This is a genomic window from Kitasatospora sp. NPDC058478 (assembly GCF_042720345.1).
Classification (GTDB): Bacteria; Actinomycetota; Actinomycetes; order Streptomycetales; family Streptomycetaceae; genus Kitasatospora.
Map to the genome: position 1 here is coordinate 1 of NZ_JBHXML010000035.1, position 56,758 is coordinate 56,758.

Below are 56,758 nucleotides of genomic sequence, written 5' to 3' on the forward strand. Positions count from 1 at the left end.
GCCCTCCTGGCCACCTGGACCGGCGCCTGCTCGATATGCGGCCAACCCGCACCAACCCCCGACCCCCACCATAGGACCTAACAAAGCCCTACTAGACCATCGCGCTCCAGTACGGGCAGCACACGTTCGGCAGCGGCGCCGGGCCGCGACCGCCGGCGCCCTGCAGTGACGGCAGCCGCTCCGAGCGGGCCACCCCGGGCGAGCTCGCGGTCAGCCCGGCCTCACCCAACTCGCCGAATGCCAGAGCCAGTTGATAACCGTCCAGGGTGGCGGCGGCAACCCCGGGACGGCTCCGGCCGGCGTTCAGCGAAGTGATCGTCCAGCCGCGCTGCCGCCAGTGCCGCTCGACCGCGTCCACCAGTGCCGCCCGCCGGACCGCCGAGACGATGGTGAGGATGTCCCGCCCCCGGGTGACGTACCAGCGCAGGTCCGGGTCCCGCCCCGGCAGCGACAGCCGTGCGCCCGCTCTGGGCGCCGCCCCCTGCCAGACCGGCGCCGGCCGGACGGCGTCCAGGGTGTCCTGAAGCAGGGTCTCGCAGCGCTCGGCGGCTTCGAGCTGATCGACCGCCGGCGCTGGGCCGGGCCACCGGGCGGGTGGCACGACCGGCGCACCGCCTCGGCTTCCACCCGGGAATCCGACGTTCAGTTCGGCACCACCTGGCTGCACTGGTCCCCTCCGCGCTCCTCCCGGTGTTCAGGCCGGGCCGGGATTCCGTCCACTGCTTGGACGGTGGGCGTGGACGGACAGTTCCGCCTCTTACCGTTCCCACACCCTCTTCCGCACCCCTCCCGCACGCCCCTCCCGCGCCCCCCGCATCCCACCCGCAGCCGCCAGGGGTCGCGCCCCGCTCACCGGCCCGGCTCGCCGTCCTGGGTGAGTTCGCGCAGGCGCTGGACCTCGGTGGTGAGTTCGTCGATGCGCCGGTTCAGGGCCTGGATGCAGACCAGGGCGATGCCGTTGGCGTCGACGACGGGGATCACACGGGTGTTCTCGTGGTGGAAGTCGAAGGAGGCGTGCCAGTCCTGGGCCATCGGCCCGATGTGCCGCACCTGTTCGGGCTCCCACAGGTAGCGCCAGGTGCTGATGGGCAGGGCGAGGACCGTCTCCAGTACCTGATGGCCGTTGACCGCCCCGGCCGGGGCGACGGCGGCGGCGTCGGCGGTCTCGGTGTGCTCCGGGGCGGTCCGGGCCGCCTTCCCGGAGCGTCGGAACAGGCCCATGCTCAGCGGCTCCAGTCGATCGGGACGCCCATCCCACCCGAACGCCCCACCCGCCCGCGTCCGACAATCAGGACATAGGGGATCCCGCCGCCACGCTTCCCCCCATCGAGTGAAGCCCCCGCCCGGACCCGCATTCGACCGCCGCACCACCTGTCCGAACCGCCGCACCACCTGTCCGAACCGCCGCACCACCTGTCCGAACCGCCGGCCGATCCGTCGAGGGCCGATCGGTACGAAGCCCAGGGGGAGTTGGCAGGAGCAACCGGCGTTGAGCCTCAGATTTCAAGGCCGGGGTCGAATGTTAACGGCGGGTTTCCGACGGGAACTATGCTCACGGTCGGAAGCACGGGGGGTCCTTGAGGTAAACGACGGGCCTTCTGTGCGCCTATGGCGGGTCAAGTCGCTTTTCGGGAGCTCTCATTGGGTCACGGTGCGTACCGACTGGGCGACGATCGCCACTCGGAGTCGTCAGGCGAACGGCCAACCCCGAGAGATCCCCTGTCCCGCCTCACCAAGGGCATCGTGGTCATGGCGGCCCTCGGGTTCTTCGCCGCCTCGGTCGTGGCCACCGTCCGCAACCGCGACGGCTTCTCGTACCAACTGGCCGCCATCACGGTCCTTTTGGTCCTGCTCGGCTTTCAGCTCCTGCACGCCGGCCCGTGGCGCCACAGACGGCCGTGGTGGCCGTGGAGCCTTCTCGCCCACGGAGTGATCACCTACCTGCCGTTCCTGGTCTTCGACGGGGCGTGGGTCGGCATCCCCGGGTCGTTCGCCGGATCGATGCTCCTGACCGTCGCCGCACCCAGGTCCTGGATCCTCTTCACCCTGCTGGTGGCGGGCCAGTACCCGATCTACGCGGCGCTGGGCGACGACGTCGGGCAGTGCCTCAACGCGAGCGTCTCCACGGCCGCGGGCGGAATCGTCGTCTACGGCGTGGCCCGACTGGCCGACCTGACCGCGGAGTTGCGGGCGGCCCGCACCGAGCTGGCGGAGCGCGCCGTGGACCAGGAGAGGCTGCGCTTCTCCCGGGACCTGCACGACCTGCTCGGCTACAGCCTCTCCGTGGCAGCACTGAAGTGCCAGATCGCCGAGCGGACCGTCCTGGAGGACCCGCGGCGCGCCCGGGCGGAGATCTCCGAGGTGCTGTCGATGGTGAGACAGGCGATGTCCGACACCCGGTGGATCTCCAGTGGCGACCTCCAGATGTCGTTGGCGCGGGAAACCCGCTTCGCCGCCTCGGCGTTGCGGGCGGCCGGCATCAGCGTGGAGGTCGACCTGGCCCACGGCGCCCTGCCGCCCGAGCACGACGCCGTACTGGCGACGGTGACGCGGGAGGCCGTCACCAACATGCTGCGGCACAGCGTGGCCCGGCGCTGCGAGATCCGGGCCGTCAGGGGCGAACTCGGCGATGTCAGCCTGGTGGTCTCCAACGACGGCGTCCTGGCGGAGGGTGTCTCGGCGGAGCCCGGCGGCGGCCAGGGCATCGACAACCTCACGGAGCGGTTGCTCGCCGTCGGGGGACGACTGACCGCGGAGGAGGGCGAGACCGGCTGGTTCCACCTCTCGGCGGTCATCGCGGCCCCGCCGACCAGGACGACGTCCAGGGCCGGCTGACCGTGCGGTCGTGGCCGCCCGACACCCGACGCCCGACACCCGGCGGCGACGGCCACGACCGCACGGCGCCCGCTACTCCCGAAGCCCCATGGCCTCGACCGGCTCCCTGCGCAGCGCCAGCCGGGTGGTCAGCAGCACGGTGCCCAGACCCAGCAGAGCTGCCCCGCCCAGCACCGCGGCCGCCCAGGCCGCGGGTACGGACGGCCAGGCCGAGCCGGTGAGCGCGAGGCTGACGGGCACCAGGACGGCGGCGGTGACCGCGGCGCCGAGGGCGAGGGCCACGCCGACCGTGATGCCCCCCTCCCAGGCCATCATGCGCAGGATCTGACGACGGGTGGTGCCCACCAGCCGCAGCAGGGCGAACTCGCGCAACCGCTCGGTCGTGGCCATCACCAGGGTGTTGACTACGGCGATGGCGGTGAACAGGCTGATCATGCCGAGGAGCAGCCGGCCGACGGCCGTGGCCGACTCCTGCCGGCGCCTGCGGGCTTCGTCGTACGCGGCCCGGTCGCTCGTACGGGCCATGGGGTAGGCGGCGGTGAGGCTTTGGAGCTCCCGGCCGACCTGCTGGGGGTCGGCGTCGGGGGCGGAGCGGACCAGGACCGTCGGCGCGAGGGGGTCCGGTGTGTGCGCGGCGGCGAACTCGGTGGGGAGGAGGGCGTCGGCGAACCCCAGGTCGCGGTCGTAGACGGCGACCACCGTGGCGGTGCTCTCGCTGCCGTCCATCCAGCCGATCCGGAGCTTGGTGCCGACGCCGGCGCCGAGTCCGGAGGCCGAGCGCTGCCCCAGCGCGACGCCGTCCCCGCGCAGTTGGGCCAGCGAGCCCGCGGTGACCCCGGGATCGAGCAGTTCGGACAGCTCGGCGGAATCGACCACCTTGGCGCTGACTCCCCGCGAGCCGGCGGTGCCGGGCGACGCGTTGGACACCATGGTCGTGGCGGGGACGACCCCGCTGACCGCTGTGACACCGGGCAGTTGGCGGGCCGCGGCGACGAAGTCCGGGGGGAGCCCGACACCGTCGGCCTGGACCACGTGGTCGGCCCGCAGCCTTCGACCGTCCTCGGCCGCGGCGGCCTGGGCCTTGACGCCGGGGACGAACAGCACCGTGCTGGTGAAGGCCACCGCCAGCACCAGCGGGGTGACGGCGGCGGCGAAGCGGCGGGGCTGGGCACGCAGGGCCGCGGACGCGAGGAACCCCGCCACGGGGAAGAGCCTGCCCACTGGTCCACCGATCACCACACTGGCGACCCGCCCGACCACCGGTCCGAGCAGCGCCACCCCCAGGAGGAGCAGCAGGACCATGCTCTCGGCCGTGCCGGCCCCGCTCCGGCTGCCCGTGGAGGACGACAGCACCACGGCGCACACGGCGAGCGTCCCGGCCCCGAGCACCGTCCGCACCCAGCCGATCCGCGGCGCGGGCGCAGAGGACTCGCGCAGAGCCCGGGTCGGTTCGACCCGGGACGCCCGGCGCGCGGAGGCCCACACGGCGAGTTGCGCGGTGACGACGACCCCGCCGACGACGGTCAGCAGTGCGGTGGGCCCGACGTGGAGCGGGACGTCGGAGCGGACCACACCGCGGTCGACGAGTACGCCGCGGAGCAGCGAGGCGACGCCGACCCCGACCGGGCATCCGACCAGTGCGGCGCCGAGGGTCAGGACCAGCGTCTCCATCGCGATCATCCGCCGCACCTGTCCCGACGTGGCGCCCACCGCTCGCAGCAGGGCCATCTCCCGCAGGCGTTGCTGGACGGTGAGCGCGAGCGCTCCCGCCACCACGAACACCGAGATGAACAAGGACAGGATGCCGACGGTCCCGGCGAGCGAGGCCAGGCCGTCCCCGGGCCCGGGTGCGCCCGAGAACTCCCGCTCGCCCCGCTGGTCGCCGGTGCTCACCTCGGGCCCGGACCAGAGCTCCGCCCCGGTGGCCGGGAAGGCCGTGGCGAGGACCTGTTCGGCCTGCGCGGCCAGCGCCTGCGGGTCGGCCCCGTCCCGTGCCGTGATGCCGATCGCGTCCGCGCCCTTGGTGGTGCCCGCGAGCCGGGCCGCCTGGTCGGGGCTGAAGAAGAGGGCGCTCTGGCGGGCCAACTCCCGTGGGGGTGAGGCCAGTCCGGACACCGTGTAGGCGCGGGGGGCGGTGGTGGTGGCCACCCGCACGGGGTCGCCGGGCCGGAGCCCGCCGCGTGCGGCCGTCGCCTCGTCGAGGACCACCTCGTCGGGGCCGGCCGGCGGGTGACCGGAGGTCAGGTGGAAGGGGGCGAGGACGGCGCTGGTCCAGGAGTGCCCGAGGGACGCCCCGCCCTGCGGGCCGGAGAGGACCTGCCCCGATCCGGTGATCACGGCGGTGGGGAAGGAGACCTCCGGGGCGACGGTCCCGGCGCCGGGCAGTGCGGCCAGCTTTCCGATCAGCGGATCGACGTCGGCCATCCGGGTCGAGCCGCCGATCACGACCGGGGCCGCCGCATAGCGTTCGGTGGGGGTGCCCGCACGCAGGGCGGACTCCAGCAGGACGCCGCACGCGGCGGTCAGGACGAGGGCGAACGACAGTGCGGCGAAAGCACCCGCGAAGCCCGCCTTGCGGGCGCGCACCGTCTGCCAGGCCAGTAGGAGCATGCCGTTCAGCGCCTTCCCAGGTGGGTCATCCGGTCCGCGACCTGTTCGGGCGAGGGGTTGGCGAGTGCCTCGGCGAAGGAGCCGTCCGCCAGGAAGAACACCTGGTCCGCGTAGGAGGCGGCGACCGGGTCGTGCGTCACCATGATCACGGTCTGCCCCAGTCCGTCGACGACGTGCCGCAGCAGTCGCAGGACCTCCGTACCGGTGGTGCTGTCCAGGGCGCCCGTGGGCTCGTCCGCGAAGACGACCTCGGGTCGCGTGACCAGGGCCCGGGCGATCGCCACCCGCTGCTGCTGACCGCCCGACAGCTGGGTGGGCAGGTGCCGCACCCGGTCGGCGAGGCCGGTCCGGTCGAGGATCTCCCCCAGCCAGGCCCGGTCCGCCCGGCGCCGGGCCAGTCGCAACGGCAGCGTGACGTTCTGCTCGACCGTCAGGGAGGGCAGGAGGTTGAAGGACTGGAAGACGAAGCCGATCCGCTGCCGGCGCAGGACGGTCAGCTCGGTGTCGCCGAGCGCCCCCAGCTCCAGGCCGGCCAGCCGGACCTGCCCGGAGGTCGGGCGGTCGAGCCCGGCGGCGCAGTGCAGGAACGTGCTCTTCCCGGACCCCGAGGGCCCCATCACCGCGGTGAACCCGCCTCGGCGGAATTCCATCGACACCTCGCGCAGGGCGTGCACGGCCCCCGCTCCGCGCCCGTACACCTTGCTCACCCCGTCGAGCCGCACCGCCAGGTCCGGCTCCGAAGTGGAATGGGCCTGTTCCGGATCGCTGGAATCCGCAGTCCGAGAGAAAACGGGAATCCCCTCCTCGATGTGGCGCCCTGCCCTCATTTACCGCAAGCTTAGCCAAATCCACACCGCCCGCTTGGACGTCCGACGGCTTCCGGACAGCGGTCGAGCGGCGCCACCGGAGGCTCCTTCCCAGGTCAACCGGCCGCCAAGCCTGCCGGCCGCCCGCCCGGGAGGGTCCGGAAGTGGACAACCCATGGACACATCCATGCGAATCGCATGGGGCATTTCATGGAGTACCTCGTAGCCAAAAGGCCACCCGGATGCCAGGATCGTACTTGTTCGAAATAACCAAACGCGAACCTCCGGAATTCGGCGAAGATAGCTCCTGTCCGGTTTTCCGGACTTCCGATGGTTCGGCCACTCATTGCTTTGGAGTACTTCGAAGAAGTCACGGGGGTAGTGATGTCCCAGCATTACGATGTGTACTGTATGGCTGATCCGACATTCTTCGACTCGCCCACCGAGCTGAAGGAGGAGGGCCTGGATTTCGCCCTGTCCGACCGGGCGGTGCCCGAGGGCTGGAGCCGGATCCGCAACGGTGACTGGGTGATATACCGCCCCGAGGGCGGCAGGCCGCTGCCCGGGCAGGGCTGGAAGATCCACACGTCCGGCCGAGCGGAGAACGCCGACAGGATTCTCGACGAGGTCTGGGACCACTGCTTCACCGAGCGCATCGCGTTCAAGCACCTGTCCGGCCGCCACATCCTGCACACCCGGAACATGAAGTACGCGCACCGGGGCTCCAGCGGCAAGCTCGTCACCATCTACCCTCGGGACGAGGCCCAGCTGAAGGCCGTGCTGGAGGCGCTCGACCTCCGCATCGGGGGCGAGACCGGGCCCTACATCCTGAGTGACCTGCGCTGGAACGCCGGCCCGCTGTACGTGCGCTACGGCGGCTTCACCGAGCGGCACATGGTCTCCGACCAGGGCCTGCTCGTCCAGGCCATCGAGGCGCCCGACGGAACGCTGGTGCCCGACCGGCGCGACCCGGCCTTCCACGTCCCGCCGTGGGTGACGCTTCCGGACTTCCTGGCTCCCCAACTGAGGGCCCGCCAGCAGGAGTCGGTCGAGGGCCTGCCCTACCGGATCCAAAAGGTGCTGCACTTCTCGAACGGCGGCGGCCTCTACGTCGGCGAGGACGAACGGACCGGGCAGCAGATCGTGCTCAAGGAGGCCCGGGCCCACGCCGGTCTGACCAGCGACGGGGAGGACGCGGTCGCCCGGCTCCAACGCGAGCGGGACGTCCTCGAACGGCTCGCCGGACTGAGCGTCGTGCCCAGGGCCATCGACTACTTCGTGGTCGGCGACCACCATTTCCTGGTCGAGGAATTCCTGGACGGCCAGCCGCTCAACAAGTTCTTCGGCCAGCGCTACCCGTACAACAAGTCCAGGCCGGACGAGGCGGAAATCGCCGAGTACACGGACTGGGCCCTCGGGATCTGCCGCGCCATCGAGGAAGCGGTCGACGCGCTGCACGGGCGCGGAGTCGTCTTCGGTGACCTGCATCCGTTCAACGTCATGGTCCGGCCCGACGGCCGCGTCGCGCTGATCGACTACGAGGTCGCGGCCGGGGTGGAGGCCGAGTCCAAACCGGCGCTCGGCAACCCCGCCTACGCGGCGCCGCGCGACCGGACCGGGTTCGACATCGACCGGTACGCCTTGGGCTGCATCCGGCTCGCGATGTTCCTGCCCCTGACCGCCCTGCTCCGCCAGGACATCGGCAAGGCCAGGCACCTGGCGGAGGAGATCGCCGCCCGGTTCCCGGTGCCACCGGACTTCCTCGACGCCGCGGTGCGGGACATCCTCGGCCCGGCCCGTACCGACGCCACCGGCGCCGGCTCCGGGGGCGGCTCCCGCTCCCGCTCTGGCTCCGGTTCCGGTTCCAGCTCCGGGCCGGCCGCAGCGCCCTTGCCGACGCCGCGCCAGGCCGACTGGGCAGGCACCCGCGACTCGCTGGCGAGCGCCATCCTGGCAAGCGCCACCCCGGACCGTGACGACCGGCTCTTCCCCGGCGACATCGAGCAGTTCAAGACGGGCGGACTCAACCTCGCCCACGGCGCCGCCGGAGTGCTGTACGCGCTGGACGTGACCGGAGCCGGCCGTTTCCCGGAACACGAACAGTGGTTGCTGGACCGCGCCCTGCGGAGGGACCAGCGCGCCCGGTTGGGTTTCTACGACGGCCTGCACGGCGTGGCCCACGTCCTCGACCGTCTCGGTCATCGGACCGAGGCATTGAAGGTGGTCGAGCTCTGCCTCGCCGAGGCCTGGGAAGGCCTGGGGGCCGACCTCCTGAGCGGTCTCTCCGGTCTCGCGCTCAACTTCGCGCACCTCGCCGACGCCACCGGGGAGTCCTCGCTGCGCGACGCCGCCTTCCGGGCCGCCGACCTGGTGTCGGGACAGCTCGGCGGAGCGGACGACGTGCCCGTGACCAGCGGCGGACGCCATCCGCATGCGGGGCTGATGCGCGGCTCCGCCGGACCCGCCCTGATGTTCATCCGACTGTACGAACAGACCCGCGACGAGGCCTTCCTGGACCTGGCCGCCACCGCACTGAGGCAGGACCTGCGCCGCTGCCTGGTCCGCGGGGACGGCGCCCTGCACGTCAACGAGGGGTGGCGCTCGATGCCCTACCTCGCGACCGGCAGCGCGGGCCTCGCGATGGTTCTGGAGCTCTACCTGGCGCACCGCGAGGACGAGCAGTTCCGCACCGCCACCGCCGGTGTCCGGATCTCCTCGCAGTCCGAGCACTACGTCCTGTCCGGCCTCTTCAACGGCAGGGCCGGCATCCTGCAGCACCTCGCCTCGACGTCACGGCACCCGCGGCCGGCGGACGACCCCGACGTGGCCGTGCAGATCAAGGCCCTCTCCTGGCACGCCCTCTCCTACCAGGGCCACCTCGCCTACCCCGGCGAGCAGCTGCTCCGGCTGTCGATGGACCTCGCCACCGGCTCCGCGGGGGTGCTGCTCGCCCTCGGCTCGGCCCTGGGCGAAGGCCCGGTCCACCTGCCGTTCCTCGGCCGCACCGGCTCCGCCTGAACCGGCCCGGACCGCCTGAACCGGTACAGAGGTCCGGGCCGCCTGAACCGATACGGACCGCCGGCCGCAGCAGCCCTCCCGGCCGGGCGACGCCCTCCACCGGGCCGCGCGACCGCCGCCACCCCACAGACCCCCCTTCCGACCCCGGAAGGGTGCCCACAAGGGCAAGACCGCATCCACCTGAAAGGAACGACCATGGCACTGCTCGACCTGCAGACGATGGAACTCCCCGCCGAGGCGGAGGAGATGACCCCGATGGGCAGCGGCCAGAGCAACGACTGCTCGAACTCCAGCTGGCTGTTCTGCAACTGACGCCGACCGGTTCGGTTCGGTCGCAGCACCCGGCACAGCACTGACCACCGTACGACCACCCGCACGACAACCCGAAAGGAACGACCATGGCACTGCTCGACCTGCAGACGATGGAACTCCCCGCCGAGGCGGAGGAGATGACCCCGATGGGCAGCGGTCAGAGCAACGACTGCTCGAACTCCAGCTGGCTGTTCTGTAACTGACGCCGACTCACCCATTAGTCGGTGAGGCCACCCGGTCCTGGGCAAGCACCTGCCCAGGACCGGGTGGCCTGCGCCTCGCGTCCTCCGCACGGTCGACGCACGGCCGAAGATTCAGCAGTCCACCGCGACGACCTGGACGGGCAGAGCGATGACCGACTCCCTGGAAACGGGCGACCATGCCGGCCCCCGGCTCGGCCGTGCCGCTGACCGGCTGCTGCTGCGCACGGTGCGGCAGGCCGGCGGCTGGGCCGTCCTCCTGGTGCTCTCGGCGCTCGGGAGCGTGGTGGCCCAGGTGCTCCTCCCCGCCCTGGTCGGCGCCGCGGTGGACAGCGCGATGGCCGGCCGCACCGCGGACGGGCGGATCACCACCTGCTCCTTCGCGATCGCCCTGTTCATCGTCTGCGAGGTGCTGGCCGACCTCGCGGCGGGCCGGAGCTCCGCCACCGCCACGGCCTGGCTGCGCCGCGCCCAACTCGCCCATCTGCTGACCCTGGGCGGGCGGGCCACCGCCCGTTTCAGCCCCGGTGACCTCACCACCCGACTGATCGGCGGCGCCGCGGACGCGGGCGCCGCGGGGGAGGCCGCCGTGTGGGCGGCACTGTCCGCCATCCCGACGCTCACCAGCGTCGTCGCGCTCTGGCTTATCGACCCGCGGCTGGCCGCGACCTTCCTCCTCGGCATGCCCGCACTGTTCCTCTTCCTGCGGTCGTACGCCCAGGACATGTCGGCCCTGATCGCCCGCTACCAGCGGGTCCAAGGGGCCATCGCCGCGGGCTTCGTCGAGGCCTTGGGCGGAATGCGGACCATCGCCGCGGCGGGGACCGCGGACCGGGAGGCGGAACGGGTCCTGCGCCCGCTCCCCGAACTGAGCAGCCTCGGACACGGGTTCTGGCGGGCACAGACCAAGGTGGCGGCACAAAGCGCCCTTCTGGTGCCGCTGTTGGAGGTCGCCGTGCTCTCGGTCGCCGGGTTCGGCCTGGCGGCGGGCCGCGTCACGCCCGGCGAGATGCTGGCCGCCGCCCGCTACGCCGCCCTGGGCGCGGGAGTCGGCATGACCGCGATGCTCCTCGGCAGGATCGCCCGGGCCAGGGCCGCCGCCGGACGGATCGAGGAGGTCCTGGCGGAGCCCGCCATGGCGTACGGGACCAGGGAGCTGCCGGCCGGCGCCGGGCGTCTGGAACTCCGCGACGTCACCGTGCGGGTCGCGCAGGAGACACTGTTCGAAGGCGTCAACCTGACGGTGCCCGGCGGGACTTCACTCGCCCTGGTGGGCCGCTCCGGCGCGGGCAAGTCCGTACTCGCCTCCGTCGCCGGCCGGTTGACGGACCCACAGGGCGGCACGGTGCTGCTGGACGGGGTGCCGCTGCCGGATCTGTCGCACGACGGGCTCCGCGGCGCGATCGCGTACGCCTTCGAACGCCCGGCCCTGTTGGGCGGGACGGTCGGGGAGGCCATCACGCTCGGCGACGCGGCGGAGGCGGACCGGCCGCGAATCGCCCGGGCCGCCGCGGCCGCCTGCATCGACGCGTTCGTCCAGCGGCTACCGGAGGGCTACCGCACCGACGTCCGGAGGGTGCCGATGTCCGGGGGCGAGATCCAACGGATCGGCCTGGCCCGGGCGTTCGCACACCGGGGCAAGGTCCTGATCCTCGACGACGCGACCTCCAGCCTCGACACCGTCACCGAGTTCCGGATCAGTGCCGCCCTCACCACCGAGTCGGGCAGCCGTACCCGCCTGATCGTGGCCCACCGGGCCTCCACCGCTGCCCGGTGCGATCTGGTGGCGTGGCTGGACGACGGCGGCATCCGGCAGGTCGGCCCGCACAGCGAGCTCTGGGGCCTGCCCGAGTACCGGGCCGTGTTCCAACCCGAGCCGTCGCCCGGCGGGGGCGGCTCGGAACACACCCCGGAGCGTCCCCGACAGGCCAAGGTGACCGCATGAGCGGCGTGAGCGGCATAAACGGTGTGAGCGGCGTGAGCGGGCCGCCGGCCGGCCGACCCGTCCCGCTGCGGACCGAGCTGATCGCCCCGCTTCGCCGTCAGCCCCGCGTGGTCGGGCAACTGGCGCTGTGGTCGATGGTGGAGGCGGTGCCCGGGTTCGCCGCCGGCCGGCTGGTGGCGGCCTCGGTCGACTCCGGCTTCGGCGCCGGCCGGCCGATGGCCGGGATGGCCTACCTGGCACTGCTCGGGGCCGCGGTCTTCCTCGGCGCATGGGCGACCCGCCAGGTGTACCCGCGGTTGGCGGCCCTGGTGGAACCCCTCCGGGACGAGCTGGTGCGGCGGGTGGTGACCGGCGGGCTGCACGCGGTCGAAGCACTTCCGGGGCGTCCCGACACCTCGGGCGTTGCCAGGCTGACGCACCAGGTGGAAATCGTCCGCGAGGCGTACGCCGGGATCACCATGGTCGTCCGCAGGTTCGTCTTCACGGTGGGCGGCGCACTGCTGGGCATGTGCTTCCTGGAGCCCGTGGTCCTGGCCGTGGTCCTGCCGCCGCTGGTCGCCGCAGCAGGCCTGCTGGCGCTGATGCTCCGCCGGACGACCGACGGCCAGCGCGAACTGCTCCTCGCGGACGAGCACCTCGCCGCGATGGCCGGCACCGTCATCGCCGGACTGCGCGACGTGACCGCCGCCGGCGCCGAACGGTGGACGGGCGACCGGCTGGAGGCGGCCGTCCAGCGACAGGCCGACGCAGCACAGCGGATCGCCCGGCTGACGGCGAACCGGACCATGGTGCTGGCCGTCGGCGGCTGGCTACCGCTGGTCCTCCTGCTGTCCAGCGCATCCTGGCTGACCGGGCAGGGGGTGACGGCCGGGGCCCTCCTCGGCTCGGTCACCTACATCATGCAGGGACTCCAACCCGCGCTGCAGACCCTCGTCCAGGGCCTGGGCGGGAGCGGTGTCCGACTGGCCGTCACCCTGCGCCGCATCCTGGAATCCACTCCGGCCGTGCAGGCCCCGGCCGCCGGGGCCGTGGAAGGCCCCCACCAACCGGCGGACGCGCACGGCGGAACCGGCCTCGGGCGCGGCGTGGAGCTGAACCAGGTCACCTTCGCCTACGGCCCCGGTGCCGAACCGGTGGTGCGCGACCTCGACCTCGTCATCGGAGCCGGGGACCACCTGGTCGTGGTCGGCCCCAGCGGGATCGGGAAGTCGACCTTCGCCGGCCTGATCGCCGGCCTCCTCCGGCCCACGAGCGGCGAGGTGCGGTTCGACGGACGCCCGCTGCCCGACCTCGCAGCCGCACTGGTCCACCGCCGCGTCCTGATCCCGCAGGAGGCCTACGTCTTCTCCGGGACCCTGGCCGAGAACCTGACCTACCTCAACCCCGCCGCGAGCTCGGACGAGTGGGAGGAGGCCGTGGCCGCCATCGGTCTGGAACGGCTGGTCGAACGGCTCGGCGGCTACCGGACCGCCGTCTCGGCGGAGGCGCTTTCGGCCGGTGAGCGCCAGCAGATCGCCCTGGCCCGCGCCTACCTGTCGCCTGCCGAACTCGTCATCCTGGACGAGGCGACGTGCCATCTCGACCCGGTCTCGGAGGCTCGGGCAGAGGAGGCGTTCGTCCGGCGCCCGGGAACCCTGGTGATCATCGCCCACCGGATGAGTTCGGCTCTGCGGGCCCGTCGAGTCCTCGTGATGGACGGGACGGACGCCACCGTGGGAAGCCACGAGGAACTGCTGACGCGCTCAGGGCTCTACCGTGACCTGGCCGGCCACTGGCAGCGACCCGCCGGCGCCGGGGCCCTATGAGGGGCGAGGACCGGCGGACAGCCATCCCATCTCCTCGGCGATCCGAATGGCATCCACCCGGCTGCGTCCCCCCGCCTTGGTCACCGCGGCGGCCAGGTGGTTGCGGGCGGTTCCCGCCGAAATGAACAGCCGGGCGGCGATCTCCGAGACGGAGGCACCTTCCGCGGCCAGGCGCAGGGTGTCGAGCTCCCTGGGCGTCAGCGGGTTCTCACGCGCCCCCAGGGCGGCGAGGGCCAGCTCCGGGTCGATGGCGCGCTCGCCGGCCGCCACCTTCCTGATCGCCGCAGCCAGTTCCTGTGCCGGGGCGTCCTTGCCGAGGAACCCGAGCACGTGAACGGACATCGCACTGCGCAGATGCGCGGGTCTCGCCAGCCCGGTCAGGATGAGCGTCCCGCACGTCGGGAGCTTCTCGTGCAACTCGGCCGCGGCCCGGAGCCCGTCCAGACCGGGCATGTCGATGTCGAGCACCGCCACGTCCGGCCGGACCCGCAGGGCCGTCGGCACCACCAGGTCACCACGCTCGACGTCCGCGACGACCTCCAGGTCGTCCTCGTACGCGAGGAGTGCCATCAGCGCGCTGCGCACCATGGTCATGTCCTCGGCTAACAGAACCCTGATCATCTGCGTCCTCCCCTGCCAGGCAACCGCTACCCGCGCGGCTCCATGAGACAACAGGGCTGCGGGCAGCCCGTATCCGATTGATCCACCATGCGTTACCGCGCGCGACGGAAACAACAGTGCGAAACCGATCGAACTACGGCCGGCCCTCCACGAACTCGGATCCGGCACAACGGACCCGAAGTGGTCCAGACAACAGAAAGAGCCGCAGGTCAGATGACCTGCGGCTCTACTGCTGGAGCGGGCGACGAGAATCGAACTCGCGCTCTAAGCTTGGGAAGCTCATGTTCTACCATTAAACTACGCCCGCCTGATGAGCCGTCAGAGACCGCTCAATCCAGTGTCACTGTACCCCATTCGCGACGGTGGTTGCACGGCCCGCCCAGGGAGTGGTGGGGCGGGTGGGGGTGGGTGGGGGGCGTACTGTGTGGGCCGCGTACGAGTGCTCCGGCGGGTGGGTTCGGGGCGGCGAGCCACGGTGTGGAATGTCCGGAGCATCCCCTAATGTGACGCTGTCCCGGGGCGAGGTCCCGCGGGGCGCGATGAGTACGGGTGAGTACTGGGTTAGGGATGGGAAGGGGATCGATGGAGCAGCGCGCCGTCGTTCGTTGTGCCGAGGGGCACCTGTTCAGCACCACCACGTTCCCGATGCAGAACCTCGGTCCGGGCCGGCTCGGGCCCGGGCGGCTGATCCGCTGTCCGCAGTGCGGGCGGCTGAGGAGTTCGGTGCTGGCCGACGTGCGGGAGCTGTCGGCGCCGCAACTGGACCGGGCGCTGCGGCTGGAGGCCGCGGAGTTCCTGGCCTGACGGTCGACGCGAGGACGGAACGGGCCCCGGGCGGATTCGTCCGGGGCCCTGTCGTGCACGTAACCTCGAAGCGTGCTGCTCTCTGACAAGGACATCCGGACCGAAATCGACCTGGGCCGGGTCGTCGTCGACCCGTTCGACCCGGCGATGATCCAGCCGTCGAGCATCGACGTGCGCCTCGACCGCTTCTTCCGCGTGTTCGAGAACCACCGCTACCCGCACATCGACCCCTCCGAGGAGCAGCCGGACCTGACCCGGCTGGTGGAGCCCGAGGGCGACGACGCGTTCATCCTGCACCCGGGCGAGTTCGTGCTGGCCTCGACGTACGAGGTCATCTCGCTGCCCGACGACGTGGCGTCCCGGCTGGAGGGCAAGTCGAGCCTGGGCCGGCTGGGCCTGCTGACGCACTCGACGGCCGGCTTCATCGACCCCGGTTTCAACGGTCACGTGACGCTGGAACTGTCGAACGTCGCGACGCTGCCGATCAAGCTGTACCCGGGGATGAAGATCGGGCAGCTCTGCCTGTTCCGGCTCTCCTCGCCGTCGGAGCACCCGTACGGCTCGGAGCGGTACGGCTCGCGCTACCAGGGCCAGCGCGGCCCGACGCCGTCCCGTTCGTTCATGAACTTCCACCGCACCGACGTCTGATCCGGGCGGAGCGCACGCAGCACGGGCGGCCGCCCCTCGCCGATGACGGACGAGGGGCGGCCGCCCGTCGCGTTTCCCGCGTGCTCAGGCCCGCTTGGGGCGGGTGACGGCGACCAGTTCGGTGCCGTCCTCGGAGAGCCGCAGTTCGGTGCGGAGTTCGGCGAGTTCGCCGAGGTGGTGCAGGTGGGTGCCGCCGCAGAAGATCTGCGCGCCGCCCTCGGGCAGCTCGCAGTGCCACTGGCGGCGGGCGGTGAGCTCGGGGCCGGGGACCTCGATGCGGACCGGGGCGTCGGCGGCGACCCAGGCGGCGAGCCGGGCGTTGACGGCCTCGGTGAGGGCGGGCAGGGCGTCGGCGAGCGCGGGAAGCTCGTCGGTGGCGTCCGCCGTGAAGCCCTTCTTCTTCAGCGACTTGCCGAGCCGGTAGGTGTCGGTGCTGGCCTCGGTGTCCATCACCGAGGTGGCCATCGCGAGGCTGTCGAAGTCGGGGTGGCCGAGGGCGTCGGAGCGGCCCGGGTCCTTGCGCCAGCGCGGCGCGAGGGCCTCGTTGAGGGCGAGGGCGAGCAGGTGGCAGCCGCTGTGCGAGGCGCTGAGGGCGGCCCGGCGGTCGGCGTCGACGGCGAGGACGGCGGTGCGCCCGACGAGGTCGCCGGGGTCGGTGTCGACGACGTGCAGGACCAGCCAGGACCATTCCTCGTCGCCGCGCCGGACCGGGATGTCGGCGCCGACCAGCGGAGTTCCGCCGTCCGGGCCGACGGCGCCGGTGAGGCAGTCGACGACGGCCAGCTCGGTGCCGTCGACGGTGAGGGTGCCGAGGTCGGCGGGCTGGTCGGGCCAGGTGTGGTCGAGCGGGTGGAACGGGGTGGCCCCGGTCACGACGGCGTGCCGGCCGTCCCCCAGCGGGTGCACCGCGATCACCGTCGACTCGCCGGTCACCGCCCCGGCCGGGAAGCTGACGTGCGTGGTGGGGAGGGTCATTCCTGGCTCCGGTGACGTGGAACGGGTGAGGGAGTGAGGGGTGAGGGGGTGAAGAGGGTGGACGGGCCCCGGCCTGACCGGGATCCGTCCACCATTGTGCCCTCCGGCCGTCAGCCCAGGGTCGGCAGCTTGATCAGCACCAGCAGCGCGAGCAGTTGCACCGCCGAGGCGGCGGCCGCCTTGCCCCAGGGCAGGTCGTGCACCCGCCGGACCATGCTGGTCAGCAGGTACGCGCAGAACGCCCAGGTGGCCCAGCCGGCGACCTGGACGACCGCGCTGCCCGAGGGCAGCACCAGGTCGAGCAGCAGCCGGGGCGCGTCCGTCAGCCAGCCGATCAGCGCGGCCAGGCCGACCGTCGACTTCCACGGGCCGTCCCCGCCGAGCTGGCGGGCCAGCGCGTAGGTGACGCCGCCGAAGAGCGCTCCGGCCACGGCGAAGCCGATCGCGGCGGCGGCGATGCCGGTCAGCGCGACGGTGAAGGTCGAGTCGACGATGTCGTCGTGGGTCAGGCCGATGCCGAGCACCGCGAGCGCGCCGTACAGCATCGAGACGGTGAGGGCGGGCAGCCAGACCTGGTGGTCGCGGGCGCGGTCGAAGGTCGCGGTGGGGGCGCGGAAGATGCCGATGAGCAGTTCGCGCCAGTGCGGGCGGGGCCCGGCGACGTGCGGGGCGGACTGGCCGCCGGCCCGGTAGACGGTGACGTTGTCCTGGCCGTACGGCGGCTGCTGCTGCGGCCCGTAACCGTCCTGGCCGTAGCCGTCGCCCTGCGGGTGTCCGCCCTGGTCGTAGCCCTCGGCGCCGTACCCCGCCTGCGGGTACCCGGGGTGTCCGCCGTACTGGCCCTGGTCGTAGTACCCGTGGTGGGGCGGCTCCTGCGCGTACGGGTCGCCGGTCGGGAAGGCCCGGGTGCCGCCGGGCCGGTCGGCGGCGTACGGGTCGTAGCCGCCCTGCGGGCCCGGGGCGCCGGGGCCTCCGGGCGTGCCGTCGGGGCCGTCGGCCACGCCCCGGTGCGGGGCCGTGAAGTACTCCGGCCCGTCCGTCTGCCCGTGCCCCCCGGGCCCCGCCGGCGGCGGAGGGGGCGCCCACCCGCCGTGGGGGTCGGCGCCCTGCCCGCTGTCGTATCGATTACCAGCCACGCTCTGACGGTACCCGTCCGGCCCAATCCGCGTGGGGCCTGGACGGAGCCGGGGCCGGTTTGCAGCGAGCCTGAGACGAACCCGGCCGAAATCCTGCCGCCGACGGCGCCAGCGGCCCGGCCCGGCCCGGGTCCTACCGCTGCGCGCTGACCGAGGGCCCGTGCACCGCGGCGGCCGCGGCGGTGCCGGCCGGGCAGCCGCCCGGGCCGGCCGAGGTGCGGACCGCGCCGACCGGCAGCAGGGTGCCGCAGGCGATCCGGATGCCGTTCGGCAGCTCGTTGTCGGATTCGACGATCGCGCCGTCGCCGATCACCGCGCCGTCCAGCGCCGAGCGGGCGCCGACGGTGGCGAAGGCGCCCACGATGGAGTCCTTGACCAGGGTTTCCGGGCCGACCACCGCGCCCGGCAGGATCACGCTGCCCTCGACGATCGCGCCGGCCTCGACCACCGCGTTCGCGGAGACCACGGTGCCGCCGCTGAGCACCGCGCCGGGGTGGACGGTGGCGCCGGGCAGCAGCAGGGCGTCGCCGGTCGGGCCGGGGACGGCCGGGGAGTCGACCTTGCCGAGCACCAGGTCGGCCGATCCGCGGACGAACGCGGCCGGGGTGCCGAGGTCGAGCCAGTACGAGGTGTCGACGACGCCGCGCAGCAGCGCGCCGGTGGCCAGCAGCTCGGGGAAGGTCTCGCGTTCGACGGACACCTCGCGGCCGGCCGGGATGCGGTCGATGACGGACCGGGTGAAGACGTAGCAGCCGGCGTTGATCTGGTCGGTGACGATCTGCTCGGGCGTCTCCGGCTTCTCCAGGAACTCCAGCACCCGCCCGTTCGCGTCGGTCGGGACGAGGCCGAAGGCGCGCGGGTCCTCGACCCGGGTGAGGTGCAGGGTGACGTCGGCCCCGGCGGCCACGTGGCCGTCGCGCAGGGCGGCGATGTCGACGCCGGAGAGGATGTCGCCGTTGAAGACCAGCACGGGCTCGTCGGGGCCGCAGGTCAGCCCGGACGCCGCGTTGCGGATCGCGCCGCCGGTGCCCAGCGGCTCGCGTTCGGTCAGGTAGACCAGCTCGATGCCGTACGGGGTGCCGTCCTGGAAGTGGTCCTCGAAGACCTCGGCCAGGTACGAGGTGGCCAGCACGACGCGGGTGACGCCGGCGGCGGCCGCGCGGGCCAGCTGGTGGGCGATGAAGGGGACGCCCGCCACCGGCAGCATGGGCTTGGGGGTGTGGGTGGTCAGCGGACGCAGTCGCGTGCCCTTACCACCGACCAGCATGATCGCCTCGGTCATGGTCTGCGCTGTTCCCCTTGTGCTCTGCGGCCCCGGCCCGGCGGGCCGATACCTCCGTCGGTGGTCTGGACCCGTCCGGCCGTCCGGAACGGGTCGACCGGCGCGAGGCCGGTCTGCCGCCTACTGTATTTCCTCCCAACGGGCGGACACTCAGGCGGCCGTGCGATTGGCACCACTCCCCTACGGGTCCCGCCCCGGATCCACCCCCGGTCCGGCCCGTCCCGGCCCCCCAAAAGCCCGGCCCGGCGGGCGCTCTCGCGGTGACCACCGGGCCGGGCAGTTGTAGCAGAACTGTCGAACAGAGGACGCTACGCGTCCACCGTCGCAGGCTCCTCGGCGCCGGCCGGCGGGGTCGCCTTCACCGAGTCGAGCAGCAGCTGGGCGACGTCGACCACCTTCAGGTGCTCCTTGGCGGCGCCCTCGTTCTTCTTGCCGTTGACCGAGTCGGAGAGCATCACCAGGCAGAACGGGCAGGCGGTGGAGACGATGTCCGGGTTGAGGGACAGCGCCTCGTCCACGCGCTCGGTGTTGATCCGCTTGCCGATGCGCTCCTCCATCCACATCCGGGCACCGCCGGCGCCGCAGCAGAAGCCGCGCTCCTTGTGCCGGTGCATCTCCTGCTGGCGCAGACCGGGGACCTTGTCCATGATCTCGCGCGGCGGGCTGTAGACCTTGTTGTGGCGGCCCAGGTAGCAGGGGTCGTGGTAGGTGATCAGGCCCTCGACCGGGTTGACCGGGACGAGCTTGCCCTCGTCGATCAGGTGCTGCAGCAGCTGGGTGTGGTGGATGACCTCGAAGTGGCCGCCCAGCTGCGGGTACTCGTTGGCGATGGTGTTGAAGCAGTGCGGGCAGGTGGCGACGATCCGCTTGACCGGCGCGTCCTCCAGGGCCGCGTTCAGCGTCTCGACGTTCTGCGCGCCGAGCATCTGGAAGAGGAACTCGTTGCCCAGCCGGCGGGCGGAGTCACCGGTGCAGGACTCCTCCTTGCCGAGGATGGCGAACTTCACGCCCGCGGTGTGCAGCAGTTCGGCGAAGGCCTTGGTGGTCTTCTTGGCGCGGTCCTCCAGGGCGCCGGCGCAGCCGACCCAGTAGAGGTACTCGACCTCGGCGGGGTCGATGTCCTCGCCGATCACCGGCACCTCGATGCCGGTCTCCTTCTTGAGCTCCTTGACCCAGTCCAGGCGGGCCTTGGTGGCCATGCCCCACGGGTTGCCCTTGTTCTCCAGGTTCTTGAGCATCGTCCCGGCCTCGGTCGGGAACGAGGACTCGATCATCACCTGGTAGCGGCGCATGTCGACGATGTGGTCGATGTGCTCGATGTCCACCGGGCACTGCTCGACGCAGGCGCCGCAGGTGGTGCAGGACCACAGGACGTCCGGGTCGATGACGCCGTTCTCCTCCGCGGTGCCGATCAGCGGGCGCTCGGCCTCGGCCAGGGCGGCCGCCGGGACGTCCTTGAGCTGCTCGGCGGTGGCCTTCTCCTCGCCCTCCATGTCCTTGCCGCCACCGGCCAGCAGGTAGGGCGCCTTGCCGAAGGCGTGCTCGCGCAGGCTCATGATCAGCAGCTTCGGCGAGAGCGGCTTGCCGGTGTTCCAGGCCGGGCACTGCGACTGGCAGCGGCCGCACTCGGTGCAGGTGGAGAAGTCGAGGATGCCCTTCCAGGAGAAGTGCTCGACCTGGGAGACGCCGAAGACGGCGTCCTCGGCCGGGTCCTCGAAGTCGATCGGCCGGCCGCCGCTGGTCATCGGGCGCAGGGCGCCGAGCGCAGTGCCGCCGTCCTCCTCGCGCTTGAAGTAGATGTTGAAGAAGCCGAGGAAGCGGTGCCAGGCCACGCCCATCGAGGGGTTGATGCCGATGGTGGTCGCCCACGCGAACGAGATGCAGATCTTCAGCATCGCGAAGAGGTAGATCAGGTTCTCCAGCGTGCCGTGCGACAGGCCGCTGAGGGCGGAGACCAGCGGGTACGACACCAGGTGCTCGGGCCCGTACGAGTCGACGCCGTTGAGGGCGCCCTCCAGGGCGCGCAGCATCAGGATGCACAGGCCGATGCCGAGGATCGTGTACTCGACGTAGAAGGCCTGCCAGGCGATCGAGCCGGCGAAGCGGGACTTGCGGCCGGACCGGGACGGCAGGCTGAGCAGCCGGATCACGATCAGCGTCGCGATGCCCAGCGTGGTGAGGGTGCCGACGAGCTCGACGAAGAGCTGCCAGAGCATCCAGTGGCCGATGATCGGCAGCGCGAACTCGGCGTCGAAGAGCTGGCCGAAGGCGTTGACGATGGTCAGCACCAGGCTGAAGAAGCCGACGGCGACGAACCAGTGGGCGATGCCCACGATCCCCCAGCGGTTCATCCGGGTGTGGCCGATGAACTCGACCGCGACGGTCTTCACCCGCTGGGCGGGCCGGCCGAAGCGGGTGGGGTCCGGCTGGCCGGTCCGCACCACTTTGTAGATGTACAGCGCCGCACGGGCGGCGAGCGCGGTGCCGATCACGAATGTGACCAGCGAGATGACGATCGCTGCTAGCTGCATCGGCTCTCCGTCTCCTGCGGCTTGCTGTTGAGCGGTCTTTGAACGGTCTTGCGTGGAACGAATTGTACTCGTCGGTAACTTGCCGGGCCGACGGCCCGGACATTACCGCCCGCCACCAGTCCTCCAGAAGGTTCCCAAGCTATGGCGGCAGTCACGTGGCACCACACGCGCCACGGCCAGGACCACGGCCACGACCGAGGTCACGGGCAGTCGCCGCGGCCACGGGAAGCGGACCGCTCAGCAAAGTTGAGCGGCAGTGACTCATCCCTGTTGACGGCACCCACCCGGTCGTGCATCCTTGAGCCTGTAAAGCTCAACTCTTCCGTGGAGGTATTTACGATGGCACGCGCGGTCGGCATCGACCTCGGTACGACGAACTCGGTCGTCAGCGTTCTGGAGGGTGGCGAGCCCACCGTCATCACGAACGCCGAGGGCGCGCGGACCACGCCGTCCGTCGTCGCTTTCGCGAAGAACGGCGAGGTCCTGGTCGGCGAGGTGGCCAAGCGTCAGGCGGTCACCAACGTCGACCGCACCATCCGCTCGGTCAAGCGCCACATGGGCACCGGGTGGAAGATCAACCTGGACGGCAAGGACTTCAACCCGCAGCAGATCAGCGCCTTCGTGCTGCAGAAGCTGAAGCGGGACGCCGAGGCCTACCTGGGTGAGACCGTCACCGACGCCGTCATCACCGTCCCGGCGTACTTCTCCGACTCCGAGCGCCAGGCCACCAAGGAGGCCGGTGAGATCGCGGGCCTCAACGTCCTGCGCATCGTCAACGAGCCGACCGCGGCCGCCCTGGCCTACGGCCTCGACAAGGACGACCAGACCATTCTGGTCTTCGACCTCGGCGGCGGCACCTTCGACGTCTCCCTGCTGGAGATCGGCGACGGGGTCGTCGAGGTGAAGGCCACCAACGGTGACAACCACCTCGGTGGTGACGACTGGGACCAGAAGGTCGTCGACCACCTGGTCAAGGTCTTCCAGGCCGGCCACGGCGTCGACCTGTCCAAGGACAAGATGGCCCTGCAGCGTCTGCGCGAGGCCGCCGAGAAGGCCAAGATCGAGCTGTCCTCGTCCTCCGAGACCTCGATCAACCTGCCCTACATCACGGCCTCCGCCGAGGGCCCGCTGCACCTGGACGAGAAGCTCACCCGCGCCCAGTTCCAGCAGCTCACCTCCGACCTGCTGGAGCGCTGCAAGGTCCCGTTCCACAACGTGATCAAGGACGCCGGCATCTCGCTCTCCGAGATCGACCACGTCGTCCTGGTCGGCGGCTCGACCCGCATGCCCGCCGTCGCCGAGCTCGTCCGCGAGCTGACCGGCGGCAAGGACGCCAACAAGGGCGTCAACCCGGACGAGGTCGTCGCCATCGGCGCCGCGCTCCAGGCCGGTGTCCTCAAGGGCGAGGTCAAGGACGTCCTGCTGCTCGACGTCACCCCGCTGTCCCTCGGCATCGAGACCAAGGGCGGCATCATGACCAAGCTGATCGAGCGCAACACCACGATCCCGACCAAGCGCTCCGAGATCTTCACCACGGCCGAGGACAACCAGCCGTCCGTGCAGATCCAGGTCTACCAGGGCGAGCGCGAGATCGCGGCGTACAACAAGAAGCTGGGCATGTTCGAGCTGACCGGCCTGCCGCCGGCGCCGCGCGGCCTGCCGCAGATCGAGGTCACCTTCGACATCGACGCCAACGGCATCATGCACGTCGGCGCGAAGGACCTCGGCACCGGCAAGGAGCAGAAGATGACCGTCACCGGCGGCTCCGCGCTGCCGAAGGACGACATCGAGCGCATGATGCGCGAGGCCGAGCAGTACGCGGAGGAGGACCACAAGCGCCGCGAGTCCGTCGAGACCCGCAACTCCGCCGAGCAGCTCGTCTACTCGACCGAGAAGTTCATCGCGGACAACACCGACAAGCTCCCCGCCGACGTCAAGGCCGAGGTCGAGACCGCCATCGGCGAGCTCAAGGAGGCCCTGAAGGGCGAGGACATCGCGAAGATCCGCGAAGCCTCGGAGAAGGTCTCCACCACCGCGCAGAAGCTCGGCCAGGCGCTGTACGCCAACGCCGACGCCGCCGCCCCGGCCGGCGAGTCCGCCCAGGCCAAGGACGACGACGTCGTCGACGCCGAGATCGTGGACGACGAGAAGCCCAAGGGCGGTGCGGCATGACGGACAAGCCGCAGGGCGGCAAGCCCGGCGACGACTCCGCCGCCGACGAGGCTGTGATCAAGGCCGCCGAGGAGGCCGCCGCAGCCGGCGCCGCCGACTCCGGCTCCGGTGCTGGCTCCGACGAACTCGCCACTGCCAAGCGGGAGTCGGCCGAGCGCACCGCCGACCTGCAGCGTCTGCAGGCCGAGTACCAGAACTACCGCAAGCGGGTCGAGCGCGACCGGCTGACGGTCCGCGAGATCGCGGTCTCCAACATCCTGGAGTCCCTGATCCCGGTGCTCGACGACATCGGCCGCGCCCGCGAGCACGGCGAGGTCACCGGCGGCTTCAAGTCCGTCGCCGAGTCCCTGGAGACGGTCGTCGCCAAGCTGGGCCTCCAGCAGTTCGGCAAGGAGGGCGAGCCCTTCGACCCGACCATGCACGAGGCGCTGATGCACAGCTACTCCTCGGACGTCACCGAGGACACCTGCGTGCAGATCCTCCAGCCCGGCTACCGCATCGGCGAGCGGATCATCCGCCCCGCCATGGTCGCCGTCGCGGAGCCCCAGCCGGGCACCCAGACCACGGCCGCGCCCGACGGCGAGGCGAAGTCCGGGGACGCGGACAAGTCCGACGGTGGTTCGGACAGCTGACAACCTGTGACAGCTGACAACCAGTGCGCTGCGGAGTCGTACGCCGGCCAGAACGGCGGCCGACTCCGCAGCGCGCTGTCAACAGCGCCCGGTGGAGCGGCTGTTGACAGCGCAGCGAGGATGGACATCGGGAGGTGGCGGCAGCTATGAGCAAGCGCAGCGAGCGAATCGTTGAAAGGCGCGTGTTGCGCGGAGCGGCTGCCGAGCGGAGCGAGGTGGACGCATGAGTGGCAAGGACTACGTGGAGAAGGACTACTACAAGGTCCTCGGCGTGCCCAAGGACGCCACCGCCGCCGAGATCAAGAAGACCTACCGCAAGCTCGCGCGCGAGTTCCACCCGGACGCCAACAAGGGCGACGCCAAGGCCGAGGACCGCTTCAAGGACATCTCCGAGGCCTACGACGTCCTGTCCGACGAGAAGCGCCGCAAGGAGTACGACGAGGCCCGCAGCCTCTTCGCCAACGGCGGCTTCCGGGCCGGCGGCCCCGGCCAGGGCAACGGCAGCTACAGCTTCGACTTCGGCGACCTCTTCAGCGGCAGCCAGAACACCGGCAGCGGCGGGCTCGGCGACGTCTTCGGCGGACTCTTCAACCGCAGCGGCGGCCGGCAGGCCCAGCCCCGGCGCGGCGCCGACGTCGAGACCGAGGTGACCCTCGCCTTCGACGAGGCCGTCGACGGTGCGACCGTCCCGCTGCGGATGACCAGCCAGGCCCCCTGCCGCACCTGCAACGGCACCGGCGCCAAGTCCGGCACCACCCCGCGGGTCTGCCCGACCTGCGTCGGCGCCGGCACCGTCAGCCGCGGCCAGGGCGCGTTCGCGCTCTCCGAGCCGTGCAAGGACTGCCGCGGGCGCGGCATGATCGTCGATGACCCGTGCGTCGACTGCCACGGCAGCGGCCGGGCCAGCTCCGCCCACACCATGCAGGTCCGCATCCCGGCCGGCGTCCAGGACGCCCAGCGCATCCGGCTCAAGGGCAAGGGCGCCCAGGGCGAACGCGGCGGACAGCCCGGCGACCTCTACGTCACCGTGCACGTCGACCCGCACCCCGTCTTCGGGCGCAAGGGGGACAACCTCACCGTCACCGTCCCCGTCACCTTCCCCGAAGCCACCCTCGGCGCCACCATCGAGGTGCCCACGCTGAACGGGCCGGCCGTGAAGCTGAAGCTGCCCCCCGGCAGCGCCAACGGCCTCACCATGCGCGCCCGCGGCAAGGGCGCCACCCGCAAGGACGGCACCCGCGGCGACCTCCTCGTCACCGTCGAGGTCGTGGTGCCGCGGCACATCACCGGGGACGCGCTGAACGCCCTGGAGCAGTACCGCGAGGCCACCGCCTCCGACGACCCACGAGCCGCCCTGTTCCGGGCGGCGAAGGGAGCGTGACGACCAGATGATCCCCAACAGTCCCATCGGCCCCGGCATCGGTGAAGGCCTGCCCGGCGTCGGCGTCGGCGACGGCCTGCCGGGCGACGGCCGCCGCACCCGGCGGCCCACCGCCCCGCCGCAGTACGTCCTCACCGAGGACACCCCGGTGTACGTCATCTCCGTCGCCGCCGAGCTCTCCGGCCTGCACCCGCAGACCCTCCGCCAGTACGACCGCCTCGGTCTGGTCAGCCCCGACCGCACCGCCGGCCGGGGCCGCCGCTACTCCGCGCGCGACATCCAGCAGTTGCGCGAGGTCCAGCGGCTCTCCCAGGACGAGGGCATCAACCTGGCCGGCATCAAGCGGATCATCGAGCTGGAGAACCAGGTCACCGCGCTCCAGTCCCGCATCGGCGAACTGGTCGACTCCCTCGACGGCGCCACCAGCGCCCTCCAGCAGCGCGAGGCCGCCGTCCACGCCTCCTACCGCCGCGACCTCGTCCCCTACCAGCCGCCCACCCAGTCCAGCGCCCTGGTCGTCTGGCGCCCCAAGCGCTGAGACTTGGCTGAACACCTCCGGCCGCCGGCTCCCCTCCGCCCGGGGGGTGCCGGCGGCTTGATCGTGGTGAGAGAGTGCTGTCGAACAAATCTGGCCGCCCTCACCGATGCCACCCGATCTGGCATGCTGCACTGCGATTCCGGTATTGGTGCCCGGCAGGTAGTGCAGACACGGCCACGGCAAGGAGCCCGCAGATGAGTGGACGAGAACAGCCCGGTACCGCCGCGATTGGGCCCTCCGTCCTCTCGAAAGAAGCGCGGGAGCTGTATCTGGCGGTCATCCGCGAGAACGGGCGGTTTCCGAAGGACTCCGACCTCGCCAAGGCGGGCGGGGCCCAGGAGGAGTTGGTGGCGATAGGCCTTCTGGTCGCCGACACCGACGAACCCGGTGTCCTCGTCGCGGTCGACCCTCAGCAGCTGTCCGAGAGCCTCTCCGTGACCTGGCAGCGCCAGGCACTCGACCTGCTCACCCGCGCGTCGGCCCTCGCCACCGATCTCCACGACCTGACGGCCGCCTACCACTCACCGGAGCAGGCCGGCGGCGCGATCGAGTACGTGCGGGGAAAGGTGCTGATCAACCAGCGGGTGCAGCAGATCGTCGCCAGCGCCTCGGAGGAGATCCTCGCCGCCCAACCCGGCGGGCCGCGCCCGTCCGAGGCGCTCACCGGCATCCTCGCCCGCGACCTCGAAGCCCTCCGCCTGGGCATCACGCTCAGGACGATCTACCACCCGAGCACCCGGTACCACGCTCCCACCAGGGAGTACGTGGCCACGATAACCAAGGCCGGCGGACGGTTCCGGACGCTGGAGGAGCCCTACACGCGATTGATCGTCATCGATCGCCGAATCGCGGTCATCCCCATCGCCGAGGACCTCAATCTGGCCGCCTTCGTGCACGATCGGGCCGTCATCAGCTACCTGATCAGCGAGATCTTCGAGCGGAACTGGAGCCGGGCGCTGGACTTCGACGGCGCGCGCGCCGTTCCGCAGCAGGTGGTCTCCGGGATGCGGCAGACGATCATCGACCTCATGCTCGAAGGCGTGAACCACCGAGTGATCGCCCGCAGACTCGGCATCAGCGAACGGACGCTCGCGCGGCACCTGGCCGAGATGCGCGACGAGCACAATGTCGAGTCGCTGTTCCAACTCGGGTACGCATTGGCCCGGAACAGCGTTCCGACCGACTCCGACAGCTATCACTGACCAAGCGTCGCGGCGGTCTCAGTTCCAGATCGTGTCATTGGCCAGCGCCATGGTCTGAGGCGCTGCCGCATCGTGGGAAACCCCGATGTTCCAGATCGTGTCGTCAGCCGGGCTCGAACCGCTCCCGATGAAAAGCGCCAGACCCACAACGACTGGAACCAGGACAAATCGCACCACCCGGCGTATCCGAGACATGGTGCCCCCTCTCTTTGTTTAAGACTTGGCGCGGGTACCCAGCCATTGTTTCGAACAACCTGCCACATAATGCCGCAAGCCCATGCCGGAAGCCAGGGGGCCTGCTACCCCAGTGCGTCATCTCTCTGCCAGGCATCGAGATGACACCACGGCTCTGTGGACGGTGGCGACGGTCGACAGAGACGATCAGTGCACTCCCCAACCCCTCTCGCGGGAGGGGGAAGACGGGGACACCACAAACAACATGTCCATGACTAGTTCGTTTCGACCACAACGAATGCACAGCAGCATTCCGATAGTCACCACCCAACGGGGCGATCGGCCTGGTTGGCACCTATCCCCGGAGTCGACAATGAGTGAGCCCTACCTGCGAGAGCACGCCGGACAGACCCCCGAGGGCCGGCGTGCGCGTGTGTTCCTGGCCGCGCCGCTGATGCGGCTGACCGGGCCCGCGGACAGTGTGGTGACGCTCGCCAGCCGGACGCGGCTGACGACGCTCCGCACCACCCTGCTCCGCAGCGGTGCCGCCGTGTACAGCGCGCACCACAGTGATGCCTGGACCGTCGCCGGGCAGGCGCCGGAGCCCCGGGTGCCGTCCGACTTCCGGGCCCTGCAGTCCGCGGACCTCGTGTTCGCCTACGTCGGGGCGCCGCTGTCGGCCGGGGTGAGCCTGGAGCTGGGGTGGGCGTCGGCGCTGCGGAAGCCGATCGTCCTCCTCGTCGACGAGGCCATCACGCACAACCCGCTGATCGCCACCATCGAGCAGGTCGCCCCCGTCCTGCCGCTGGTCTTCGACGACACCTGGTCGCAGGAGGCCCTCAACCACACCGTGGAGACCGCGCTCGACTGGGCCGGCATGGCGCTGTCCCTGCGCGAGGGCTTCTGGACCGCCCCCGGTGAGCAGTTCAACGTCCCCCGGCAGCAGCCCCCCGTCGTCGGCCGGGCCGGCTACTGGCCGACCAGCGCCGCCACCGGCTGACCAGCGCTCACCCATCGGGCTCCCCCGTCCGGGCTCCCCGCAGCTGCCAGCCCAGCTGGAACAGCGTCTCCGCGTCGTGCAGTTCGCGCAGCCGGGCGATGTGGCCGGCCACCGTCCGCTCGCTGAGACCGAGGCGGCCGGCGATGGCGCGCTGGGTGAGGCCCTGGGCGAGGAGCCGGCCGACCTGCTCGTGGGCCGTCGACTCGGGAGCGGACGCCTGGTCGGGGTTCCAGAGGAGGCGGCCGGAGCGGGCCCAGTCCCGTTCGAACACGGCCAGGAAATGGTCGACGGTCGCCGGATCCTCGATGAAGGTCGCGCTCCGGAGGTCGTCGGCGGACTGGAGCACGGCGATCCGGCGGTCGAAGATGTGCAGGTGGCGGAACGGCTCGGCCAGGACCCGGAAGCGGGCGCCCAGTTCGGTGCCGCGGGCGGTGTGGTCGGCGGTCGCCTGGTCCCGGACGGCGCCGGGTGCGTAGATCACCCGGATCCGGCCGCCCCGGCCGCAGAACCGGCCGATCCGTTCCAGGGCGTCCTCCAACTGGTGGGCGTGGCGGGGCCGGCCGGGCTGGGCGACGAGGATCTCCTGGCGGCAGTCCGCCTCCACCTCGGCGAATCGCCGGATGACCGCGCCGAGGCCCTGGACGTGATGCACCGTACCGGCACGGTCGGTCGGGCGCGGGGCCGTGTCGTAGGCCTTGGTCAGGTCGTCGAGGGCCTGCGGGAGTTGCGCGGCCTGGACCAGCAGCCGGGTGCCCTCGGCCCGGAGCTCGGCACTGATCCGGTCGCCGACCGTACGCGGGTTGACGGCGGTGCAGACGTCGGATTCGGGCCGGGCGAGCAGCAGCCCGAGCGCGAGCAGGTGTTCCAGGGCCGGCCGGTCGGCGTCGGCCACCTCGGCCCGGTCGATCCAGCCGCCGTGCCGGAGGATGCGCAGGTACAGGTCGTGTGCGGCCTGGTCGGGCCGCCCGGTGCCGCGCCCGTGCATCACGGCACCCGCCGACGGGCGGCGTCGGCCGCCGACCGGAGCTGCCAGCCGAGCTGGAAGAGCGTCTCGGCGTCGTACAGTTCGCGCAGCCGGGCGATGTGACCGGCCACCGTCCGTTCGCTCAGGCCGAGGCGGGTGGCGATGGCACGCTGGGTGAGGCCCTGGGCGAGGAAACGGCCGACCTGGTCGGGCAGGGAGTCGGCCGGCTCGGGGGCTTCCGGGCCACGGGCCCAGCGGACCCGGGCGGCGCGCTGCCAGTCGCGTTCGAAGGCGTCGGCCATGAAGTCGACCACCACCGGGTCCTCGACGAAGGCCGCGCGGCTGTTGTCGGACGCGGCGGGGATGACGGCCACCTTCCGGTCGTAGATCAGGACCCGCCGGAACGGCTCGCCCAGCACCCGGTACCGGCAGCCGACCTCGGCGGCCGCGGCGGCGAAGGCTGCGGTCGCCGGATCGGCGGCCGCCGCCGGCTCGTAGATGCCCCGGACGGTGCCGCCGCGCTCGGCGAGTCGCCGCATCCGGTCGAGGGCGTCCGGGAGCCCCTCGACGGGCCGGGCCCCGCCGGGCTGGGCGGCCAGCATCTCCTGCGAGCACTCGGCGTCGAGTTGGGCCAGGCGCAGGCGGATCTGCTCGAAGCCGTGCACGTACGTGACCTCGACGGAGCACTCGGGGTGGCGCGGCGTGACGTCGAAGGCCTGCGCCAACTCGGCGAACTGCTCGGGTGCTTCGTCCGCCCTGGCCAGCAATTCGCCACCCGTGGAACGCAGTTCGGAGCCGATCCGGCCGATGACGACACGCGGGTTCACCGCGGCGTAGGCCGCGTCCTCGACCCTCGGGACGACCAGTCCGAGGTCGAGCAACCGCCCCAGGACCGGTTCGTCACCCGGAGCCAGGTCGGCCGCCCGGAGGATGCCGCCGTTGCCGACGGCGGCGAGGTACAGCGCCCGGGCGGCGTCGTCGGGCAGCGGGGAGTCGGGCAGGGGGCAGGTCGACGGGTCGGTCATGGGGCTCCCCCCGGAGCTGCCGGCCGAGGTGGAAGAGGGTGTGGGCGGAGGGCAGGCCGGTCGGCGGGGGCGCGCTCGGCGGGGCCGGGTTCATCGGTCATCGCGGGCGCCTCTCATCAGCCAGCCGAGTTGGAAGAGGGTCTGGGCTCCGTGGCGGTCGCGGAGGCGGGAGATGTGGGCGGCGACGGTGCGTTCGCTGAGGCCGAGGCGGGTGGCGACGGCGCGCTGGGTGAGGCCGCGGGCGAGGAGGCGGCCGATCCGGTCGGGGACGGTGCGGGTGGGGCCGAGGGTGGCGGCGGTGTCGGCGGTTTCGGCGCGGGCCCAGTCGCGTTCGAAGGCGCCGACCAGGAAGGTGATGGCGGCCGGGTCGGTGATGAAGGCGGCGGTGCTGTTGTCGTCGTTGGCGGAGATCACGGCGACGGCGCGGTCGAAGACGAGCAGCCGCTGGAACGGCTCGTCGAGCACGCGGATGAGGGAGCCGTGCCGGGTGACCTCCTCGACGTAGGCGAGGGCGGGCGGGTCGGCGAGGGCGACGGGCTGGTAGATGGTGCGCAGGGAGCAGCCGCGCTGGAGCAGGTGGACGTCCTGGAGGAGGGCGACTTGCAGGGTGCCGGCGGGGCGGTGGCCGGGTTGGGCGGCGAGGACTTCGGAGCGGCAGTCGGAGGCGAGCTGGGAGATCCGCTGGCGGATGTGGACGTGGCCCTCGACGTGGACGGCGCCGCCGGCCCGGCCGGAGGGCCGGGGCATCGCGTCGTAGGCGCGGGTGAGGCCGTCGAGGGCGCCGGGGAGGTTCTCGGCGCGGACCAGCAGCCTGGTCGCCTCGCTGCGGAGTTCGGCGCCCAGGCGGTCGGTGACGGAGCGTGGGCTGATGGCGGTGTAGCAGTGGTCCATCGGGTTGGCGATGAGCAGGCCGAGGTCGACGAGCTGCTGGAGCGCGGCCTGGTCGGCGTCCGGGGTGTCGGCGAACGGGATGCGTCCGCCCCGGGCGAGGATCGCCAGGTAGAACTGCCGGGCGGCCTCGTCGGGCTCCTCGCCCGGGGGCTGTCCGTGCTGCGGCGCGACCGCCGGTTCCACCGTCACGTCGCACACTCCCTGCCGGACGCTTCTCCCTCGTTGCCGCCGTCGCGCCGTCCGGCGCGGGGCTCGGCGGTCACGGTACCGGGCTGACGGCGGCCTCCGGGGTCCGGGTGCCGTCGCACTCCGGGGGCCCGGGGGCCACCGTCGCTACGCCCATGCCCAGGCGCTTCCGTCGAGGCGGAGCAGCAACGCCTCGACGGCTCCGGTTCCGGGGGCCATCACCACACATGGCGCCCCGACCGGCGCTCTTCCCCCCCGTTTCACGCGTGCGGGACGTTGCACCCGTGGTCAGTTTCGAAGAGCAAGTCGCCACCATCGGGCTGCGGTGCCCGGTCGGCCTGGCGTGACTCCACCCTCACAGTGTGACGGCCGGTGAACAAGTGTCGCCCGAGTGCAGGTTCGCGCAATTGCAGCTATCTGCACGGCGGGTGGGGCGGGCGGGGTCGAGCGGCGGGACGGATTCCGGTAAAGGCCGAGGCCAGCGGGGCTCGCGGGAGGCACCCGCCCGTACGGTCGGTCGGCCGCGCGCGGTCGGGCCGCGGGTGCGGGTTCCTGCAACGGCGGCGTGCGGCGGGAATCGTCAGGCACGCGCCAGCAGCCGTCCGCGGGCGAGCCCGGCGGCGGTCCCGCCGGCGGCGAGCACCCAGGCGGTGGCCAGCAGCAGGTAGAGCCCGGTGGCGATCGCGGTGAAGCCGCCGAACCCGGTGTGCCGGGCGAGCGCGGAGGCGCCGGTGACGCAGGTGCCGATCGGGAAGGTGTACGCCCACCAGGTCATCGCGAACGGCATGCCGGCCCGGCGGGCGCGCAGGTTGGCGGTGAGCGCGACGGCCAGCCAGAGCATCGCGACGCCGAGCACCGCGACGCCGTACAGCTCGGCGAAGGGGAGCATGGCTGGGGCCAGCGCGGGCAGCACCGGGCGGGCGGCGTCGGCGAGTTGGTGGACGGCGGTGACGGACTGGCCGAGCGGGCCGAGCACCAGGAACAGCGAGGGGGTGAGCACCAGGGTGGGCAGCTTGCTGTGGAACAGCCCGGTGAAGACCACCGGCAGCAGCACCAGGGTGGCCAGCAGGCCGATCCCGAAGAGGGCCCAGCAGGCGTACAGCATGGTCTGCTGCGCCAGCCCGGCCGGCAGGTGCGGGATGAGGGCCGGGCCGGTGGCGGAGGCGACCAGCGGGGCGACCACCGGCAGCAGCCAGGTCGGGTTGGCCTCCAGGGCGGAGACCGGGTGCCGGGTGATCATCAGGTACGGGATGCCGCCGGCGACGGCCAGCGCGTACAGGGTGCCGACGCCCCACAGCACGGCGTCGACGGCGACCGCGGGGCCGGTGCCGATCACCCGGGAGCCGAGCAGCAGGGTGCCGAGGCCGACCGAGAGCAGGGCCATCGGCGGGCAGCCGTAGAAGACGGCGGTGGCCGGGTTGTCCAGCAGCTGGGTGCGGGCGGCCTCGCGGTGCCGGGTGAGGTGGACCAGCCGGGCCGCGCCCAGCACCAGCAGGGCGGCGAGTCCGAGCGCCCACATCACCTCGCCGAAGCCGATCAGCCCGGGCAGCCGCAGCGGCAGGACGGCCGCGCCGTTGCCCAGGATCGCGGTGCCCATGACGGCGGCGTACCAGTTGGGGCCGAGCTGGGCGAGGTCGAGGCGGGCACGCAGCGAGGAACGGGAGGGGCGGGTGAGCGGGCGGGCATCGGCCAAGGTGGACATGGTTCCACCGTGCCGCCCCGGGCCGGGCTCCGGTAGCGCCGCGGGCTCTATGAGGACATAGCCTGGACCTATGGCCCTCTCCCCCCGCGTCCCCGAGCTCGGCGCCCTGGAACTGCTGCTCGCGGTGGCCCGGCTGGGCAGCGTCGGGCGGGCCGCGGCCGAACTGGGCGTGAGCCAGCCGACCGCCAGCGCCCGGATCAAGGGCATGGAGCGGCAGATCGGCGTCCCGCTGCTGGAGCGCTCCCCCCGGGGCAGTCGGCCGACCGTGGCGGGGCGGCTGGTGGTCGAGTGGGCCGGGCACGTGGTGGAGGCGGCGCAGGCGCTGGACGCCGGGATCGACGCGCTGCGCGAGCGGCGGGACGCCAAGCTGCGGGTGGTGGCCAGCCTGACCGTCGCCGAGTACCTGATGCCGGGCTGGCTGCTGGCCCTGGCCGAGGCCAGTCCGGGCACGGCGGTGACGCTGCGGACGGCGAACTCGGCGGAGGTCGCCGGGCACGTGCTGGCCGGGGACGCCGACCTCGGCTTCGTCGAGGGCCCGTCCACCCCGCCCGGGCTGGCCGGCGCCGTGGTGGCGGCGGACCGGCTGGTGGTCGTGGTGGCGCCCGGCCACCCGTGGGCGCGCCGCCGGACGCCGCTGACCGGGCCGGAGCTGGCCGCCACCCCGCTGGTGCTGCGCGAGTCGGGCTCGGGCACCCGGGAGGTGCTGGAGATGGCGCTGGCGCCGTACGGGGGCGCGGTGCGGCCCCGGCTGGAGCTGGCCTCGTCCACCGCGCTGAAGGCGGCGGCGATGACCGGGGCCGGGCCGGTCTGCCTGAGCGAGCTGGCGGTGATGGAGGAGTTGGCCGTCCGGCGGCTGGTGGCCGTCCCGCTGGCCGAGGGGCTGGACCTGCGGCGGCCGCTGCGCGCGGTGTGGCCGGCCGGGCAGCGGCCGAGCGGGCCGGCCCGGGAGCTGCTGGGGCTGACCCGCCAGGTGCCCCGCGCGCAGCGGGTGGAACGCACGGAACGCGCGGAACGGGCGTAAAAACTTGAGCGGAGTAGACTCAACTTAGTGCATGCTGTACGTAGCAGCATTGAAGGACGACGAGGGAGGACCCCCCAGCAGTGGACGCCAGCAAGTTCACCACCAAGACGCAGGACGCCCTGTCCGCCGCGATCCGGCAGGCGGGCGCGGCCGGGAACCCGGACGTCAAGCCGGTGCACATCCTGATCGCCCTGCTGGAGCAGCCCGAGGGCATCGCCCGGCCGCTGCTGGAGGCCGTCGGGGCGGACGTCACCCGGATCGACGCCGAGGCCCGCCGCCAGCTGACCGCCCTGCCCAGCGCGATGGGCTCGACGGTCGCCGCGCCGCAGCTCGCCCGGGACACCCTCGCGGTGCTCACCGAGGCCGGCAAGCGCGCCGACGACCTGGACGACCAGTACGTCTCCACCGAGCACCTGATGGTCGGCCTGGCCGCCGAGGGCGGGCCGGTCGCCGAACTGCTGGCGCAGCAGGGCGCGACGGCGAAGGACCTGCTCGCCGCGTTCAAGGACGTGCGCGGCAGCGGCCGGGTCACCTCTCCGGACCCTGAGGGCACCTACAAGGCACTGGAGAAGTACGGCACCGACCTGACCCAGGCCGCCCGGGACGGCAAGCTCGACCCGGTGATCGGCCGGGACCAGGAGATCCGCCGGGTCGTCCAGGTGCTCTCCCGCCGGACCAAGAACAACCCGGTGCTGATCGGCGAGCCGGGCGTCGGCAAGACCGCGGTGGTCGAGGGCCTGGCCCAGCGCATCGTCGCCGGCGACGTGCCGGAGTCGCTGCGCGGCAAGCGGCTGGTCTCGCTGGACCTCAGCGCGATGGTCGCGGGCGCCAAGTACCGCGGCGAGTTCGAAGAGCGGCTGAAGGCCGTCCTGAACGACATCAAGCAGAGCAACGGCCAGGTCGTCACCTTCATCGACGAGCTGCACACCATGGTCGGCGCGGGCGCCGGCGGCGACTCCGCGATGGACGCCGGCAACATGCTCAAGCCGATGCTGGCCCGCGGCGAGCTGCGGATGGTCGGCGCCACCACGCTGGACGAGTACCGCGAGCGGATCGAGAAGGACCCGGCCCTGGAGCGCCGCTTCCAGCAGGTGCTGGTCGGCGAGCCCAGCGTGGAGGACTCGATCGCCATCCTGCGCGGTCTCAAGGGCCGCTACGAGGCGCACCACAAGGTGCAGATCGCGGACGCCGCACTGGTCGCCGCGGCCACCCTGTCCAACCGCTACATCACCTCCCGCTTCCTGCCCGACAAGGCGATCGACCTGGTCGACGAGGCGGCCTCCCGGCTGCGGATGGAGATCGACTCCTCCCCCGTCGAGATCGACGAACTCCAGCGCTCCGTCGACCGGTTGAGGATGGAGGAGCTGGCCCTGGAGAAGGAGTCGGACGCCGCCTCGATCGACCGGCTGGCCCGACTGCGGCGCGATCTCGCCGACAAGAACGAGCAGTTGAGCGCCCTGACCGCGCGCTGGGAGCAGGAGAAGAAGAGCCTCAACCGGGTCGGCGAGCTCAAGGAGCGGCTGGACGACCTGAACGGCGCGCTCGAACGGGCCCAGCGCGACGGGGACTTCGAGCGGGCTTCGAAGCTGATGTACGCGGAGATCCCGGCCGCCGAGACGGAGCTCACCGAAGCCCAGGAGCGGGCGGCGGACCAGGACGCCTCCGCCTCGATGGTGAAGGAGGAGGTCGGCCCGGACGACGTGGCCGACGTGGTCGCCTCCTGGACGGGCATCCCGGCCGGCCGCCTGCTGGAGGGCGAGAGCGCCAAACTCCTGCGCATGGAGGAGGAGTTGGGCGAGCGCCTGATCGGCCAGGCGGAGGCCGTGCGAGCGGTCTCGGACGCGGTGCGCCGCACCCGTTCCGGCATCGCCGACCCGGACCGCCCGACCGGTTCGTTCCTCTTCCTCGGCCCGACCGGCGTCGGCAAGACCGAACTCGCCAAGGCCCTGGCCGACTTCCTCTTCGACGACGAGCGGGCCATGGTCCGGATCGACATGAGCGAGTACGGCGAGAAGCACTCCGTCTCCCGCCTGGTCGGCGCCCCGCCCGGGTACATCGGCTACGAGGAGGGCGGCCAGCTCACCGAGGCGGTGCGCCGCCGCCCGTACAGCGTGGTGTTGCTGGACGAGGTGGAGAAGGCCCACCCGGAGGTCTTCGACGTCCTGCTCCAGGTGCTGGACGACGGCCGGCTCACCGACGGCCAGGGCCGCACGGTGGACTTCCGCAACGCGATCCTGATCCTCACCTCCAACCTGGGCAGTCAGTACCTGGTCGACCCGGCGACCCCGGAGGACCGGAAGAAGGCCCTGGTGCTGGACTCCGTCCGGGCCACGTTCAAGCCCGAGTTCCTCAACCGGCTGGACGACATCGTGGTCTTCGACCCGCTGGGCACCGCCGAGCTGAGCCGGATCGTCGACCTCCAGGTGGCCCGTCTCGGCGACCGGCTGCGCGAGCGCCGGCTCACCCTGGACGTCTCCGAGGCCGCCCGCGACTGGCTGGCCCTCACCGGCTACGACCCGGCGTACGGCGCCCGCCCGCTGCGCCGGCTGGTCCAGTCCGCGATCGGCGACCAGTTGGCCCGGGCCATCCTGTCCGGCCAGGTGCACGACGGGGACACCGTCCTGGTCGAGCGGGACGAGGAGGGCGACCGCCTCACCGTCCGCAGCCGCGGACTGCTGGAGAAGTAGCACCACCAGACCGGGCCGCCCGCACTGTCATGCGGGCGGCCCGGTCAACACCCTTGCCGCACAGCACAGTTGACGGCACACTCGGCCACGGTCGCACCCCGCCGCGCCCCGCCGGCGCCCCGGCCTCGGCGGCCCTCCAGCCGGACACGCTCCGTCACCATCACCGCTTGCGGCGGGCGTCGGGAGCGCCCCGGACGAAGATCGACGCGTGGCCGGGTGCCCCTGTGAGGCAGGCCCCGGATGAGGCAGGATGGGAAGTGGAAAGGGCGGCCTCTCATTGCCGGCCACCACGTGCACTGAGGAAGAGGACCCCATGAGCATCGACCCGTCGTCCATCCCGTCGTTCGGCGCGCCCCAGGGCGGCGGCCAGCCCGGCGACCAGGGGCGGCCGGCCGGCCCGCCGCCGATCATCGTCCCGGACCAGGGCCTGGTGACCCAGCTGCTGGACCAGATGCAGCTCAAGCACGTCGTGGACGAGGAGGGCGACCTCACCGCCCCCTGGGAGGGCTTCCGCGTCTACTACATGTTCCGCGGCGAGCAGAAGGAGCTCTTCGCGGTGCGCGCCTTCTACGACCGCGCGTACCCGCTGGAGAAGAAGGGCGAGATCCTCGACCTCATCGACGAGTGGAACCGCGAGACCCTCTGGCCCAAGGTCTACACCCACACCCACGAGGACGGCGTGGTCCGCCTGATCGGCGAGGCCCAGATGATCGTCGGCACCGGCGTCAACCTGGACTACTTCGTCACCACCACCGCCAACTGGACCCAGGCCGCCGTCGGCTTCGAGCAGTGGATCGTCGAGCGCCTCGGCCTGCAGAACGAGATCGAGGGCGAGGACGGCGAGACCCCCGAGGGCACCAACGAGGCGTGACCCTGCCCGCCCTGCGAGCGCACGGCCCGACCACTTGGCCCCAGGTGGTCGGGCCGTCCTTGTCCCCGGCCCCCGGCTGACCCAGGATGGGGCCGACGACGACGCGTGAGGAGCCACCGATGGGCAACAGGCCGCTGCTGAACCGCCGACTGGCCGGTATGGGGACGACCATCTTCGCCGAGATGTCGGCCCTGGCCACGGCCACCGGCTCGATCAACCTCGGCCAGGGCTTCCCCGACACCGACGGCCCGGCTTCGGTGGCCCGGGCCGCTGCCGACGCCGTGCTGAACGGCCGCGGCAACCAGTACCCGCCCGGCCCCGGCATCCCGGAGCTGCGGGCCGCGATCGCCGAGCACCAGCAGCGCTTCCACGGCCTCTCCTACGACCCGGACACCGAGGTGCTGGTCACCGCCGGTGCCACCGAGGCCATCGCCGCCACTCTGCTCGCCCTGCTGGAGCCCGGTGACGAGGTGATCGCCCTCGAACCCTTCTACGACTCCTACGCCGCCTGCATCGCCATGGCCGGCGCCACCCGCCGCCCGCTCACCCTGCGCGCCCCGGACTTCCGCCCCGACCTGGACGAACTGCGCACCCTGATCACCCCGCGCACCCGCCTGCTGCTGATCAACACCCCGCACAACCCGACCGGCACCGTGCTCACCGCCGACGAGCTGGCCGGCATCGCCGCCCTCGCCGTGGAACACGACCTGCTGGTCGTCACCGACGAGGTCTACGAGCACCTCGTCTTCGGCGCCACCCACCACCCGGTCGCCGCCCTGCCCGGCATGCGCGAGCGCACCGTCTCCATCTCCTCCGCCGGCAAGACCTTCTCCTTCACCGGCTGGAAGGTCGGCTGGGTCACCGCGAACCCGGCCCTGGTCACGGCCGTCCGCACGGCCAAGCAGTACCTCACCTACGTCAGCGCCGGCCCCTTCCAGTACGCCGTCGCCGAGGCGCTGCGGCTGCCCGACAGCTACTTCGACGGCTTCCGCGCCGACCTGCTCCGCAAGCGCGACCTGCTGGTCGACGGGCTCACCGCGGCCGGCTTCCGGGTGTTCACCCCCGAGGGCACGTACTTCATCACCACCGACATCACCCCGCTCGGCGAGAAGGACGGCATCGAGTTCTGCCGCGCCCTGCCGGAGCGCTGCGGCGTCGTCGCCATCCCGAACGCCGTCTTCTACGACAACACCGAGGCCGGCCGCAGCCTGGTCCGCTTCACCTTCTGCAAGCAGGACTCCGTGCTGGAGGAAGCGGTGTCACGGCTCCAGCGCCTCTGAGCCGTCGCCCGGCCGCCGCCCGAGGCCGGACAGGTGGGCGTTCAGGATCGCCCGGGCCTCGGGTGCGGTGAGGCGGCCGACGAGGACGTGCGCGGTGAGCCCGTCGGCAAGGGCCAGCAGCGTCTTCGCCTCCCGGGCGGCGTCCGGCCCGGCCGCCGGCGAGGCCTCGGCGATCAGCCGGGCGAACAGGCCCTCCAGGGCGGCGTAGTCGGCGTTCAGCGGGCCCGCCAGCCGCTCGTCGACGGCGGCCTGTGCGACGAAGGCCAGCCAGACCCGCGCCTGGGAGCGCTGTCCGTCGCCGAGCAGCGCCACCTCGGCGGCCGCGTGTGCCAGGGCGGCGGCGGGCGAGGGCGCCGGGTCGTCGGCGGGGTACGCCTGGACCCGGGCGGTGATCTGCTCGCCGACGTGGCCGAGGGCGAAGCGGAGCATCTCGTCCTTGGTGCGGAAGCAGCGCTGGACGGCGCCGGTCGACACCTGCGCGCGGTCGGCCACGTCGCGCAGGGTCACCCCTTCCAGGCCGCGTTCGTCGGCGAGCCGGCAGACGGCCTCGGCGATCCGTCGGCGTCGGCCGTCGTGGTCCACCTGTCTGGGCACGGGCTCCCCTCCGATTTATTCGATGCACTCGTATCGGTTCCCAGGCTACGGTACCGATACGAGCGCATCGGAACGAGGAGGGGAGTACGTCATGCAGGACGCCCTGTGGCGACTGACGGCCACCGCGCAGGCGGCGGCGGTACGCGGCAAAGAGGTCTCGGCCGTCGAACTGCTCGACAGCCACCTGGAGCGGATCAGCGCGGTGAACCCGCAGGTGAACGCCGTCACCCAGGTCCTGGCGGAGCGCGCCCGGGCACAGGCCCAGGAGCTCGACCGGCGCCTGGCCGCGGGCGAGGACCCCGGCCCGCTGGCGGGCGTGCCGTTCACCGTGAAGGAGACCACCGCCATCGAGGGCGTGGCCACCACCTTCGGGGTGCCGCGCTTCCGCGACCTGGTGGCGCGGGCCGACGCTCCCCCGGTCGCCCGGCTGCGCGCGGCCGGGGCCGTACCGATCGGGCACAGCAACATGCCCACCATGATCCTGGCCGGGATGCACACCCGCAGCGAGCTCTACGGCGACACCGCCAACCCGTGGGACCGCGGCCGCACCCCGGGCGGGAGCAGCGGCGGTGACGGCGCGGCCGTCGCGACCGGCCTGGCCGCGCTCGGGCTCGGCAACGACTCCGGCGCGTCCATCCGCGTCCCGGCCTCGTTCTGCGGGGTCGCCGGGCTGAACCCGTCCAGCGGCCGCTTCCCCGCCGACCACCGCGCGTTCGGGCCACAGGACCCGGGGCCGGCCTCCCAGTGGCTGGTCTCCGACGGCCCGCTCGCCCGGAGCGTCGCCGACCTCCGGCTGGCCTACGAGGTGCTGGCCGGCCCCGATCCGCGCGACCCTCGCGCCCTGCCCCTGCCGCGCTACGGCGAGCCGCTGCCCGGGCCGGTGAAGGTCGCGGTGGTGGCCGATCCGGGCGGCCACGGCGTCCACCCGACCGTCCGGGCCGCGGTCGAGCGCGCGGCGGCGGCGTTGCGGGACGCCGGGTACGACGTGCGCGAGGTGGCGGACGTCCCGCGGCTCGACGAGGCCCTGGAGGTGTGCGACCGGATCACCATGACGGAGTTCGCGCCCAAGTGGCCCGCCGTACGCTCCCTGCTCGGCCCGGGCGGCGACCGCTACATCGAGCTGACGATGGCCCGCACCCCGCCCGCGACGGCCGCCGAGCTCATGGAGCTGATGGGGAGCTGGCTGGGCATCCGCCGCTCCTGGGCCGAATTCCTGGACGAGTACCCGCTGCTGCTCGGACCGGTGTTCACCGAACCGCCGGTCGAGCCGGGCATCGAGTCCCGGGACGCGGCCGGGTGGGAGCTGGTCCGCACGGCGATGCGGCTGTGCAAGGTGACCAGCTTCGCGGGGCTGCCAGCGGTGGCGGTGCCCACCGGCCTGGCCGACGGACTGCCGACCGGGGTGCAGCTCGTCGGGCGGGCGTTCCGGGAGGACCTCTGCCTGGAGGCGGCGCAGGCGGTCGAGGACCGGCTCGGGGTCCTCGCGCCGATCGACCCCCGGCCGTGAATCGACCCCCGGCCGTGAGGGGAGCAATGATGGCCCGGCGAGCGGGCTGGACTTCCTCAACTCGCCTGACAGTCATGCCTGGTTGACACCTGGTTGACGATTGAATGATGCCTGTGAGGCAATTCCCTCAACCTCGGCGGAACGCTCCGACCGCCCTGCCCGCCCGGTGCGTGCAGGGCGGTGGCGCACGAGGCGCGTGCCCGGCGCACTACCAGCGTGCACGGCGCACGACCCGGTCATAGGGGCGCGCGCTGTGCAGAGTCGCACACCGGGTCGATCAGAGCCGGGAAGCAGGTGTGCTCGAAACGGTGAATGCTTGACAAAGTTGGGTAAATCACCGGCGGACCCGGCGTATTCATGCTTCTCTGCTGCTGAATCTCCAGCCGGAATCCCTCCTTCCACGGTCGGCCGCGCCCAGGGCCGCACAGCCACGAACAGCCTCGCCATCGCCTAGGCCTACTCGGTGCTGCTCGGCGGGCGCGCACGGAGCTGAAACGCGGAGCCGAGCATGCTCACCACACTGCAGACCTCCTACACGGACACCCGCGCCGGTGACCTGGCCTGGTGCCTGGGCGGCGACCCGCTGCCCGCTCTCGCGGTCCGCGACCTGAGACTCGACGGAGGCGGCCACCCCGCCACGGCCGGCACCCTCCAGCTGCGGCTGCTGGGCGCTTCGCACCAGGTGGTGATCGCCGCCGGCCCCGGCGAGTGCCTGGAGACCGTCGCCTGCCTGCCCGGCCGCCGCACCCCGCTGCCGGCCCGGGTGGCCAAGCAGGTCGGCGGCTGGGAGTACGAGTTCGCGGCCCGGATCGAGGCGCTGCCCCCGCACGACTTCGCGGCCCGCGCCCAGGAACTGCTGGCCCTGGTCGAGGGCCACCCGCGCGGCCTGGCCGGGGTGTTCCCGGGCGACCCGAGCGCCTTCACCGCGCTGGTCACCCAGGGCGGCGCCGACCGGCTGCTCTGGCGGACCTGGCACGCCTACCCGCAGGAGGGCCGGCTGGTCTGCACCCGCTCCTCGCTGGTGGTGTCCGGGGCATGACCGCCGGCCGCCCGACCAGGGTCACGGATCCCTCCATGGCCTATGAATCGCACGCAGGAACGATTCGTCAATCCGGCGTCCCGCACTGTCCGTCGAATGGGCGCAGCTATCCGTCCCGAACGTCCCCTAGCGTTTGTTCGTGATCAACCATCCGGCCGGTCCACCCGCCCGCTCGCGAGTGGACCTCGACGACGGCGCCCCACCCCGGCCCGGGCGGAGCCTCGCCCCCCTGCCCGCCCGCCGTCGGTCCCGGCTGCGCTCCCACCCCCGACTGGCCCGCCTCACCGTCCTGCTCGCCGCGTTCGTCTGTGCGGCCTGCGGACTCGTCTACGAACTCGAACTCGTGGCGCTCGGCGACTACCTGCTCGGGGACGCGGTCACCCAAACCTCCGTCGTGCTCTCCGTCATGGTGTTCGCGATGGGCCTCGGCTCGCTCCTCGCCAAACGCCTCACCCGGCAGCCCGCCACCGCCTTCGCCCTGGTCGAATGCGCCCTCGCGCTCACCGGCGGCCTCTCCGTCCTCGCGCTCTACTCCTGCTGGGCCTGGATCGGCCGCTACCAGGCCGCCATGGTCGGCCTCACCTGCCTCATCGGCATCCTCATCGGCGCCGAGATCCCGCTCCTGATGACCCTCATCCAGCGGATCCGGCGCGAGGACGCCGGCCGCGCCGCCGCCGACCTCTTCGCCGCCGACTACGTGGGCGCGCTGATCGGCGGCCTCGCCTTCCCCTTCCTCATCCTCCCCGGCCTCGGGCCCGGCGACGGCGCCCTCGTCACCGGCGCCGTCAACGCCGTCGCCGGAGCCGCCGTCGTGCTCTGGCTCTTCCGCGAGGAACCCGCCCCCCGGATACGGCTCCTGCTCTGGGGCGGCTGCGCGCTCGTCCTCGCCCTGCTCGCCGCGGCCGCCGCCGGCTCCGGCGCCATCGAACGCGCCGCCCGGCACGCCCTCTACGGCGCCCAGGTCCGCTTCGCCGCCCGCAGCCACTCCCAGGAGATCGTGCTCACCGGCCCCGCCGAAGGCCCGCTCCGGCTCTACCTGAACGGCCGTCTCACCGTCTGCGGACCCGACGAGTACCGCGGCAGCGAAGCCCTGGTCCACCCGGCGATGGCCGCCGGCCCGGACGCCCGCGTCCTGCTCCTCGGCGGCGGCGACGGCCTCGCCCTGCGCGAGGTGCTCCGGCACCGCGGCGTCCGCTCCGTCCGGCTCGTCGACGCCGACCCCGAGCTCCCCCGGCTCGCCCGCACCGACCCCGGACTCGCCGCCCTCACCGACCACTCCCTCGACGACCCGCGCGTCCACGCCACCGCCGCCGACCCGATGGCCTGGCTGCGCGGCGCCACGACCGGCGGACCGTACGACGTGGTGCTCGCCGACCTGCCCGCGCCCGCCGACGGCGGACCGGTCACCTTCCACTCCCAGGAGTTCTACGGCCTCGCCACCCGGCTGCTCTCCCCCGGCGGCCGCGTCGCCGTCCGGGCCGGCGGCGACCCGGGCGGCCTCTGGCCGATCGAGTCCGGCCTGCGGACGGCAGGGCTGCAGACCGTCCCGTACGCCGTCCAGGGTAGCGCCACCGCGAGTTGCCGCCCCGACCCGCCGGGCGCCGCCCAGACCTTCCTCCTCGCGGCCGCCGCCCGGCCCCCGCTCACCCTCGCCCCCGACGCCCCACCGCCCCGCGCCCTCACCCCCGACGCGCTCCGCGGCTCCGCCACCCGCCTCGCCGCCCTCCGCCCCGCCCACCCCCCGGCCGCCCTCACCCTGCTCGGCCCCCGCTGAGCCGGGGGCGCGGGGCGGGACACCGGTGGTCCCGGGGAAGTCGGGTGGCGGTGGGTAGGGACCGGGCGGGGTCGGGTCGGTAGGCTCCCTGACATGGAGCATGAGGTTGTCGTCCCGATGCCCGCCGAGTTGGTGCGGCAGGCCTTGCAGGATCCGGCTCTGCTGGCCCGTAGCGTGCCGGGGCTGAGCACCGAACCGGCCGCGGTCGGCGCAGGGCCGGCGGAGGAGATCGGCGGCCGGCTGAAGCTGCGGATCGGCGGCTCCACCATCACGTACAAGGGCGTGCTGTCCCTGATCGAGGGACGCGAGGGCGTGCTGACCGTGTTCGCCGAGGGCCAGGAGGCCCGCGGCAGCGGCGAGGCGACCGCCACCGTCCGGGTCAGCGTCGCGGACGGCGCCGAGGACGGCACCGCGGTGGTCCGCTTCACCGGCGACCTGAGCGCCACCGGCCGGCTCACCGAGTTCGACGAGGAGACCCTCGACGCCGCCGGGCGGCGCCTGCTGGACCGGTTCGCCACCGCGCTCGCCTCCCCGGACGCCGAGCCCGAGCCGGAGAGCGAGAACGACGGCGAGGGCGACCCGGAGACCGGCAGCGAAGCCGAGGCCGGGACCGACGCCGGCGTGGTGTTCATCGAGGAGCACCAGGACCAGCCCGGCGACGACCTCGACGACGACCTGTCCGACCTGATCGCCTTCTCCGACGCCGACGCCGAGCGCTTCGGCCTGCCCACCGGCGGCGGCGACGAGGACGGGCCCGAGGAGGGCGTCGCCGAGGAGCTCCCCGCCGAGCCGCTCTTCGAGTACGAGGAGGAACCGGCGGGCGGCGGCCCGGTGCGCCGCAGCATCGTCGGCCGCTCGGCCGAGGAGGTGGACCACGCGCCGCCGCGCGGGCGGTACGCCCCGGCGCTGCCGGCCCGCAGTGCCCGGGCCCGGGCGGCGTCCCGGTGGGGCGGCGAGGCCGGCGGGATCGTGGTGCCGGGTTCGGGCGGCCGCAGCGCGGTGCCGTGGGTGATCGGCGGCGGGGTCGCGCTGCTGGGTGGCGCCGTGGTGCTGGTCAGGGCCTTGCGTCGGCGCTGACCGGCGGGAGAGGGCCTAGACTGGACGCTCATGAGCAACGACCGCGACGCCCTGCTGGCACAGATCAAGGACAAGGCCGTCGTACACGGCAAGGTCACCCTTTCCTCCGGCAAGGAGGCCGACTACTACGTCGACCTGCGCCGGATCACGCTGGACGGCCAGGCCGCCCCGCTGGTCGGTCGGGTGATGCTGGACGCGACCTCGCACTTGGAGTACGACGCCGTCGGCGGTCTGACCCTGGGCGCCGACCCGGTGGCCGCCGCGATGCTGCACGCCGCCGCCGCGCGCGGGCGTGAGCTGGACGCCTTCGTGGTCCGCAAGGCGGGCAAGGCGCACGGCCTGCAGCGCCGGATCGAGGGCCCGGAGGTCAAGGGCCGCCGGGTGCTGGCGGTCGAGGACACCTCCACCACCGGTGGCTCGGTGCTGACCGCCGTCGAGGCGCTGCGCGAGGCGGGTGCCGAGGTGGTCGGCGTCGCGGTGATCGTGGAGCGCGGCGGCGCGGCCGCGGTCGAGGCGCAGGGCCTGCCGTACGTGACCGCCTACGACCTGGACGACCTGGGCCTCTGAGCCCGGCCGGACCTGACAGCACGAAGGGGCCGGGTCCTGTTTCACGTGAAACGTGAGACGGGACCCGGCCCCTTCGCGTGTACTGCGCGAAGCCCCGGTGCTCAGCCGCGCCGGTGGCGGCCGCCGCTCTGCACGGCGTCGGCCTCGGTGCTCTCCACGGCGCCGCCGGCCTTCCGCTTCTTGCGCTCGCGCAGGACCTCGATCAGGATCGGCGAGATCGAGAGCAGGACGATCAGCAGCACCGCCGGGATCAGGTACTTGTCGATCACCGGGGCGAGCGCGTCGCCGAAGAAGTAGCCGATCAGCAGCATGGACTCGGTCCAGAGCACGCCGCCGACGACGTTCCACAGGAAGAACGTCCGGGCGGGCATCTCCAGGGTGCCCGCGACCGGGTTGAGGAAGGTCCGGACGATCGGCATGAAGCGGGCCAGCACCACGGCCTTGCCGGGCCCGAACTTGTTGAAGTACTCCTCCGCCTTCATCACGTACTCGCGGCGGAAGATCTTCGACTCGGGCTTGTCGAACATCTTCGGCCCGACCTTGACCCCGATCAGGTGCCCGAGCTGGGCCCCCGCGACCGCGGCCACCGGGGCGCCGACGAGCAGGACGGCGATCGGCAGCTTGGCGCCGTCGCCGAGCACCGACGAGGCGGCGTTCGACGCCGCGACGCCGGCGATGATCAGCAGTGAGTCACCCGGGAAGAAGAAGCCGACCAGCAGGCCGGTCTCCGCGAAGATGATCGCGATCAGCCCGATGGCGCCGACGGACGAGATCAGTGATTTGGCGTCGAGAAGGTTGACGGCCAGCTGGTTGTAGTCCACGGCCGCAGGATAGCTGGCCGTTCTGTCCGGAGGCTTCGCCCGGCAGGTGTATCCGGTGTCCGCCGAACGTCGTAGGAGCGGGCCGTCCGCGTCGTCGCCGGCGACGGTCCGACTGGCGGGCTCCTGCTGACCTGCGGGCACGAGTCTGGGAGGATGGCACGGGCGTCCGGTCCGCAGCGGCACACCACCCTCATTGCCGTACCGCGGAGGTCGCTCGAACCTTGGTGCCGGAGAGCCACACCGCAGCGCCGCGCGTCGGCGGCCGGCACGGAGTCGTACCGAAGGCGTACACAGCGTCGGACAGCACCGTCCGTACGCCGCAACCCGACAGGAGCGGATCGCATGCCCATCGCAACTCCCGAGGTCTACAACGAGATGCTGGACCGGGCCAAGGCGGGCAAGTTCGCCTACCCGGCCATCAACGTCACCTCGTCGCAGACGCTGCACGCCGCACTGCGTGGTTTCGCCGAGGCCGAGAGCGACGGCATCATCCAGATCTCGACCGGTGGCGCGGAGTTCCTGGGCGGCCAGCACAACAAGGACATGGTGACCGGCGCCGTGGCGCTGGCCGAGTTCGCGCACATCGTCGCCGCCAAGTACGACATCACCGTCGCGCTGCACACCGACCACTGCCCGAAGGACAAGCTGGACGGCTACGTCCGCCCGCTGCTGGCGGTCTCCGCCGAGCGCGTGGCCAAGGGCCAGAACCCGCTGTTCCAGTCGCACATGTGGGACGGCTCGGCCGAGACCCTCGCCGACAACCTGGCGATCGCCCAGGAGCTGCTGGCCCAGGCCGCCGCCGCCAAGATCATCCTTGAGGTCGAGATCACCCCGACCGGCGGCGAGGAGGACGGCGTCACGCACGAGATCAACGACGAGCTGTACACCACCGTCAACGACGCCGTGCGCACCGCCGAGGCGCTGGGCCTGGGCGAGAAGGGCCGCTACCTGCTGGCCGCCTCGTTCGGCAACGTGCACGGCGTCTACAAGCCGGGCAACGTCGTGCTGAAGCCGGAGCTGCTGCGCGAGCTGCAGGACGCGATCGGCAAGCAGTACGGCAAGACCGACCCGTTCGACTTCGTCTTCCACGGCGGTTCGGGCTCGACCGCGGCGGAGATCGCCACCGCGCTGGAGAACGGCGTCGTGAAGATGAACCTGGACACCGACACCCAGTACGCCTTCACCCGCCCGGTCGTGGACCACATGTTCCGCAACTACGACGGCGTGCTGAAGGTCGACGGCGAGGTCGGCAAGAAGAACACCTACGACCCGCGCACCTGGGGCAAGCTCGCCGAGGCGGGCATGGCCGCCCGCGTGCTGGAGGCCGCGCAGCAGCTGCGATCGGCCGGCAACCGCCTGAAGTGAGCCCGGCGGCCGGGCTGAGCCCGGCCACCGTGTGAACGCGGATGCGCCCCCCGGTGGACTTCACCGGGGGGCGCACCTGTGTTGTGGGTCTGCTGCCTCAGCAGCCGTGCGGGTCTACTGCTTCAGCTCCGCGTACGCCTCCGCGCTGCTGTCCTTCAGGAACTGCCAGCAGCGGGCCTCCTCCTCGGTGTCCTTGATCGCGCCGGCCGCCCGTGCGAGCCCCGCCAGGCAGCGCAGGAAGCCGCGGTTGCCGCGGTGCTCCCACGGCACGGGGCCGTGGCCCTTCCAGCCGTTGCGACGCAGTGCGTCCAGGCCGCGGTGGTAGCCGGTGCGGGCGTAGGCGTAGGACTCGACGTAGCGGCCGGCCGCGTAGGCGTCGTCGGCGAGCATCGCCCAGGCGAGGCAGAAGGTCGGGAAGTCGGCGGCCACCTGGGTGGGTGAGGCCGATTCCTCCGCCAGCATGCGGTAGGGCTGCTCGTCCTCCGGGAGAAGGGTCGGGTCGGGGCCGTCGAGAAGATTCCGGTGAATCGCCATGCAGGCAGTCTGCCACCCGAGACGCCAGGGTCAACCGCCGTCCCGGGATCGGCGGCGGCCGCCGGGCGCCTGCATACCCGGTATGTGGACATTCACCCGTTCGCCATGTCAGGGTGTCGATCATGCCCGCAGCCAGATCCGCCGCCAGGAGCAGCAGTGCCCGCGGCCGCCGACGCCGCCGGCCGCCGCGCCGGCTCGGGCCCGGCATGCTCGCGGCGCTGGTCACGGCGGTGGCGGTGCTGGGCGGTACGGCGGTCGTGCTGACCCGCTCCTCGGACGCGCCCGACGGCGGGCCGACCGCCCAGGCGCGGATCGCCCCGCCGACCGAACAGGCCCCCTCGCCCGCCGGCCCGACACCGACCCCGACGCCGACCGACACCCCGAGCGAGCCCCCCGCCCCGCCCTCGCCGCCCGCCCCCACCACGCCCGACCCCGGCCCGGCCAAGGGCGCGGGCACCTTCAGCATCGCCGCCGCCACCGCCCAGCCGGTCGGACGCGGCACCGTGCGCCGCTACCGGGTGGAGGTCGAGGACGGCATAGGCATCGACGCCGCCTCCGCCGCCGCCCAGATCCACGGTTTCCTCGGCGACAAGCGCGGCTGGACCAACGACCGCAAGAACGGCTTCCAGCTGGTCGCCGGCGGCGGGTACGACTTCACCGTGAAGATCGCCTCGCCGGCCACCGTGGACCGGATCTGCGGCGCCTCCGGCCTGGACACCCACGGCGAGGTGAACTGCAACGTCGGCAACCAGGTGCTCGTCAACTCCAAGCGCTGGAACACCGGTTCACCGCAGTTCAGCGGCCCGCTCGACGAGTACCGGGCGCTGATCATCAACCACGAGGTCGGCCACCGGATAGGCCACGGGCACGAGACCTGCCCCGGCCCGGGCAAGCCGGCGCCCGCGATGATGCAGCAGATCTACGGGCTCAAGGGCTGCGAGCCGAACGCCTGGCCGTACGCGGAGAACGGCACCTACCTCAGCGGGCCGTCGGTGCCGTAGGACGCCCCCTGAAGCGCGGCTACCCGAGCACCGGCAGGTACTCCCGCAGGTCGCTGCGCTCGCCGGAGGCGGAGACCGCCGCCGCGTCCACCGCGGCCGCCCAGTCGGCCCGGCCGGTGGCCAGCCGGATCCAGGTCAGCGGGTCGGTCTCGACCACGTTCGGCGGGGTGCCCCGGGTGTGCCGGGGGCCCTCGACGGCCTGCACGACGGCGTACGGCGGGATCCGCAGCTCGACCGCGCCGCCCGGCGTGCGGTCGGCGAAGGCGTCGGCCAGCAGCCGGGTGACGGCGGCGACGGCCTGGCGGTCGTGCGGGAAGCCGTCGAGGCCGAGCGCGGCGGCCAGGTCGTCGGCGTGCACGACGGTCTCCACCAGCCTGGTCACCAGCATGTCGGCGAGGGTCATCGAGCCGAGCCGGATCTCGAACCGCCGTACCGGGTCGGCGGCTTCGGGCCGGTCCAGCAGGCCGGTCAGCGCGTCCGCCGCCCGGGTGAAGGCCTGCGCCACCGAAGCCGCGTCCCCGCCGAAGTCGCCGGCGGCCCTCGCCCGGGCCTGCTCGTCGAGCAGCGGCGCGACCGTGCCGACCGCGGCCACCCACCCCGGCAGGTCCAACGGCGCCCGCCCCTCCAGCGGATCGTCGAGGTGCTCGGGGACGAAGTCGAGCTGGACGGCGAGGTGCGCGATCAGCTCGCGGACCGTCCACTCCCCCAGCCCGGTCGGCCGGGCCAACCACTGCTCGGCGTCCGGGCGTTCACAGAGCTGCCGGACGGCGTCGCGCAGCGCGCCGGTCTGCGCCGCGAGCGCGGTGCGCACCTTCTGCGGCTGGTAGGTACGGGGCTTGGGGGGCATGGCCCCCAACATACGCCGAGGGGCGGACAGCCCCGCCTGCACCGGGGTGCGGACAGCCCCGCACACGCCGAGGGGCGGACGGCCCCGTCGGACCCTCCGCCCCTCGAACCGTGCGGGTCAGGCGAGCAGAGCCTCGATGACGCCGGTGTGGGCGTCCTTCAGCTCGGCCAGCGAGACGGTGAACTGGCCCTGGACGTCCAGGGATTCGCCGTCCACGACACCGATGCGGGTGGCCGGCAGGCCGCGCGCGGTGCACATGTCGTTGAACCGGAGCTCCTCGCTGCGCGGCACCGCCACGACGGCGCGGCCGGCCGACTCGGAGAACAGGAACACGAACGGGTCCGCGCCCTCGGGCACGATGATCCGCGCGCCGTGGCCGCCCTTGAGGCAGCTCTCCACGAGCGCCTGGCCGAGGCCGCCGTCGGAGAGGTCGTGCGCGGCGTCGATCATGCCGTCGCGCGAGGCGGCGATCAGGATGTCGCCGAGCAGCCGCTCGCGCTCCAGGTCGACCTTGGGCGGCAGACCGCCGAGGTGGTCGTGGACCACCTGCGACCAGGCCGAGCCGCCGAGCTCGTCCGCGGTGTCGCCGAGCAGGTAGAGCAGCTGCCCCTCCTCGGCGAAGGCGGCCGGGGTGCGCCGGGTGACGTCGTCGATGACGCCGAGCACCGCGACCACCGGGGTCGGGTGGATGGCGACCTCGCCGGTCTGGTTGTACAGCGAGACGTTGCCGCCGGTGACCGGGGTGCCGAGCACCAGGCAGGCGTCGGCCAGGCCGCGGGTGGCCTCGGCGAACTGCCACATCACGTCCGGGTCCTCGGGGGAGCCGAAGTTGAGGCAGTCGGAGATCGCGAGCGGCTTGGCGCCGCCGGCCGCGACGTTGCGGTAGGCCTCGGCGAGGGCCAGCTGGGCGCCGGTGTACGGGTCCAGCTTGGTGTAGCGGCCGTTGCCGTCGGTGGCGACCGAGACGCCGAGGTTGGTCTCCTCGTCGATCCGGATCATGCCCGAGTCCTCGCCGACCGAGAGCACGGTGTTGCCGAGCACGTAGCGGTCGTACTGGTCGGTGATCCAGGACTTGGAGGCCTGGTTCGGGGAGCCGGCGACCTTCAGCAGGTCGGCCTTGAGGCCCTCGCCGGTGGTCGGGCGGGCCAGCCGCTCGCCGGTGGGGGCGTCGGCCTGCAGCGCGTCCTGCCAGCTCGGGCGGGCGTACGGGCGCTGGTAGGTCGGGCCCTCGTGGGCGACGGTGCGCGGCGGCACGTCGACGACGAGTTCGCCGTGCCAGAAGATCTCCAGGCGCTCGCCGTCGGTCACCTCACCGATGACGGTGGCGATGACGTCCCACTTCTCGCAGATCTCCAGGAAGCGGTCGACCTTGCCGGGCTCGACGATGGCGCACATGCGCTCCTGCGACTCGCTCATGAGGATCTCCTCGGGCGAGAGCGTGTTGTCGCGCAGCGGCACGGTGTCCAGCTCGACCCGCATGCCGCCGGAGCCAGCGCTCGCCAGCTCCGAGGTCGCGCAGGACAGGCCGGCGCCGCCCAGGTCCTGGATGCCCTTGACGAGCTTCTCCCGGAAGATCTCCAGGGTGCACTCGATCAGGAGCTTCTCCTGGAACGGGTCGCCGACCTGGACGGCCGGGCGCTTGGTCGGCTTGCTGTCGTCGAAGGTCTCGGAGGCGAGCACGGAGACGCCGCCGATGCCGTCGCCGCCGGTGCGGGCTCCGTACAGGATGACCTTGTTGCCGGCGCCGGAGGCCTGCGCGAGGTGGATGTCCTCGTGCTTCATGACGCCCACGCACAGCGCGTTGACCAGCGGGTTGCCCTGGTAGCAGGAGTCGAAGACGACCTCGCCGCCGATGTTCGGCAGGCCCAGGCAGTTGCCGTAGCCGCCGATGCCCGCGACGATCCCGGGCAGCACCCGCCGGGTGTCCGGGTGGTCGGCCGCACCGAACCGCAGCGGGTCCATCACGGCGACCGGGCGGGCGCCCATCGCGAGGATGTCGCGCACGATGCCGCCGATGCCGGTGGCCGCGCCCTGGTAGGGCTCGATGTACGACGGGTGGTTGTGCGACTCGACCTTGAAGGTCACGGCGTAGCCCTGGCCGACGTCGACCACACCGGCGTTCTCGCCGATGCCGACGAGCATCGCGTCCGAGTCGGGCTTCTTGTCGCCGAACTGCTTCAGGTGGACCTTGCTGCTCTTGTACGAACAGTGCTCCGACCACATGACCGAGTACATCGCGAGTTCGGCGCCGGTCGGGCGGCGGCCGAGAATCTCGCGGATGCGCGTGTACTCGTCCTCCTTGAGGCCGAGTTCGGCCCAGGGCTGGGCGACGTCCGGGGTCTGCTCGGCGTTCTTGACGGTGTCGAGGCTCATCAGGCGTTCACCAGCTGCTTCAGGACGGAAGTGAAGAAGCCCAGGCCCTCGACGGTCGGACCGGTGAGCGACTCCACGGCGTGCTCCGGGTGCGGCATCAGGCCGACGACATTGCCGGCGGCGTTGGTGATGCCGGCGATGTCGCGGTACGAACCGTTCGGGTTACCGCATCCGTCAGCGGCATCGCCGCGGGCCACGTAACGGGCCACCACCCGGCCCTCCGCCTCCAGTTGGTCCAGGACGCGCTCCTCGGCGACGAACCGGCCCTCGCCGTTCTTCAGCGGAACGACGATTTCCTGGCCCGCCGAGTAATCCCGGGTCCAGGCGGTACCGGTGTTCTCGATGCGCAGCTTCTGGTCGCGGCAGACGAAGTGCAGCGAGTCGTTGCGGGTGAGCGCGCCGGGCAGCAGGTGCGATTCGCAGAGCACCTGGAAGCCGTTGCAGATACCGAGGACCGGCATTCCCAGCTTCGCCTGCTCGATGACGGTGTCCATCACGGGCGAGAAGCGGGAGATCGCGCCGCAGCGCAGATAGTCGCCGTAACTGAATCCGCCCGGCAGGACGACGGCGTCGACCTGGTGGAGATCCTTGTCACGGTGCCAGAGCGCGACCGGCTCGGCGCCGGCCAGGCGGACCGCGCGCTGGGCGTCACGGTCGTCGAGGGAGCCGGGGAAAGTGACGACGCCAACGCGGGTGGTCACTTCGCCGCCTCCTCGACGCGGACGGTGAAGTCCTCGATCACGGTGTTGGCGAGAAAGGTCTCGGCGGCTTCGCGGATACGGGCGAGCGCGGCGTCGTCGACCGGGCCCTCCACTTCCAGCTCGAAACGCTTGCCCTGGCGGACGTCGGCGATCCCGGTGAATCCGAGACGGGGCAGTGCACGCTGCACCGCCTGGCCCTGGGGGTCGAGGATCTCCGGCTTGAGCATGACGTCGACTACGACGCGTGCCACTGGCACTCCCGGTGGTGTCTTCGGTGAGGCGGGGGAACTCCAGACTACCGGGGGTTTCGGGCGGGATTGCTGGCCGGGGCAGGCGACGCGCGTAGACCCGAGACCCTTACGCGGCAAGGGATCCACGCCCGTGAACCCCCGGCCGGGCCGCGCGGTTTCCACGGATTCGGCCCCCGGAACGAGAACACCCGAAGAACACCCGAATACGGCACTCCGGGACAGATCGACCCGTCCCGCACTCCGGTATCCGGCACTCCGGCGAAGACACGTGAATATCCGGAAAAGAATGCCGGACTCTTCGATTTCGACCCCCTTCGGGTGCAGAATAGGGCCACCTGTCGCGGCAAGTGCTGCGTATCCGGCGGGCCACCAGGCCTGCCCGTATGCGCTTGCGCGAGTGGTGCACATCAGGCCCCCGGACGCACCCCGCGGACCGGCGGCCGAATTGCCCGAGAGGATTGACACCCATGGCTCAGCGTGTAGTTGTCACGCTCTCCGACGACCTGGACGGCGGCGCCGCGGCGGAAACCGTCCACTTCGGCGTCGACGGGAAGTCGTACGAGATCGACCTGTCCGTGGACAACGCGGAAAAGCTGCGGGAGGCCCTCGCTCCGTTCGTCGCGGCCGGCCGCCGCCAGAGCCGCACCGGAAAGTCCTTCCGCCGCACCGCGCTCACCCCGGACCCGGCCGCGGTGCGCGCCTGGGCCCTGTCGCGCGGCATGGAGCTGCCGGCCCGCGGACGCATCCCCAAGCACGTGTACGAGCAGTTCGCCGAGGCGAACTGACCGCCCCGGGCACCCCGGTCGCCCCGCCCGCCTGGACCGAAAGGGTGGGGCGACCACCCCGAACGATGCTGTAGAGTAATCCTCGTCGCCGCAACGGAGAGATCCGAAGAGGCGGCGGGTGCCCCACCAGGCACCGTGCGGACGTGGCTCAGTTGGTAGAGCATCACCTTGCCAAGGTGAGGGTCGCGAGTTCGAATCTCGTCGTCCGCTCGCAGTGTGCGAGCACAGCACAACTCCATAGTTAGACCTGCGGACGTGGCTCAGTTGGTAGAGCATCACCTTGCCAAGGTGAGGGTCGCGAGTTCGAATCTCGTCGTCCGCTCCAGAACGAAAGGCCCCCTCGATCGAGGGGGCCTTTCGGCATTCCCGCTCCACGGCGATCCCGGCCCATGACATTTGTCATCGCCGACCCGTGGATCTCCACCGCCGGCTCATGACGGCGCGCACTGCCCGCCCGACCGGGGAGGCGGAAGGCTTGAGCCATGGAAACGAGCCAGCCCCTGCGCCCCGGCGACAGCGTGATCGAGGTCACCGACCTGCACCGCCACTACGGCACCGGCACCACCGGCTACCACGCCGTCCGCGGCATCGACCTGACCGTCGGCCGCGGTGAGCTGTTCGCCCTGCTCGGCACCAACGGGGCTGGCAAGACCTCCGCCATGGAGCTCATCGAGGGCCTGGCCGCCCCGTCCGGCGGCACCGTCCGGGTGCTCGGCCACGACCCCCACCGGGAGCGCGCCGCCGTCCGCCCGCGGATCGGCATCATGCTCCAGGAGGGCGGCTTCCCCGGCGACCTCACCATCGCCGAGACCGGCCGCAGCTGGGCCGGCATGACCAGCGGCGCCCGCCCGGTCGACGAGGCCCTGGAGCTGGTCGGCCTCGGCCACCGCCGCGACGTCCGCGTCAAGCAGCTGTCCGGCGGCGAGCGGCGCCGGCTCGACCTCGCGATGGCCCTGCTCGGCCGCCCCGAGGTGCTCTTCCTGGACGAGCCCAGCACCGGCCTCGACCCCGAGGCGCGCGCCGCCGTCTGGCGGCTGGTCCGCGAACTGCGCGCCCAGGGCACCACCGTGCTGCTCACCACGCACTACCTGGAGGAGGCCGAGGAGCTCGCCGACCGGCTGGCCATCATGCACGGCGGCCGGGTCGTCACCACCGGCACCGTAGCCGAGGTGATCGCCGGCCGGCCCTCCCGGATCAGCTTCGACCTCCCCGAGTTCACCGGGACCGCGCTGCCGGTCCTCGCCGGGGCCGAGATCGCCGTCGACGGCCGCAAGGTCACCGTGCAGACCGGCGGCCTCCAGCGCACCCTCTTCGAACTGCTCGGCTGGGCCCAGCAGCACGGGATCGCGCTCGGCTCCCTGGACGCCCGCAGCGCCTCGCTGGAGGAGGCCTTCCTCGCCATCGCCTCCGAGGCCGCCCACCAGGCCCCGCCCCAGTCGCCCGCCGCCCCCACCGCCCGCACCGCCCGCCGCCGCCTGATCGGATCCGCCCGATGACCACCGCCACCGCCGCCAAGACCGCCGCCGGCCCGCAGAGCACCACCGCCCGCCGGCTGCTCTCCCTCGGCCGCGCCGAGGCCACCCTGCTGCTGCGCAACCGGGCCGCCCTGTTCACCGCGCTGCTGCTGCCGCTGCTGCTGATCGCCGGCCGGCGCAACATGCTCAAGCAGCAGGCCGAGTCCCACCCCGGGCTGGACGTCGACACGCTGCTGATCACCGGCACCATCGGCGGCATCCTCGCCTTCGTCGTCTACTACAACCTGACCGCCGCGTACGTCGCCCGCCGCAACGAGCTGGTGCTCAAGCGGCTGCGCACCGGCGAGGCCCGGGACATCGAGATCCTGGCCGGCACGGCGGTGCCCTCGGTGAGCCTCGCCCTGATGATGTGCGCCGTGGTCGGCGTCGGCGCAGCCGCCCTCCTCAAGCTCAGCACGCCGGTGAACCCGCTGCTGCTGGCCGTCGGGCTGGTCCTGAGCATCGCCGTCTTCATCGCACTGGCCGCCATCTCCAGCGCCTTCACCAAGACCGTCGAGACCGCCGGCATCACCACCCTCCCGGTGCTGCTGGTCTCCCAGTTCGGCTCCGGCCTGCTCATCCCGCTGGAGATCATGCCCCCCGGGCTGGCCGACTTCTGCCGCCTGCTGCCCACCACCCCGGCCTTCCAGCTGATCCGGATCGGCTGGACCGGCAGCGACGGCTCGGCCGCCGCCACCGGCTTCGCCGGCACCTGGTCCACCGCCGCCCCGCACCTGGTGACCGGCGCCGTCTG

The 56,758-nt window shown here is 72.3% G+C and carries 47 protein-coding genes, 3 tRNA genes and 1 pseudogene (1 of these 51 cut by a window edge); 30 read left to right on the plus strand and 21 right to left on the minus strand.

The features are described 5' to 3' along the window. Nucleotides 1–91 precede the first annotated feature (91 nt). Together ACFWPT_RS20405 and ACFWPT_RS20410 are read right to left on the minus strand one after the other, a co-directional pair. A complete protein-coding gene (locus tag ACFWPT_RS20405) occupies nucleotides 92–601 on the minus strand; it encodes a hypothetical protein (RefSeq protein WP_380369927.1) in 510 nt (169 codons plus the stop codon). Nucleotides 602–849: 248 nt separating this feature from the next. Then, a complete protein-coding gene (locus ACFWPT_RS20410; protein ID WP_380483216.1) occupies nucleotides 850–1,221 on the minus strand; it encodes a tail fiber domain-containing protein in 372 nt (123 codons plus the stop codon). A gap of 528 nt (nucleotides 1,222–1,749) precedes the next feature. Here ACFWPT_RS20410 and ACFWPT_RS20415 point away from each other — a divergent pair. Then, the gene (locus ACFWPT_RS20415) at nucleotides 1,750–2,835 is read left to right on the plus strand and encodes a sensor histidine kinase (protein ID WP_380483218.1); all 1,086 of its coding nucleotides are present in this window, start codon (nucleotides 1,750–1,752) and stop codon (nucleotides 2,833–2,835) included. 72 nt (nucleotides 2,836–2,907) lie between these two features. Here ACFWPT_RS20415 and ACFWPT_RS20420 read toward each other — a convergent pair whose 3' ends face one another. Both ACFWPT_RS20420 and ACFWPT_RS20425 read right to left on the minus strand, forming a co-directional pair. Continuing rightward, a complete protein-coding gene (locus ACFWPT_RS20420; RefSeq protein WP_380483220.1) occupies nucleotides 2,908–5,445 on the minus strand; it encodes an ABC transporter permease in 2,538 nt (845 codons plus the stop codon). Nucleotides 5,446–5,450: 5 nt separating this feature from the next. Then, a complete protein-coding gene (locus ACFWPT_RS20425; protein ID WP_079135747.1) occupies nucleotides 5,451–6,272 on the minus strand; it encodes an ABC transporter ATP-binding protein in 822 nt (273 codons plus the stop codon). 390 nt (nucleotides 6,273–6,662) lie between these two features. Between ACFWPT_RS20425 and lanKC the strand changes: the two genes are divergently transcribed. The 5 genes from lanKC to ACFWPT_RS20450 all read left to right on the plus strand — a co-directional run bounded on the left by lanKC (nucleotide 6,663) and on the right by ACFWPT_RS20450 (nucleotide 13,531). Continuing rightward, nucleotides 6,663–9,269, plus strand: coding sequence for a class III lanthionine synthetase LanKC (gene lanKC / locus ACFWPT_RS20430; RefSeq protein WP_380483222.1), 2,607 nt, complete (start codon nucleotides 6,663–6,665; stop codon nucleotides 9,267–9,269). A 195-nt stretch (nucleotides 9,270–9,464) separates the two neighbouring features. Further along, entirely contained in the window at nucleotides 9,465–9,581 is a 117-nt protein-coding gene (locus tag ACFWPT_RS20435) for a SapB/AmfS family lanthipeptide (RefSeq protein WP_363368353.1), read from the plus strand. 86 nt (nucleotides 9,582–9,667) lie between these two features. Beyond that, nucleotides 9,668–9,784, plus strand: coding sequence for a SapB/AmfS family lanthipeptide (locus tag ACFWPT_RS20440; RefSeq protein WP_363368353.1), 117 nt, complete (start codon nucleotides 9,668–9,670; stop codon nucleotides 9,782–9,784). 148 nt (nucleotides 9,785–9,932) lie between these two features. Continuing rightward, nucleotides 9,933–11,726 carry an ABC transporter ATP-binding protein gene (locus tag ACFWPT_RS20445; RefSeq protein ID WP_380483225.1) on the plus strand — a complete coding sequence of 598 codons (1,794 nt, stop codon included), beginning with the start codon at nucleotides 9,933–9,935 and terminating at the stop codon, nucleotides 11,724–11,726. Between the two features lie 32 nt (nucleotides 11,727–11,758). Next, entirely contained in the window at nucleotides 11,759–13,531 is a 1,773-nt protein-coding gene (locus ACFWPT_RS20450) for an ABC transporter ATP-binding protein (protein WP_380483227.1), read from the plus strand. Here the strand turns inward: ACFWPT_RS20450 and ACFWPT_RS20455 are convergent. Both ACFWPT_RS20455 and ACFWPT_RS20460 read right to left on the minus strand, forming a co-directional pair. After that, a complete protein-coding gene (locus tag ACFWPT_RS20455; RefSeq protein WP_363368347.1) occupies nucleotides 13,526–14,152 on the minus strand; it encodes a response regulator transcription factor in 627 nt (208 codons plus the stop codon). The genes ACFWPT_RS20450 and ACFWPT_RS20455 overlap by 6 nt on opposite strands. Before the next feature lie 233 nt (nucleotides 14,153–14,385). After that, nucleotides 14,386–14,459 (minus strand) — tRNA-Gly (locus ACFWPT_RS20460). Between the two features lie 275 nt (nucleotides 14,460–14,734). Between ACFWPT_RS20460 and ACFWPT_RS20465 the strand changes: the two genes are divergently transcribed. Beyond that, nucleotides 14,735–14,956, plus strand: a complete 222-nt coding sequence (locus ACFWPT_RS20465; RefSeq protein ID WP_079135746.1) for a hypothetical protein — start codon at nucleotides 14,735–14,737, stop codon at nucleotides 14,954–14,956. Nucleotides 14,957–15,028: 72 nt separating this feature from the next. Continuing rightward, the gene (gene dcd / locus ACFWPT_RS20470; protein ID WP_063348548.1) at nucleotides 15,029–15,604 is read left to right on the plus strand and encodes a dCTP deaminase; all 576 of its coding nucleotides are present in this window, start codon (nucleotides 15,029–15,031) and stop codon (nucleotides 15,602–15,604) included. An 84-nt stretch (nucleotides 15,605–15,688) separates the two neighbouring features. On the opposite strand, the gene ACFWPT_RS20475 is transcribed toward dcd, so the two are convergent. From ACFWPT_RS20475 to ACFWPT_RS20490, 4 genes and pseudogenes are all read right to left on the minus strand, one after another. After that, nucleotides 15,689–16,579, minus strand: a complete 891-nt coding sequence (locus tag ACFWPT_RS20475) for a metal-dependent hydrolase (RefSeq protein WP_380369856.1) — start codon at nucleotides 16,577–16,579, stop codon at nucleotides 15,689–15,691. A 110-nt stretch (nucleotides 16,580–16,689) separates the two neighbouring features. Beyond that, nucleotides 16,690–17,715 (minus strand): Yip1 family protein, encoded by a 1,026-nt coding sequence (locus ACFWPT_RS20480; protein ID WP_380483229.1) that lies wholly within the window; start codon nucleotides 17,713–17,715, stop codon nucleotides 16,690–16,692. Nucleotides 17,716–17,923: 208 nt separating this feature from the next. Beyond that, nucleotides 17,924–18,997, minus strand: a pseudogene (locus ACFWPT_RS20485) (sugar phosphate nucleotidyltransferase); the annotation flags it as partial. 308 nt (nucleotides 18,998–19,305) lie between these two features. Then, nucleotides 19,306–21,528 carry a (Fe-S)-binding protein gene (locus ACFWPT_RS20490; RefSeq protein ID WP_063348544.1) on the minus strand — a complete coding sequence of 741 codons (2,223 nt, stop codon included), beginning with the start codon at nucleotides 21,526–21,528 and terminating at the stop codon, nucleotides 19,306–19,308. Nucleotides 21,529–21,867: 339 nt separating this feature from the next. On the opposite strand from ACFWPT_RS20490, the gene dnaK reads away from it, so the two are divergent. The 6 genes from dnaK to ACFWPT_RS20520 all read left to right on the plus strand — a co-directional run bounded on the left by dnaK (nucleotide 21,868) and on the right by ACFWPT_RS20520 (nucleotide 28,627). After that, nucleotides 21,868–23,700, plus strand: a complete 1,833-nt coding sequence (gene dnaK, locus ACFWPT_RS20495) for a molecular chaperone DnaK (protein WP_063348543.1) — start codon at nucleotides 21,868–21,870, stop codon at nucleotides 23,698–23,700. After that, nucleotides 23,697–24,332, plus strand: coding sequence for a nucleotide exchange factor GrpE (gene grpE, locus ACFWPT_RS20500; RefSeq protein WP_063348542.1), 636 nt, complete (start codon nucleotides 23,697–23,699; stop codon nucleotides 24,330–24,332). The genes dnaK and grpE overlap by 4 nt, the downstream gene beginning before the upstream one ends. A 223-nt stretch (nucleotides 24,333–24,555) precedes the next feature. Continuing rightward, on the plus strand, nucleotides 24,556–25,713 hold the full coding sequence (gene dnaJ, locus ACFWPT_RS20505; RefSeq protein ID WP_363368337.1) for a molecular chaperone DnaJ: 1,158 nt from the start codon (nucleotides 24,556–24,558) through the stop codon (nucleotides 25,711–25,713). 7 nt (nucleotides 25,714–25,720) lie between these two features. Beyond that, a complete protein-coding gene (locus tag ACFWPT_RS20510; RefSeq protein WP_380423341.1) occupies nucleotides 25,721–26,251 on the plus strand; it encodes a heat shock protein transcriptional repressor HspR in 531 nt (176 codons plus the stop codon). Nucleotides 26,252–26,445: 194 nt separating this feature from the next. Next, nucleotides 26,446–27,453 (plus strand): hypothetical protein, encoded by a 1,008-nt coding sequence (locus tag ACFWPT_RS20515; RefSeq protein ID WP_380369848.1) that lies wholly within the window; start codon nucleotides 26,446–26,448, stop codon nucleotides 27,451–27,453. 547 nt (nucleotides 27,454–28,000) lie between these two features. Then, nucleotides 28,001–28,627, plus strand: a complete 627-nt coding sequence (locus tag ACFWPT_RS20520; protein ID WP_063348539.1) for a hypothetical protein — start codon at nucleotides 28,001–28,003, stop codon at nucleotides 28,625–28,627. Between the two features lie 7 nt (nucleotides 28,628–28,634). Here ACFWPT_RS20520 and ACFWPT_RS20525 read toward each other — a convergent pair whose 3' ends face one another. The 4 genes from ACFWPT_RS20525 to ACFWPT_RS20540 all read right to left on the minus strand — a co-directional run bounded on the left by ACFWPT_RS20525 (nucleotide 28,635) and on the right by ACFWPT_RS20540 (nucleotide 33,395). Next, a complete protein-coding gene (locus ACFWPT_RS20525) occupies nucleotides 28,635–29,612 on the minus strand; it encodes a LuxR C-terminal-related transcriptional regulator (protein WP_063348538.1) in 978 nt (325 codons plus the stop codon). Continuing rightward, nucleotides 29,612–30,616 carry a LuxR C-terminal-related transcriptional regulator gene (locus ACFWPT_RS20530; protein WP_380483233.1) on the minus strand — a complete coding sequence of 335 codons (1,005 nt, stop codon included), beginning with the start codon at nucleotides 30,614–30,616 and terminating at the stop codon, nucleotides 29,612–29,614. Before ACFWPT_RS20530 ends, ACFWPT_RS20525 begins: the two co-directional genes overlap by 1 nt. A 90-nt stretch (nucleotides 30,617–30,706) precedes the next feature. Continuing rightward, a complete protein-coding gene (locus tag ACFWPT_RS20535; RefSeq protein WP_063348536.1) occupies nucleotides 30,707–31,696 on the minus strand; it encodes a LuxR C-terminal-related transcriptional regulator in 990 nt (329 codons plus the stop codon). Between the two features lie 577 nt (nucleotides 31,697–32,273). Then, entirely contained in the window at nucleotides 32,274–33,395 is a 1,122-nt protein-coding gene (locus tag ACFWPT_RS20540; RefSeq protein WP_063348535.1) for a TDT family transporter, read from the minus strand. 70 nt (nucleotides 33,396–33,465) lie between these two features. On the opposite strand from ACFWPT_RS20540, the gene ACFWPT_RS20545 reads away from it, so the two are divergent. The 4 genes from ACFWPT_RS20545 to ACFWPT_RS20560 all read left to right on the plus strand — a co-directional run bounded on the left by ACFWPT_RS20545 (nucleotide 33,466) and on the right by ACFWPT_RS20560 (nucleotide 39,254). Next, on the plus strand, nucleotides 33,466–34,416 hold the full coding sequence (locus tag ACFWPT_RS20545) for a LysR family transcriptional regulator (protein ID WP_363368328.1): 951 nt from the start codon (nucleotides 33,466–33,468) through the stop codon (nucleotides 34,414–34,416). A gap of 80 nt (nucleotides 34,417–34,496) precedes the next feature. Beyond that, the gene (gene clpB / locus ACFWPT_RS20550; RefSeq protein ID WP_380483235.1) at nucleotides 34,497–37,103 is read left to right on the plus strand and encodes an ATP-dependent chaperone ClpB; all 2,607 of its coding nucleotides are present in this window, start codon (nucleotides 34,497–34,499) and stop codon (nucleotides 37,101–37,103) included. Nucleotides 37,104–37,416: 313 nt separating this feature from the next. Next, a complete protein-coding gene (locus ACFWPT_RS20555) occupies nucleotides 37,417–37,974 on the plus strand; it encodes a YbjN domain-containing protein (RefSeq protein ID WP_063348532.1) in 558 nt (185 codons plus the stop codon). Nucleotides 37,975–38,093: 119 nt separating this feature from the next. Next, entirely contained in the window at nucleotides 38,094–39,254 is a 1,161-nt protein-coding gene (locus ACFWPT_RS20560) for a pyridoxal phosphate-dependent aminotransferase (RefSeq protein WP_380483237.1), read from the plus strand. On the opposite strand, the gene ACFWPT_RS20565 is transcribed toward ACFWPT_RS20560, so the two are convergent. Further along, entirely contained in the window at nucleotides 39,234–39,848 is a 615-nt protein-coding gene (locus tag ACFWPT_RS20565) for a TetR/AcrR family transcriptional regulator (protein WP_380483239.1), read from the minus strand. The two genes, ACFWPT_RS20560 and ACFWPT_RS20565, sit on opposite strands and share 21 nt — an antisense overlap. Before the next feature lie 91 nt (nucleotides 39,849–39,939). On the opposite strand from ACFWPT_RS20565, the gene ACFWPT_RS20570 reads away from it, so the two are divergent. From ACFWPT_RS20570 to pyrE, 5 genes are all read left to right on the plus strand, one after another. Next, nucleotides 39,940–41,355, plus strand: a complete 1,416-nt coding sequence (locus ACFWPT_RS20570) for an amidase (protein ID WP_380483241.1) — start codon at nucleotides 39,940–39,942, stop codon at nucleotides 41,353–41,355. A gap of 508 nt (nucleotides 41,356–41,863) precedes the next feature. Next, nucleotides 41,864–42,394 (plus strand): DUF2617 family protein, encoded by a 531-nt coding sequence (locus tag ACFWPT_RS20575; RefSeq protein WP_063348528.1) that lies wholly within the window; start codon nucleotides 41,864–41,866, stop codon nucleotides 42,392–42,394. 139 nt (nucleotides 42,395–42,533) lie between these two features. Further along, nucleotides 42,534–44,168 (plus strand): polyamine aminopropyltransferase, encoded by a 1,635-nt coding sequence (locus ACFWPT_RS20580; RefSeq protein WP_380369825.1) that lies wholly within the window; start codon nucleotides 42,534–42,536, stop codon nucleotides 44,166–44,168. Nucleotides 44,169–44,261: 93 nt separating this feature from the next. Next, nucleotides 44,262–45,245, plus strand: a complete 984-nt coding sequence (locus tag ACFWPT_RS20585) for an SRPBCC family protein (RefSeq protein ID WP_380369822.1) — start codon at nucleotides 44,262–44,264, stop codon at nucleotides 45,243–45,245. 30 nt (nucleotides 45,246–45,275) lie between these two features. Then, nucleotides 45,276–45,812: an orotate phosphoribosyltransferase gene (gene pyrE, locus ACFWPT_RS20590; RefSeq protein ID WP_063348526.1), complete on the plus strand. Its 537-nt coding sequence runs from the start codon at nucleotides 45,276–45,278 to the stop codon at nucleotides 45,810–45,812. Between the two features lie 101 nt (nucleotides 45,813–45,913). On the opposite strand, the gene ACFWPT_RS20595 is transcribed toward pyrE, so the two are convergent. Beyond that, the gene (locus ACFWPT_RS20595) at nucleotides 45,914–46,633 is read right to left on the minus strand and encodes a DedA family protein (protein ID WP_079135742.1); all 720 of its coding nucleotides are present in this window, start codon (nucleotides 46,631–46,633) and stop codon (nucleotides 45,914–45,916) included. Nucleotides 46,634–46,975: 342 nt separating this feature from the next. On the opposite strand from ACFWPT_RS20595, the gene fbaA reads away from it, so the two are divergent. After that, entirely contained in the window at nucleotides 46,976–47,998 is a 1,023-nt protein-coding gene (gene fbaA / locus ACFWPT_RS20600) for a class II fructose-bisphosphate aldolase (RefSeq protein WP_063348525.1), read from the plus strand. 114 nt (nucleotides 47,999–48,112) lie between these two features. Here fbaA and ACFWPT_RS20605 read toward each other — a convergent pair whose 3' ends face one another. Further along, nucleotides 48,113–48,532, minus strand: a complete 420-nt coding sequence (locus ACFWPT_RS20605) for a DUF3151 domain-containing protein (RefSeq protein WP_063348524.1) — start codon at nucleotides 48,530–48,532, stop codon at nucleotides 48,113–48,115. 122 nt (nucleotides 48,533–48,654) lie between these two features. Here ACFWPT_RS20605 and ACFWPT_RS20610 point away from each other — a divergent pair, with 122 nt between their 5' ends. Next, on the plus strand, nucleotides 48,655–49,533 hold the full coding sequence (locus tag ACFWPT_RS20610; protein WP_380483243.1) for a DUF3152 domain-containing protein: 879 nt from the start codon (nucleotides 48,655–48,657) through the stop codon (nucleotides 49,531–49,533). Nucleotides 49,534–49,552: 19 nt separating this feature from the next. Here ACFWPT_RS20610 and ACFWPT_RS20615 read toward each other — a convergent pair whose 3' ends face one another. From ACFWPT_RS20615 to purS, 4 genes are all read right to left on the minus strand, one after another. After that, complete coding sequence (locus tag ACFWPT_RS20615) at nucleotides 49,553–50,380, minus strand: sterol carrier family protein (RefSeq protein WP_380483245.1); 828 nt, start codon at nucleotides 50,378–50,380, stop codon at nucleotides 49,553–49,555. Nucleotides 50,381–50,497: 117 nt separating this feature from the next. Continuing rightward, complete coding sequence (gene purL, locus ACFWPT_RS20620; protein ID WP_063348521.1) at nucleotides 50,498–52,753, minus strand: phosphoribosylformylglycinamidine synthase subunit PurL; 2,256 nt, start codon at nucleotides 52,751–52,753, stop codon at nucleotides 50,498–50,500. After that, entirely contained in the window at nucleotides 52,753–53,454 is a 702-nt protein-coding gene (gene purQ, locus ACFWPT_RS20625) for a phosphoribosylformylglycinamidine synthase subunit PurQ (protein WP_380483248.1), read from the minus strand. The genes purL and purQ overlap by 1 nt, the downstream gene beginning before the upstream one ends. Then, nucleotides 53,451–53,705 (minus strand): phosphoribosylformylglycinamidine synthase subunit PurS, encoded by a 255-nt coding sequence (gene purS, locus ACFWPT_RS20630; RefSeq protein WP_045692676.1) that lies wholly within the window; start codon nucleotides 53,703–53,705, stop codon nucleotides 53,451–53,453. Before purS ends, purQ begins: the two co-directional genes overlap by 4 nt. Before the next feature lie 467 nt (nucleotides 53,706–54,172). Here purS and ACFWPT_RS20635 point away from each other — a divergent pair, with 467 nt between their 5' ends. From ACFWPT_RS20635 to ACFWPT_RS20655, 5 genes are all read left to right on the plus strand, one after another. After that, entirely contained in the window at nucleotides 54,173–54,490 is a 318-nt protein-coding gene (locus tag ACFWPT_RS20635; RefSeq protein WP_063348519.1) for an Lsr2 family protein, read from the plus strand. A gap of 137 nt (nucleotides 54,491–54,627) precedes the next feature. Beyond that, a tRNA-Gly gene (locus ACFWPT_RS20640) sits at nucleotides 54,628–54,700 on the plus strand. A 39-nt stretch (nucleotides 54,701–54,739) separates the two neighbouring features. Further along, nucleotides 54,740–54,815: transfer RNA gene (locus ACFWPT_RS20645), tRNA-Gly, on the plus strand. Nucleotides 54,816–54,972: 157 nt separating this feature from the next. Further along, complete coding sequence (locus ACFWPT_RS20650) at nucleotides 54,973–55,986, plus strand: ABC transporter ATP-binding protein (protein WP_380339112.1); 1,014 nt, start codon at nucleotides 54,973–54,975, stop codon at nucleotides 55,984–55,986. Next, on the plus strand, nucleotides 55,983–56,758 hold the 5' portion of the coding sequence (locus ACFWPT_RS20655; RefSeq protein WP_063348517.1) for an ABC transporter permease. 58 nt of this gene lie beyond the right edge of the window; the window shows 776 of its 834 coding nt (coding positions 1–776); it begins with the start codon at nucleotides 55,983–55,985; its stop codon lies off the right edge, out of view. The genes ACFWPT_RS20650 and ACFWPT_RS20655 overlap by 4 nt, the downstream gene beginning before the upstream one ends.

Coding starts and splice junctions, on each gene's coding strand:
- dnaK (WP_063348543.1), top strand. CDS start 21,868: ATGGCACGCGCGGTCGGCATCGACCTCGGTACGACGAACTCGGTCGTC.
- ACFWPT_RS20510 (WP_380423341.1), top strand. CDS start 25,721: ATGATCCCCAACAGTCCCATCGGCCCCGGCATCGGTGAAGGCCTGCCC.
- ACFWPT_RS20415 (WP_380483218.1), top strand. CDS start 1,750: ATGGCGGCCCTCGGGTTCTTCGCCGCCTCGGTCGTGGCCACCGTCCGC.
- ACFWPT_RS20440 (WP_363368353.1), top strand. CDS start 9,668: ATGGCACTGCTCGACCTGCAGACGATGGAACTCCCCGCCGAGGCGGAG.
- ACFWPT_RS20570 (WP_380483241.1), top strand. CDS start 39,940: ATGCAGGACGCCCTGTGGCGACTGACGGCCACCGCGCAGGCGGCGGCG.
- pyrE (WP_063348526.1), top strand. CDS start 45,276: ATGAGCAACGACCGCGACGCCCTGCTGGCACAGATCAAGGACAAGGCC.
- ACFWPT_RS20650 (WP_380339112.1), top strand. CDS start 54,973: ATGGAAACGAGCCAGCCCCTGCGCCCCGGCGACAGCGTGATCGAGGTC.
- ACFWPT_RS20465 (WP_079135746.1), top strand. CDS start 14,735: ATGGAGCAGCGCGCCGTCGTTCGTTGTGCCGAGGGGCACCTGTTCAGC.
- ACFWPT_RS20540 (WP_063348535.1), bottom strand. CDS start 33,395: ATGTCCACCTTGGCCGATGCCCGCCCGCTCACCCGCCCCTCCCGTTCC.
- grpE (WP_063348542.1), top strand. CDS start 23,697: ATGACGGACAAGCCGCAGGGCGGCAAGCCCGGCGACGACTCCGCCGCC.
- ACFWPT_RS20560 (WP_380483237.1), top strand. CDS start 38,094: ATGGGCAACAGGCCGCTGCTGAACCGCCGACTGGCCGGTATGGGGACG.
- fbaA (WP_063348525.1), top strand. CDS start 46,976: ATGCCCATCGCAACTCCCGAGGTCTACAACGAGATGCTGGACCGGGCC.
- ACFWPT_RS20435 (WP_363368353.1), top strand. CDS start 9,465: ATGGCACTGCTCGACCTGCAGACGATGGAACTCCCCGCCGAGGCGGAG.
- purL (WP_063348521.1), bottom strand. CDS start 52,753: ATGAGCCTCGACACCGTCAAGAACGCCGAGCAGACCCCGGACGTCGCC.
- ACFWPT_RS20575 (WP_063348528.1), top strand. CDS start 41,864: ATGCTCACCACACTGCAGACCTCCTACACGGACACCCGCGCCGGTGAC.
- ACFWPT_RS20520 (WP_063348539.1), top strand. CDS start 28,001: ATGAGTGAGCCCTACCTGCGAGAGCACGCCGGACAGACCCCCGAGGGC.
- ACFWPT_RS20420 (WP_380483220.1), bottom strand. CDS start 5,445: ATGCTCCTACTGGCCTGGCAGACGGTGCGCGCCCGCAAGGCGGGCTTC.
- ACFWPT_RS20445 (WP_380483225.1), top strand. CDS start 9,933: ATGACCGACTCCCTGGAAACGGGCGACCATGCCGGCCCCCGGCTCGGC.
- lanKC (WP_380483222.1), top strand. CDS start 6,663: ATGGCTGATCCGACATTCTTCGACTCGCCCACCGAGCTGAAGGAGGAG.
- ACFWPT_RS20555 (WP_063348532.1), top strand. CDS start 37,417: ATGAGCATCGACCCGTCGTCCATCCCGTCGTTCGGCGCGCCCCAGGGC.
- dnaJ (WP_363368337.1), top strand. CDS start 24,556: ATGAGTGGCAAGGACTACGTGGAGAAGGACTACTACAAGGTCCTCGGC.
- ACFWPT_RS20525 (WP_063348538.1), bottom strand. CDS start 29,612: ATGCACGGGCGCGGCACCGGGCGGCCCGACCAGGCCGCACACGACCTG.
- ACFWPT_RS20635 (WP_063348519.1), top strand. CDS start 54,173: ATGGCTCAGCGTGTAGTTGTCACGCTCTCCGACGACCTGGACGGCGGC.
- ACFWPT_RS20455 (WP_363368347.1), bottom strand. CDS start 14,152: ATGATCAGGGTTCTGTTAGCCGAGGACATGACCATGGTGCGCAGCGCG.
- ACFWPT_RS20490 (WP_063348544.1), bottom strand. CDS start 21,528: ATGCAGCTAGCAGCGATCGTCATCTCGCTGGTCACATTCGTGATCGGC.
- ACFWPT_RS20585 (WP_380369822.1), top strand. CDS start 44,262: ATGGAGCATGAGGTTGTCGTCCCGATGCCCGCCGAGTTGGTGCGGCAG.
- ACFWPT_RS20425 (WP_079135747.1), bottom strand. CDS start 6,272: ATGAGGGCAGGGCGCCACATCGAGGAGGGGATTCCCGTTTTCTCTCGG.
- ACFWPT_RS20515 (WP_380369848.1), top strand. CDS start 26,446: ATGAGTGGACGAGAACAGCCCGGTACCGCCGCGATTGGGCCCTCCGTC.
- ACFWPT_RS20610 (WP_380483243.1), top strand. CDS start 48,655: ATGCCCGCAGCCAGATCCGCCGCCAGGAGCAGCAGTGCCCGCGGCCGC.
- ACFWPT_RS20545 (WP_363368328.1), top strand. CDS start 33,466: ATGGCCCTCTCCCCCCGCGTCCCCGAGCTCGGCGCCCTGGAACTGCTG.
- ACFWPT_RS20530 (WP_380483233.1), bottom strand. CDS start 30,616: ATGACCGACCCGTCGACCTGCCCCCTGCCCGACTCCCCGCTGCCCGAC.
- ACFWPT_RS20475 (WP_380369856.1), bottom strand. CDS start 16,579: ATGACCCTCCCCACCACGCACGTCAGCTTCCCGGCCGGGGCGGTGACC.
- ACFWPT_RS20605 (WP_063348524.1), bottom strand. CDS start 48,532: ATGGCGATTCACCGGAATCTTCTCGACGGCCCCGACCCGACCCTTCTC.
- ACFWPT_RS20410 (WP_380483216.1), bottom strand. CDS start 1,221: ATGGGCCTGTTCCGACGCTCCGGGAAGGCGGCCCGGACCGCCCCGGAG.
- ACFWPT_RS20615 (WP_380483245.1), bottom strand. CDS start 50,380: ATGCCCCCCAAGCCCCGTACCTACCAGCCGCAGAAGGTGCGCACCGCG.